The 57,671-nt window shown below is 42.0% G+C and carries 40 protein-coding genes and 5 tRNA genes (1 of these 45 running past the window's edge); 29 read left to right on the top strand and 16 right to left on the bottom strand.

Annotated elements, in window-relative coordinates:
* Nucleotides 1-64 precede the first annotated feature (64 nt).
* From H5125_RS05750 to malQ, 6 genes are all read right to left on the bottom strand, one after another.
* On the bottom strand, nucleotides 65-1,792 hold the full coding sequence (locus H5125_RS05750) for a glycogen synthase (protein ID WP_101087051.1): 1,728 nt from the start codon (nucleotides 1,790-1,792) through the stop codon (nucleotides 65-67).
* A gap of 9 nt (nucleotides 1,793-1,801) precedes the next feature.
* Entirely contained in the window at nucleotides 1,802-3,064 is a 1,263-nt protein-coding gene (gene glgC, locus H5125_RS05755; protein WP_101087050.1) for a glucose-1-phosphate adenylyltransferase, read from the bottom strand.
* A gap of 99 nt (nucleotides 3,065-3,163) precedes the next feature.
* Nucleotides 3,164-5,722, bottom strand: a complete 2,559-nt coding sequence (locus H5125_RS05760) for a glycogen/starch/alpha-glucan phosphorylase (protein ID WP_101087049.1) — start codon at nucleotides 5,720-5,722, stop codon at nucleotides 3,164-3,166.
* Nucleotides 5,722-7,821, bottom strand: a complete 2,100-nt coding sequence (gene glgX, locus H5125_RS05765; RefSeq protein ID WP_259395399.1) for a glycogen debranching protein GlgX — start codon at nucleotides 7,819-7,821, stop codon at nucleotides 5,722-5,724. Before glgX ends, H5125_RS05760 begins: the two co-directional genes overlap by 1 nt.
* Before the next feature lie 59 nt (nucleotides 7,822-7,880).
* Entirely contained in the window at nucleotides 7,881-10,118 is a 2,238-nt protein-coding gene (gene glgB / locus H5125_RS05770; RefSeq protein ID WP_182743749.1) for a 1,4-alpha-glucan branching protein GlgB, read from the bottom strand.
* 37 nt (nucleotides 10,119-10,155) lie between these two features.
* Nucleotides 10,156-12,378 (bottom strand): 4-alpha-glucanotransferase, encoded by a 2,223-nt coding sequence (gene malQ, locus H5125_RS05775; protein WP_182743750.1) that lies wholly within the window; start codon nucleotides 12,376-12,378, stop codon nucleotides 10,156-10,158.
* Between the two features lie 540 nt (nucleotides 12,379-12,918).
* Here malQ and H5125_RS05780 point away from each other — a divergent pair.
* Entirely contained in the window at nucleotides 12,919-13,494 is a 576-nt protein-coding gene (locus H5125_RS05780; protein ID WP_162023248.1) for a CoA pyrophosphatase, read from the top strand.
* Nucleotides 13,495-13,575: 81 nt separating this feature from the next.
* On the opposite strand, the gene H5125_RS05785 is transcribed toward H5125_RS05780, so the two are convergent.
* Nucleotides 13,576-13,911, bottom strand: coding sequence for a hypothetical protein (locus H5125_RS05785; RefSeq protein WP_011637624.1), 336 nt, complete (start codon nucleotides 13,909-13,911; stop codon nucleotides 13,576-13,578).
* A gap of 181 nt (nucleotides 13,912-14,092) precedes the next feature.
* Between H5125_RS05785 and asnS the strand changes: the two genes are divergently transcribed.
* A complete protein-coding gene (asnS, locus tag H5125_RS05790; RefSeq protein WP_101087044.1) occupies nucleotides 14,093-15,493 on the top strand; it encodes an asparagine--tRNA ligase in 1,401 nt (466 codons plus the stop codon).
* A gap of 390 nt (nucleotides 15,494-15,883) precedes the next feature.
* Here asnS and H5125_RS22450 read toward each other — a convergent pair whose 3' ends face one another.
* A complete protein-coding gene (locus tag H5125_RS22450; RefSeq protein ID WP_162024346.1) occupies nucleotides 15,884-16,090 on the bottom strand; it encodes an Hsp20/alpha crystallin family protein in 207 nt (68 codons plus the stop codon).
* Nucleotides 16,091-16,682: 592 nt separating this feature from the next.
* Nucleotides 16,683-18,377: a hypothetical protein gene (locus tag H5125_RS05800; RefSeq protein ID WP_162023249.1), complete on the bottom strand. Its 1,695-nt coding sequence runs from the start codon at nucleotides 18,375-18,377 to the stop codon at nucleotides 16,683-16,685.
* A 904-nt stretch (nucleotides 18,378-19,281) separates the two neighbouring features.
* Between H5125_RS05800 and H5125_RS05805 the strand changes: the two genes are divergently transcribed.
* Nucleotides 19,282-20,898, top strand: a complete 1,617-nt coding sequence (locus H5125_RS05805) for a methyl-accepting chemotaxis protein (RefSeq protein WP_101087041.1) — start codon at nucleotides 19,282-19,284, stop codon at nucleotides 20,896-20,898.
* Nucleotides 20,899-21,001: 103 nt separating this feature from the next.
* Here the strand turns inward: H5125_RS05805 and uvrB are convergent, their stop codons facing one another.
* Nucleotides 21,002-23,023 (bottom strand): excinuclease ABC subunit UvrB, encoded by a 2,022-nt coding sequence (gene uvrB / locus H5125_RS05810; RefSeq protein WP_101087040.1) that lies wholly within the window; start codon nucleotides 23,021-23,023, stop codon nucleotides 21,002-21,004.
* 1,589 nt (nucleotides 23,024-24,612) lie between these two features.
* Between uvrB and H5125_RS05815 the strand changes: the two genes are divergently transcribed.
* From H5125_RS05815 to gloA, 19 genes are all read left to right on the top strand, one after another.
* Nucleotides 24,613-24,688: transfer RNA gene (locus H5125_RS05815), tRNA-Asn, on the top strand.
* 33 nt (nucleotides 24,689-24,721) lie between these two features.
* Nucleotides 24,722-24,797: transfer RNA gene (locus tag H5125_RS05820), tRNA-Asn, on the top strand.
* Nucleotides 24,798-24,820: 23 nt separating this feature from the next.
* Nucleotides 24,821-24,896: transfer RNA gene (locus H5125_RS05825), tRNA-Asn, on the top strand.
* A 29-nt stretch (nucleotides 24,897-24,925) separates the two neighbouring features.
* Nucleotides 24,926-25,001, top strand: a tRNA-Asn gene (locus tag H5125_RS05830).
* Nucleotides 25,002-25,033: 32 nt separating this feature from the next.
* A tRNA-Asn gene (locus H5125_RS05835) sits at nucleotides 25,034-25,109 on the top strand.
* A gap of 390 nt (nucleotides 25,110-25,499) precedes the next feature.
* Nucleotides 25,500-27,398 (top strand): EAL domain-containing protein, encoded by a 1,899-nt coding sequence (locus tag H5125_RS05840; protein WP_162023251.1) that lies wholly within the window; start codon nucleotides 25,500-25,502, stop codon nucleotides 27,396-27,398.
* A gap of 139 nt (nucleotides 27,399-27,537) precedes the next feature.
* Nucleotides 27,538-28,116, top strand: a complete 579-nt coding sequence (gene rsxA / locus H5125_RS05845) for an electron transport complex subunit RsxA (RefSeq protein ID WP_101087227.1) — start codon at nucleotides 27,538-27,540, stop codon at nucleotides 28,114-28,116.
* Nucleotides 28,116-28,697, top strand: coding sequence for an electron transport complex subunit RsxB (gene rsxB, locus H5125_RS05850; protein ID WP_101087038.1), 582 nt, complete (start codon nucleotides 28,116-28,118; stop codon nucleotides 28,695-28,697). The genes rsxA and rsxB overlap by 1 nt, the downstream gene beginning before the upstream one ends.
* Nucleotides 28,691-31,045 (top strand): electron transport complex subunit RsxC, encoded by a 2,355-nt coding sequence (gene rsxC / locus H5125_RS05855; protein WP_182743751.1) that lies wholly within the window; start codon nucleotides 28,691-28,693, stop codon nucleotides 31,043-31,045. Before rsxB ends, rsxC begins: the two co-directional genes overlap by 7 nt.
* A gap of 2 nt (nucleotides 31,046-31,047) precedes the next feature.
* Nucleotides 31,048-32,100 carry an electron transport complex subunit RsxD gene (gene rsxD, locus H5125_RS05860; RefSeq protein WP_101087036.1) on the top strand — a complete coding sequence of 351 codons (1,053 nt, stop codon included), beginning with the start codon at nucleotides 31,048-31,050 and terminating at the stop codon, nucleotides 32,098-32,100.
* 2 nt (nucleotides 32,101-32,102) lie between these two features.
* A complete protein-coding gene (gene rsxG / locus H5125_RS05865) occupies nucleotides 32,103-32,750 on the top strand; it encodes an electron transport complex subunit RsxG (RefSeq protein WP_243756173.1) in 648 nt (215 codons plus the stop codon).
* Complete coding sequence (locus H5125_RS05870) at nucleotides 32,743-33,438, top strand: electron transport complex subunit E (RefSeq protein WP_101087034.1); 696 nt, start codon at nucleotides 32,743-32,745, stop codon at nucleotides 33,436-33,438. Before rsxG ends, H5125_RS05870 begins: the two co-directional genes overlap by 8 nt.
* A 59-nt stretch (nucleotides 33,439-33,497) precedes the next feature.
* On the top strand, nucleotides 33,498-34,130 hold the full coding sequence (gene nth, locus H5125_RS05875) for an endonuclease III (protein ID WP_101087033.1): 633 nt from the start codon (nucleotides 33,498-33,500) through the stop codon (nucleotides 34,128-34,130).
* Between the two features lie 934 nt (nucleotides 34,131-35,064).
* Nucleotides 35,065-36,027: a mechanosensitive ion channel family protein gene (locus H5125_RS05880; RefSeq protein ID WP_101087032.1), complete on the top strand. Its 963-nt coding sequence runs from the start codon at nucleotides 35,065-35,067 to the stop codon at nucleotides 36,025-36,027.
* A gap of 971 nt (nucleotides 36,028-36,998) precedes the next feature.
* Entirely contained in the window at nucleotides 36,999-38,375 is a 1,377-nt protein-coding gene (locus H5125_RS05885) for an NAD-dependent succinate-semialdehyde dehydrogenase (RefSeq protein WP_182743752.1), read from the top strand.
* 54 nt (nucleotides 38,376-38,429) lie between these two features.
* Nucleotides 38,430-39,032: an SDR family oxidoreductase gene (locus H5125_RS05890; protein ID WP_208062799.1), complete on the top strand. Its 603-nt coding sequence runs from the start codon at nucleotides 38,430-38,432 to the stop codon at nucleotides 39,030-39,032.
* Between the two features lie 80 nt (nucleotides 39,033-39,112).
* On the top strand, nucleotides 39,113-39,850 hold the full coding sequence (locus H5125_RS05895) for an SDR family oxidoreductase (protein WP_101087030.1): 738 nt from the start codon (nucleotides 39,113-39,115) through the stop codon (nucleotides 39,848-39,850).
* Nucleotides 39,851-40,231: 381 nt separating this feature from the next.
* Nucleotides 40,232-41,008 (top strand): hypothetical protein, encoded by a 777-nt coding sequence (locus H5125_RS05900; protein WP_101087029.1) that lies wholly within the window; start codon nucleotides 40,232-40,234, stop codon nucleotides 41,006-41,008.
* A gap of 584 nt (nucleotides 41,009-41,592) precedes the next feature.
* Nucleotides 41,593-42,003: a lactoylglutathione lyase gene (gloA, locus tag H5125_RS05905; RefSeq protein WP_162023257.1), complete on the top strand. Its 411-nt coding sequence runs from the start codon at nucleotides 41,593-41,595 to the stop codon at nucleotides 42,001-42,003.
* Nucleotides 42,004-42,183: 180 nt separating this feature from the next.
* Here gloA and ruvB read toward each other — a convergent pair whose 3' ends face one another.
* From ruvB to H5125_RS05935, 6 genes are all read right to left on the bottom strand, one after another.
* The gene (gene ruvB, locus H5125_RS05910) at nucleotides 42,184-43,194 is read right to left on the bottom strand and encodes a Holliday junction branch migration DNA helicase RuvB (protein ID WP_182743753.1); all 1,011 of its coding nucleotides are present in this window, start codon (nucleotides 43,192-43,194) and stop codon (nucleotides 42,184-42,186) included.
* 30 nt (nucleotides 43,195-43,224) lie between these two features.
* Complete coding sequence (ruvA, locus tag H5125_RS05915) at nucleotides 43,225-43,842, bottom strand: Holliday junction branch migration protein RuvA (protein ID WP_101087027.1); 618 nt, start codon at nucleotides 43,840-43,842, stop codon at nucleotides 43,225-43,227.
* A complete protein-coding gene (gene ruvC, locus H5125_RS05920; RefSeq protein WP_101087026.1) occupies nucleotides 43,839-44,360 on the bottom strand; it encodes a crossover junction endodeoxyribonuclease RuvC in 522 nt (173 codons plus the stop codon). Before ruvC ends, ruvA begins: the two co-directional genes overlap by 4 nt.
* 7 nt (nucleotides 44,361-44,367) lie before the next feature.
* Complete coding sequence (locus H5125_RS05925) at nucleotides 44,368-45,120, bottom strand: YebC/PmpR family DNA-binding transcriptional regulator (protein WP_101087025.1); 753 nt, start codon at nucleotides 45,118-45,120, stop codon at nucleotides 44,368-44,370.
* Nucleotides 45,121-45,243: 123 nt separating this feature from the next.
* Nucleotides 45,244-47,019, bottom strand: coding sequence for an aspartate--tRNA ligase (gene aspS, locus H5125_RS05930; RefSeq protein ID WP_182743754.1), 1,776 nt, complete (start codon nucleotides 47,017-47,019; stop codon nucleotides 45,244-45,246).
* Between the two features lie 172 nt (nucleotides 47,020-47,191).
* Nucleotides 47,192-50,017: a diguanylate cyclase domain-containing protein gene (locus tag H5125_RS05935; protein ID WP_182743755.1), complete on the bottom strand. Its 2,826-nt coding sequence runs from the start codon at nucleotides 50,015-50,017 to the stop codon at nucleotides 47,192-47,194.
* A 395-nt stretch (nucleotides 50,018-50,412) separates the two neighbouring features.
* Here H5125_RS05935 and cmoA point away from each other — a divergent pair, with 395 nt between their 5' ends.
* The 7 genes in view from cmoA to H5125_RS05970 are tightly spaced (at most 25 nt apart) and all read left to right on the top strand, a layout consistent with a single transcriptional unit that may run on beyond the window.
* Nucleotides 50,413-51,144: a carboxy-S-adenosyl-L-methionine synthase CmoA gene (gene cmoA, locus H5125_RS05940; protein ID WP_101087022.1), complete on the top strand. Its 732-nt coding sequence runs from the start codon at nucleotides 50,413-50,415 to the stop codon at nucleotides 51,142-51,144.
* The gene (cmoB, locus tag H5125_RS05945; protein WP_162023259.1) at nucleotides 51,141-52,133 is read left to right on the top strand and encodes a tRNA 5-methoxyuridine(34)/uridine 5-oxyacetic acid(34) synthase CmoB; all 993 of its coding nucleotides are present in this window, start codon (nucleotides 51,141-51,143) and stop codon (nucleotides 52,131-52,133) included. Before cmoA ends, cmoB begins: the two co-directional genes overlap by 4 nt.
* Before the next feature lie 25 nt (nucleotides 52,134-52,158).
* On the top strand, nucleotides 52,159-52,929 hold the full coding sequence (locus H5125_RS05950) for an ATP-dependent zinc protease (RefSeq protein WP_101087020.1): 771 nt from the start codon (nucleotides 52,159-52,161) through the stop codon (nucleotides 52,927-52,929).
* 8 nt (nucleotides 52,930-52,937) lie between these two features.
* Complete coding sequence (locus tag H5125_RS05955; RefSeq protein ID WP_101087019.1) at nucleotides 52,938-54,446, top strand: inactive transglutaminase family protein; 1,509 nt, start codon at nucleotides 52,938-52,940, stop codon at nucleotides 54,444-54,446.
* Nucleotides 54,446-55,402, top strand: a complete 957-nt coding sequence (locus tag H5125_RS05960) for an alpha-L-glutamate ligase-like protein (RefSeq protein ID WP_101087018.1) — start codon at nucleotides 54,446-54,448, stop codon at nucleotides 55,400-55,402. The genes H5125_RS05955 and H5125_RS05960 overlap by 1 nt, the downstream gene beginning before the upstream one ends.
* Nucleotides 55,365-57,167 carry a hypothetical protein gene (locus tag H5125_RS05965; RefSeq protein WP_182743756.1) on the top strand — a complete coding sequence of 601 codons (1,803 nt, stop codon included), beginning with the start codon at nucleotides 55,365-55,367 and terminating at the stop codon, nucleotides 57,165-57,167. The genes H5125_RS05960 and H5125_RS05965 overlap by 38 nt, the downstream gene beginning before the upstream one ends.
* Nucleotides 57,145-57,671, top strand: partial view of a DUF3541 domain-containing protein gene (locus H5125_RS05970; protein WP_101087016.1) — the 5' portion only. Its footprint extends 604 nt past the window's final position; the window shows 527 of its 1,131 coding nt (coding positions 1-527); it begins with the start codon at nucleotides 57,145-57,147; its stop codon lies beyond the right edge, outside the window. The genes H5125_RS05965 and H5125_RS05970 overlap by 23 nt, the downstream gene beginning before the upstream one ends.

Raw genomic sequence — 57,671 nt, forward strand, 5'->3', positions numbered from 1 at the left:
TACTGACTGTATTTACTGACTGTATTTACTGACGTTGTTTACTGACGTTGTTTACTGACGTTGTTTACTGATCATTATCATTCGCTACATAGAGCTTTGCTAGATATTGCTTCGCGACATCGTCCCAGCTAAATCGCTGTTTGGCGGCATTATGCTTCACCTGTTGCCAAGTATCGCTGCCATATAACGCAAGAACTTGATTAACACGTTCAACCAGGGCTTGTCCTTGTGCAGCTAGCGTTTCACCATTAAACACCCAGCCGCTGACATTATCTGTAATCGTGTCGTTCAGTCCACCCACGCCATGAACCAAACAAGGTTGCCCTGCCCGCATTGCCAGCATTTGACTTATTCCACATGGCTCAAATGAGCTTGGCATTAAAAATAAACTGCCCGATTGATAAAGTTGCTCAGACAATGCTTCATCATAACCGTGTAAAAATAAAAAGTTATCATAACGCGCAGCTGTAGCTTGCAGAACCTTAGCAATATGCAGATCACCACTACCAAGCAACATAAACACCCCGTTGGGTTGTTGTCGCTTTAATGATTCAAGTACCGCTTCTAGTACTGTTTTTGCTGAGGAAAGGCTTTTATCTATTTGCGTTGCACTATACGGTTGCAACAAAATCAACACTTTTTGCTCAGTTAACCGACCTACTGATGTCAGTAAAAACCGTTGTTTGTCATCATCAAACGTTTGGCTATTTACCTCTAACGATCGCAGATGCTCCGCCAATACAGCATGCTTATACTGACTCATTCGCGTGAGCGCAATGGTGTCTAATACACTGACATTATTGGCCTTTGCTTGCCATTTGATAATCGCGTTTTCCGCTTGGTGCAATAACCCTGCATATCCTGTTTGATGATCAACATCATTTAGGGGCTTATCATCATAAACACAACCATTAATGATCCCAACGACATTACCTTGCAGCGCTTTAGTGGCTAAATCTAGCTCTAATCCTTCACCGCCAAAAAAGCCTTTATGATAATCCGACGGCATTAACACTTCACGGGCATAACTGGGCGACACCAAGTGCACTTTATCACTCAGTACTATGCCCATTCGCATTGGATTAATGCAATTGTTGTAACGTGGATCAAATAAGCTTACATCTGCAACTGCATTCAATTTTTCCATGTACTGTGGAAACCAATGGGCAAACGATGAATCATCACCGCTGAAGGGGCGGATCCCCTGCAAAGCCAAATTATGGATAGTGAACACACAAGGCATCGCCTGCAATGCCGAGAACTCCGCCACGCAGCCGCGAAGCATCGCCACCATTGCGGTGTGCCAGTCATGCAGATGCAACACATCGAAACAAGGTAATAGCCTTTTGACAAGGCATGTGGCAACACTCAATGAAAACAAAGCAAACTTGGTCGCATCTTCGGCAAACGGTCTGTCGGCTGAACCATTACAGTAAACCTGACCTTGATGGTTAAACAGCGGATGATCGAATAGATAAATTTGGGCGCCAGTATTATCTTGCTCACCGATATCGACCATTTCGTCTTTGTTTTGCGGCCTAGGCATCCGATACACAGATACCACATGACGCTCACCCGCAAAATCAACTTCAATATCTGCCATATGTACGGCACAATATTGTTGAGCTAAAAAACCATAATTAGGCATAGCGACATCGGCTATCACGCTGCATTGGCCTAATGCGGGTGGCAAGTCGCGGATAACATCCGCCATGCCACCTACTTTAGCGCCGTGCAGTGCATCGTTTTCTGCTGCCACCAGCAGTACTCGCTTTACACTCACAAGAGTCATTTACGGTCCTTATTCGTAACCAACAGGTAAACCCAACATTTTACGAGTTACTAAGGTAATACCTTTTTCGGATACCCTAAAACCTCTTGCCCTGTCGTGATCTTGATTATAACCAATCACCATGCCTTCTGGGATGATACAACCCCGATCTAAAATGGCATTTTGGATTTTACAGTTCTTTAATACCACCACATCGGGTAATAATACCGAGTCTTTTACCGACGAATAAGAACATACCCGCACTTCATCAAACAACACGCTACGTTTAACTTTTGCGCCGGAGATAATACAACCACCGGACACAATAGAATCAACCGCCATACCGCGTCTATCTTCATCATCGAACACAAATTTAGCCGGAGGTAATTGTTCTTGATAGGTCCAAATAGGCCATTTGGCATCATACAAATTCAATGCCGGCGTAGGTGATAATAGCTCCATATTGGCTTGGAAAAATGAATCTAAGGTACCCACATCGCGCCAATAAGCAGGTTCGTCTGGAACAGCACTAGTAAAAGGAAACGCGAACACATTATGCTTTTCTATGATTGCCGGAATGATGTCTTTACCAAAGTCACGGTCTGAGTTTTCGTTGTTCGAATCCTTTTTCAATTGATCGAACAAAAACTTGGTATTAAACACATAATTGCCCATCGAGGCTAAACACATTTCCGGATCGTTTGGTGTCGGTTTAGGCTCAGCCGGTTTTTCTTCAAAGCCAATCACCCGATTAGTGCTATCGACTTCCATTACCCCAAATGCCCCCGCAGCTTCGGCTATCGGCGTTTCTAAACAGCACACGGTCATGTCGGCACCTGATTCTGCATGGGCGGCTAACAAGCCGGCATAATCCATGCGGTACACATGATCGCCAGATAGAATCATCACGTATTTAGGTATTTCATGGCGAATAATATCGATATTTTGAAACACAGCGTCTGCGGTACCTTGATACCAATTACCTGATGTTTGTTGCGACGCCGGTAATATCTCAACCGATTCACCCAATTCCTTCTTAAAGTGGCCCCAACCACGAGTAACATGCCGAATAAGTGAGTGTGATTTATATTGTGTCACCACTCCCACGCGACGAATTCCAGAGTTAATACAATTCGATAATGGGAAATCAATAATCCTGAATTTACCACCAAAATATAACGCCGGTTTAGCGCGCCAGTCGGTTAATTCGTACAACCGAGAACCACGACCACCCGCCAAAATAAGCGCATAGGTATCACGAGTTAAATTACTAATATAACGAACATTACTCATAAGCAGACTCCATTTGACTATCAAAGATAGCCATCAATAAATAAGCATTGATCTACGACTTACTTGTTAACTAAGCGGCATAACACCGCCATCCCTGTATTACTTTTTCATCCAGATTTCGTCGCGGTAACCCGCTATAGTGTTGTCGCTTGAAAAACGCCCGCTTGCGGCGGTGTTTCTAATACTCATTTTTTGCCAACTATCTTGATCAAGATAGGTTTTTGCCACCTGTTCTTGTGCCAAGCAATAACTGTCAAAATCGGCAGCGGTCATCCATTGGTCGTTAGGGTCGACAATCGAGGCAATAATGTTGTCGAAAATACCCGGTTCGACCAAATTGAAATGAGCGCTTTTGAGCATGTCCATCACCCCATGAAGGGCTTTAGAATGTTCAACGATGTGCTGAGGTTGATAATTCATTCGGGCTTGGCTTACTTGATTAGCATCTAAGCCAAATAAGAAAAAGTTCTCATCACCCACTTCTTCAAGCATTTCAATATTGGCACCATCTAATGTGCCGATAGTCAAAGCGCCATTCATCATGAATTTCATGTTGCCTGTGCCTGAAGCTTCTTTACCTGCTGTTGATATTTGCTCAGATAAGTCGGTACCCGGACAGATTTTTTCCATCGCACTAACGTTATAGTTAGGCAGGAAAGCCATACGTAAATACGGCGTCACCAGTGGATCAGAATTGACCATATGGGCGACATTGCTTGCTAACTTAATGATTTGTTTTGCCATGGCATACCCTGGCGCAGCTTTGCCACCAATTAATACGCAACGGGGAACCATATCTTGAGTATCGCCATTTAAAATTCGACGATATAAATGAATAACGTGCAGAATATTCAATAATTGGCGCTTGTATTCATGGATACGTTTTACTTGCACATCGAACATCATCAGAGGGTCAAATTCAATCCCACATTGCTGATGCACAAAAGTGGTTAACACTTGTTTATTCTCGAGTTTTATTTGCGCCCATTCCTTAACAAATGCTTTGTCACTGGTGAAAGCATTTAACGCGGTAAGACGTGATAAATCGTTAATCCACTCATCGCCTAAGCGACGACAAATCAACTCAGATAATTTAGGATTACAATACGCGAGCCAACGCCTAGGGGTGACACCGTTGGTTTTGTTATTAAATTTGTGGGGCCACAGTTGATAGAAGTCATTGAATAACCCTTCTTTAAGTAACTGAGTATGTAACCCCGCCACACCATTAACCGAAAAACTGGCAACAATCGCTAAATATGCCATCCGTATTTGCTGCTCTGGGCCTTCTTCAATAATCGACATGTTGGCCAACTTTTGAATATCTGCGGGCCAATGATGAGCCACTTGTTCAAGATAACGTGCATTGATTTCGAAAATAATTTCGACAATTCGCGGCAACATATTTTTCATCATCGGCACAGACCAACGCTCTAGTGCTTCTGGCAATAAAGTATGATTGGTATACGCCATAGATTCACTGGTGATCGCCCAAGCGGTATCCCAACTCAAGCCATATTGATCAAGTAACAACCGCATTAACTCAGGTACTGCAATGCTCGGGTGAGTATCATTAAGTTGCAACACGTTATGAGTACTAAACTGGCTAAAGTCTTCACCAAATTGACCGACGTAACGGGCCAGCAAGTCTTGTAAGCTGGCAGACGACAAAAAGTACTGTTGTCTTAACCGCAATTCTTTGCCGTTAACACTCGAATCATTGGGGTACAACACCATGGTGATTTGTTCGGCTAGGTTTTTCGTCGCGACGGCTTCAGCATAATCACCTTCGTTAAACTCTGCTAAATCAAACTCGTCATTGGCTTCTGCCTTCCACAAGCGCAGCGTATTAATTCGGCCATTTTTAAATCCTGGGATCGGCACGTCATAAGGCACGGCCAGTACATTTTGAGTTTCCGCCCACACATGGTGTCGATGCCCTTGTTTATCGACATAGGTTTCGGTATGGCCAAAAAAGGGAACGGTCACAATACGATTGGCAATACGGACTTCCCATGGATTACCGTGTCGTAACCAACGGTCCGGACGCTCAACTTGGTAACCATCGACAATTTTTTGCACAAACATGCCATATTGATAACGAATACCGTAACCAGTAACCGACAAATCTAAACTGGCACAACTGTCGAGGAAGCACGCCGCAAGTCGTCCAAGCCCGCCATTGCCTAAGCCCGCATCTTGCTCAACTTGCTCAAGCTCTTCTAAACTAGTCGCGTATTCAGTCATGACTTGTTGCGCATCGGCGGTAATGTCTAAACTCAATAATGCATTACCTAATGCTCGGCCCATCAAAAACTCTAACGACAAGTAAGCCACTTGTTTTTGTTGGTATTGATTATCTTTTATCCGTGTTTGACGCCAGTTATCCAGCATTTGCTCTTTAACACTTTGCGCCACGGCATTAAACAATTCATGTTGCTCATGTTCATCGCGACATAAACCATAACGAATATGTCTGGCTAACGAGGCTGCTAAACTGTCGCAAGGTTCACAAGGCTCTGCATGGGAACTGAGCTGATTATCTGCTGCGGTTTGTGTTGCGACTTTGGTTTTACTACTGGTCTTACTGTTAGTTTTAGCTCGACTGGCACGGGCAGTCGGTTTAGTCGCACTGGCGTTAGTTTTCGCTGTGGTCATCAATTGCTCCTTGTAAACTCGGTATGAAATAACATTAAACTACGGCTGATTAAATTGACTTGCTGACTGGCATCCACCACTGGCTCACTTTCTTGGGTATGCAATAAACAATGCCAATAACGAAAGTGAGGCAATTGCGGTAATGTAAAGGTATGTGGGGACTCATCGACATTGATCATCAACAATAAGGCTTCAGTACTTTCAGCAACGGCGCCAACATCGGCATCACCTAAATTACCGGTTAAAATAACGCTTAAGGTGCGGGTATGATGTTCACACCAATGTGATTTCGTCATCGCTTCACCTTGGCGGTTAAACCACGCTAAACCGTTATCGAATAATGCTTCTGGTTTATGAATAAATGCTTGATGACACAACATCGGAAAGCGTTTACGTAAGGTGATCAACTGAGCGGTAAAATTCACCAACGACCAATCTATTTGCTGCCAGTCGAACCAACCAATCGGATTGTCTTGGCAGTAGGCATTGTTATTACCTTGTTGAGTTTGGCTAGATTCATCGCCAGCCAATAGCATCGGCACCCCCTGAGATAGCAACAAGCACGTTAATAAATTGCGCTTTTGTCGGTTGCGAATGGCATTGATGGCGACATCGTCGCACTCGCCTTCTATGCCATAATTACTGCTACAGTTTTCTTGATGTCCATCGCGGTTGTCTTCACCGTTGGCCAAGTTATGACGATCGTCATAACTGACTACATCATGCAAACTGAAACCATCATGACTGGTGATAAAATTGATACTGGCTGCTGGCCCGCGACCGTTATGTTCAAAAAAGTCACTCGAACCATGAAATCGTTTAGCAAATTCAGGTAACAAACCACTGTCACCGCGCCAGAATTTGCGCATAGCATCACGGTAACGGTCATTCCATTCACTGAATGCCACAGGGTAATTGCCTAACTGATAACCACCAGGTCCAATGTCCCATGGCTCAGCAATCAATTTCACTTTACACAGCACAGGATCTTGAGTGATGGCGTCAAAAAATCCACTTCCTGGGTCAAAGCCATAGGCTTCTCGTCCAAGGCAACTGGCTAAATCAAATCTAAATCCATCCACGCCCATCACTTCAACCCAATAGCGCAGCGAATCCATTACCAGCATCAGTACTTGGGGATGATTAAGATTAAAGGTGTTACCACAACCGGTATCGTTAATGTTAAAACGCTTATCATTGGGTAATAAACGGTAGTAACTGGCATTGTCGATCCCGCGGAAACCATACGTTGGCCCTAAATGGTTACCTTCTGCAGTATGGTTAAATACCACATCCAAAATGACTTCAATGCCGGCTCGATGAAGTGTAGAAACCATCAGCCTAAATTCAGCAATGTCATCCGATGCAGACAAATAAGCGCTGTGCGGCGCCATAAAAGCAATACTGTTATATCCCCAATAGTTATTGAGGCCCTTTTCAATTAAAAATGGCTCATCAAAAAAACCATGCACGGGTAATAGCTCTATACAGGTTATGCCTAAGTTTTGTAAATAATCGATGATAGGTTGGCTCGCTAAACCTGCAAAGGTGCCTTGTTGCTCGCTGCTGACCTTGGGATGCTGTTGGGTAAACCCTTTTATATGGGTTTCAAATATAATGCTGCGCGCAAGGCTAATATTGAGCGGCTCAATTGGAATATCATTGACAAAGCCGCAATCAATAACCTGTGCTTTAGGCACATATGGCGCACTATCTTGGGTATCAAATGACAAATCTTCGTCCCTGGCTTCAATGTCATAACCATAAAGCGCAGGATGATATATCACCTCGCCCACCAGCTTTTTTGCATAGGGATCGAGTAACAATTTATGATGATTAAAGCGATGACCTAATTGAGGTTGATATGGGCCAAAGACACGATAACCATACAATAGCCCTGCTTGTGCATCAGCAAGATGACAGTGCCAAATTTGTCGAGTTTGATCGCTCATGATGTATTGCGCGACCTCAACTTCTCCAGTGGCATCAAAGATACACAATACGACTTGAGTAGCATGCGCCGAAAACAACGAAAAATTCACCCCGTTATCATCGAGTGTCGCCCCTAGTGGATAAGGATAACCGCTGGTCATATCCATAACATGCCCCTGTAAAGTTGAAACCATAGTGTCTGTACCCACTTATTCCGTCGACTCATCTAGCTTTCTGGTTCGTCAGTTCGTTCGTCCAGTTCTGGAGCCCAAATGCTGCAACCTAACGGAGGGACAGTAATGACAATACTGTGTGACATGCCCTGCCATGGCGTCGCTTGAGCTTCACAGGGATTATCATTGACGACGTGACTGCCGCCATAGTGACGATGGTCGCTGTTGAGCATTTCGCTGTAGCATTGCTCCGCAGGTACACCCACTCTGAAATCGTGATAAACCTGTGGAGACATGTTGACCACAATCACGACATGTTGTTGCTTATCCATGCCAAAACGACAAAATACTAAAATGTTATTTTCAGCATTGTTGCAGTCGAGCCATTGGAAACCGTCGCTATGATGATCACGTTGATATAAGGCCGGATATTGTTGATAGCATTGATTGAGATCGCGCACCCAATCTTGCACACCTTGATGTGGTGCATAGGTTAATAAATGCCAGTCGAGGCTCTGGTTATGGTTCCATTCGTTGCGCTGGGCAAACTCGTTACCCATAAACAACAGTTTTTTGCCCGGATGGGTCCACATAAAGCCATAATAAGCGCGTAATGTGGCGAACTTCTGCCAGTCATCACCAGGAATTTTATGCAGTAACGAGCCCTTACCGTGAACCACTTCATCATGACTGAGTGACAAAATAAATTGTTCGGTAAAGGCATAAACTAAGCTAAAAGTGAGCTCTCCATGGTGATAACGCCTAAAAAGGGGATCGCAACTGATATAACGAAGTGTGTCGTTCATCCAGCCCATATTCCACTTAAAGCCGAATCCTAAGCCATTATTACTGGTGGCTTGTGTCACCCCAGGCCATGCGGTGGACTCTTCAGCAATCATGTTAATACCAGGAAAACACTGATACATACGTGCGTTTAATTCTTGCAGAAAGCTGATTGCCTCAAGATTTTCACGGCCGCCAAACTCATTGGGGATCCATTGATCAGCTGTACGGCTATAATCGAGATAGAGCATTGACGACACAGCATCAAGGCGTAAGCCATCAAAATGAAATTCATCTAGCCAGTAATGCGCATTACTGTATAAAAAACTGCGCACTTCCGCGCGGCCATAGTTATAAATTAAGGTATCCCAATCCGGATGTTCGCCTTTACGGGGATCGTCATGTTCATATAAGCAACTGCCGTCAAACCGTACCAAACCGTGAGGATCGCGAGGAAAATGAGCTGGCACCCAATCGAGTAACACCGCAATGCCTTGCTGGTGGCATGCATCGATAAAAGCTTTAAGGCCATTGGCATCACCAAAGCGATACGTCGGCGCAAATAACCCCACGGGTTGATAACCCCAAGAGCCATCGAACGGATATTCACTGATTGGCATTAGCTGTAAATGGGTAAAGCCCATTTCTTTGATATAAGGCACCAACTCGGCTATTAGCTGCGAGTAATCGGTATAATCTTGGCCGTCATCCCCGTTGCGGCGCCATGAGGCTAATTGCACCTCATAAATAGACATAGGTTGTACATGTGGTTGATGACTTGCCCGTTCTGTTAACCATTGACTATCTTGCCAGTCATAGCCTTCTACTCGAGGTATTTTCGACGCATTATGAGGTGACGGTTGCATGGCGACCGCATAAGGATCGGACTTAATAACTTGATTGCCATGCATATCGCTAATGGCATATTTATAGTGCTGATCGGGTTCAACCTCGGCAATGAAAATATCCCACAGCCCACTGGCTGGATGATGACGCAACACATGGCGCTTATTGTCCCATAAATTAAAATCACCAATCACCGCAACTTGCTTAGCATTTGGCGCCCAAACACAAAAATGAACCCCTTTTACATCGTGATGTTCACGCCAATTAGCGCCTTGAAAATGGTATGTTTGCAGCTGGCTTCCTTCGCCAAATAAATACACATCGTCAGGATTAAGTAGACTGTCAAATTGATATGGGTCGGTGATAAGCTGCTCACACAACGGATATTGCACCCGTAATAGATAAGCAAAATGGTTAACTCTGCGGCCCATTTTACCGGCAAATAAACCTTGTTCATTAACTTGCTCAAGCGTCGCCACTTTACGTCGATCTTTAGCATTCAACACATCAACACTGAGCGCACCAGGTATTAAGCAACGAACAACCAGCGCTTTATCATCATTAACACTGTGCATACCAAGCAGTGAAAACACATCGGTGTACTCACCATTTAATAAGGCCATTTCACTACCTTGTTGAAAATACGGGGTCGCTACTGTCATATTTAATGATCCATTAATGAGCAAGTTTATCGGATGACTATGTGTTTACTGCACTTGTGTTAACTGCACTGGCGTGAGTTCGGGACTTTCGCGCCGATGCTATCGCTTCAAGACGTTGCTGCACTTTAGGGCTTTGGGACATTTGTTTGATAGACAGGGGTAATCGGCGTTGCCAATTAGGGAACTCTTTCCAAGTACCGGGAATATTTACCCCGTGTTTATCAGCGACTAAATCACTTAATTGCACACTAAATAGTTGTGCATTGCCCTTAGCAGCAACGCGTATCCAAGCCAACAACACACTATCAAAATCTAATTGTTCGGCTGATGTCATGGGGGTTGGTAGCTCAAATGCTTGTTCGCGGATAAGCAAGTCAATCAATTGCTGTTTTTCTTGCTGACGCTGGTCCATGACCTGATGTAACTTGTCATCGGTTTCAATCAATTCAAGTTGACGTCGTAGGCGTAAATCCGCAGCAAACCACCACGCAGAAAGTGTCGGTACATCGTGATTAGCCAACATCATCAGGCTTTGACGTTTATAGTCTTGTGGTGGTTTGAACCCATTATGGTCTTTACAGAAATAAAATAATTCATTTGATAAAATGCCCGCTTGGTGTAAACACGACACAATCTCTGGTGGTACTATGCCTAAATCTTCGCCAATTACGATGCAACGAGCACGCTGGCTTTCTAAACAAACAATGGCGAGCAAGGTGTCCAGCGGATAATATACATAGCAACCTTTACCAAGTTCTTCATGCAGAGGCCACCACCACAAACGTAGTAATCCCATAACATGATCAATTCTCAGCGCGCCGCAGCTTTGCATATTACTGCGAACCAATTGGATAAAATGGCTAAAATTATGTTGCTTTAATTTCACCGGATCGAATGGGGTTAAGCCCCAATTTTGGCCTTGCTCAGCAAAAGGATCTGGTGGTGCGCCGATACTGGCGTTATCACAAAACAAATCTGCATTGGCACTAATTTCAGCGCCATGACTCACCGCACCTACGGCCAAATCACGAATAAGCCCAATACTCATACCGCATTGTTTTGCATTCAACTGACAAGCTTGTAATTGTTCATCGGCGACAAATTGCAGATACAAATAAAAGCCAACATCTTGAGTGAAATATTTAGATGCTAATTCCACTTCGACGGTAACAAACTGCATCAACGCAGCTTCATCTTGTACAAAAAACTCTTTATAGGCCTTGTATCTTGGGGTTTCTAGCTTGATGTGGTGAGAACAAAATATTTGATACATTTTCTCGAATGCTGCGTATTTAAGACTGTGCACTTCATCGTAATTAATAAGATGTGCTTGATTCAGTACTAACCTTTTTTGCTGCCATTTTTGTGATGATAACTGCCCATTAAGGGCTTTATATTCATGAACGGCTTCTATTTGTATGTACAAGGGGTTTAACCGACGGCGGTCTGTTGGACTGTATGGACTGGGGTTATCTGGCTGGCTTATGTCTACTGCATGTAATGGATTGAGAAGAATAAAATCAGCACCAGCATGGGCAGCGTACTCAATAAGCTCAGCTAAATTGCCAAAATCACCAATGCCCCATTGCGCATCATTACGCAATGCATACAGTTGCGCATTAAGCCCCCAAGATTGCTTACTGTTGTTAAGTGGTTGCACTAGGCGACCTTGATAAGCCGTAGACGGTGCAACCATCAACTGTCCATGTAAGGTATCTTTATGCTGAGGATCGTTAATAAACGCTAAATCGAGTTGGTGATAACCTAAATGTAATTTAGCTTTATCAAGTATTAAACGATATTGGCAATAACGTTGATCATTAATATGATATTCGCCAGCAATAACACAATCACTCACATCGGCATTCACCGAAATTGTGTCAATATTTTCACCGCTGATGGTCACCACAAACTCAAATGAATAATGCTCTGGCAGATAGATATCAACATGAGGCTTATCAATAGTACACCACTGAAAACCATGTAGCGGTACCAACCAAGGCTGTACATCGAGTTGCTCTATTCTGGCGTCTATCTTTGGTGGTGATAAATGCTGCTGAGTAAAAGCCTGTACATCGAATAGTTGCTGGTCAGGCTTATTCATACCATGAAGGTGCTCATGTTGATCAAACGACGATTGCAACAACATTGTGGTTAAAATGCCCTGCCTGTCCTTAGCAGGTATGTGAACAAGATTACCGAAACAATCGATAAACTCTGCCCCAACGCCTTGCAAATATAGCAACTTCTCTAGTCCCATATTTGTCTTCCTCGCGATAATTAACTGCATTAATTCCAGCAGTTACCATGCCAGTTCATCATAACAAATTGACGACAGATTAATTGCAGTAAGATGACAATGGCTATTCATTAAAAATCATATAGTTACTAAAGAAAGGTTAAGATTGTATTGCTCGTTTAATACGCTTGTTTTAAGTTTGTTTTTTGCACAAAAATAGTGCACAACAATCAAATCAGTGCATATTATCTATGGATTTCAAGTGGAAGCGCCTTAAAAAGAGGCAGTTGATATCATTGCTATTATGATTTTGTATTGCCAATAGCTTAAGTCTTAAAACTGCTCTGGCTCAATTACCCTATGTAGATGTTTAAGCCTTATAACGCCACTGTTAACAGTGATGCTTGTTACTGAAATAGAATAGCCAATTAATACTTCTGTTATGCTAGCAGTATCGCTATTGTCAGCGGTGGGGTGATAATCTCTTCGTTCCAAAGTACCACGCAGGGTTGATTCCAGATCACAACATCCCTTGTCATTAACAGGATACACACGTAATAAATGAATAAACACGAATTCACTTTGCGCTACAACTTACATTGTTTGCGTTCGACAATTGCTTCTGCGCCCCCGTCGTACCTTGGCCGCGAAGCCGCGGTATTAATCCCTGTGATCGAAATAGAGCAACAATTACATATTATTTTAACCCGACGTCCGATGCATTTACGTCACCATCCTGGGCAAATTAGCTTTCCTGGCGGCAAAGTTGAGCCAAATGATATTAATGCCATCCACACCGCGCTGCGCGAAGCTCACGAAGAAATTGGCTTATTGGCAGATAATGTGGATATTTTAGGTGTGTTTCCAGCTCATAAAACCTTTACTGGTTTCGAGATCACCCCTGTCGTGGCAATGATAAAGCAGCCATTTGAACTGGTTCTCGATCCCGGTGAAGTGGATGATTGTTTCTCAGTACCATTGAATTTTTTTATTGAGCGCAGTAACCGTCATAAAATGTTTCATTATCGCCACGGCGCACATTATCAAGTGCACTTTATGCCATTTGAAGACAAATTTATTTGGGGGGTAACGGCAGCCATCATAGATTTACTGTGCCACCATATAGCAGATAACTAATCACTGTAGGCGCATGACGTAAACAGCCAATTGATGGTTGATTAGCTTAGAACTATTATTCCAAGCATCATCAGCGTTATTTTACACCACGTAACGAATATACAAACCGGCTGCGAGTGATACCAAAAACAACAATGGAATATTGACCCAAAAACCAATTCGAGTGGTGGCTTTTGCATAAAAGTTTACCAGCAAATTCAAAAAGCTGACCCCAGCACACCACCATATTAAGTATTCTAATTTAATGGTTAACTCAGGGTCCCAGTTTAATCGTACCGATGCGCCTTTACTCAAAAAATAACCTACCGCACGATCAGGTCTGGCTTCGCCAAAAATAATCAATGCATAAATGGCTAAGCTCCAGCCTAATAACGACAAAACGGTCAATACAACCTGTATAATTCCTAAACGAGACATGGCCTTTCCTTGGTTTACGAGAGAATATAAAGGCTAATTAGCCATATATTTAACCGACATACTCAAAAGTATCACATTAATCACCCTAGAATAGCGTTTTCAGCTTGAGAAAAGCCACCAGCAAGGTAAGATAAACCCCAATTTTATATTTATATTCTATACGTTGGAGAATAAAGCAACAATGAGCATTGCATCTGTCGCTTCTGTATTTAAAGGTGAACACGCCGTTGGTTCGCAAGTCACTGTCCGTGGCTGGGTAAGAACTCGTCGTGATTCAAAAGCGGGTATCTCTTTCTTGGCCGTGTATGACGGTTCATGTTTCGACCCTATTCAAGGTGTCTTGCCTAATAGCCTAGCCAATTACAATGACGATGTATTGAAATTGACTGCTGGCTGCTCTGTCGTAATGACGGGTGAAGTAGTTGCCTCTCCTGGCGCTGGTCAAGCATTTGAATTACAAGTCACTGAAATAGTGGTTACGGGTTTTGTAGACGATCCAGATACTTACCCAATGTCGGCCAAACGCCACTCTATTGAGCATTTACGTGAACTTGCCCATCTACGCCCACGTACTAACATTATTGGTGCCGTAGCTCGTGTACGTAACTGTTTATCGCAAGCGATTCACCGCTTCTATCACCAAGAAGGATTTATCTGGGTATCTACCCCGTTAATTACCGCTTCTGACTGTGAAGGTGCGGGCGAAATGTTCCGTGTGTCAACACTAGACATGGAAAATCTACCTCGCACTGCTGATGGTAAAGTCGATTACGATAAAGATTTTTTCGGTAAAGAATCATTTTTAACCGTGTCGGGTCAGTTAAACGCTGAAACTTATGCTTGTGCGTTATCGAAAGTATATACTTTTGGCCCAACGTTCCGTGCTGAAAACTCAAACACCACTCGCCACCTTGCAGAATTCTGGATGGTTGAGCCTGAAGTGGCATTCGCAACGTTAGATGATGCGGCTGAGTTAGCGGAAAGAATGCTTAAATTCGCGTTTAGCGCAGTGCTTGAAGAACGCATGGATGATTTAAACTTCTTTAACGAACGTGTTGATAAAACCGTTATCGAACGTTTACAAGCATTCGTTAGCAGTGACTTTGCTCAAGTGGATTACACTGATGCGGTTGAAATCCTTAAAAACTGTGGTAAGAAGTTTGAATTCGCAGTTGAATGGGGTATTGATTTACAATCTGAGCACGAACGCTACTTAGCTGAAGAGCATTTTAAAGCGCCTGTTGTCGTTAAGAACTACCCGAAAGACATTAAAGCTTTCTATATGCGCTTAAACGATGATGGCAAGACTGTTGCAGCAATGGACGTATTGGCACCAGGTATTGGTGAGATTATCGGTGGTGCACAGCGTGAAGAGCGTTTAGACGTGCTTGATATGCGTTTAGCTGAAATGGATTTAAGCCAAGAAGATTACTGGTGGTATCGTGACCTACGTCGTTATGGCACCGTACCTCATTCAGGTTTTGGTTTAGGTTTCGAGCGTTTAGTGTCGTATGTTACTGGCGTTAACAACATTCGTGATGTTATCCCATTCCCACGCGCCCCACGTTCAGCCAGTTTCTAATTATCTCGATAATATGAAATGACATAAACGCGCCATTTGGCGCGTTTTTTATTAGCTTTAATTTTTATGTGAAATAGAAATCGTCAATATTTATCCACCAAGAAGCACAATCGGCATTTAGAAGACATCTCCTTCCAAAGTTGTGGTTTAGCTTAGCAATAAAAGAAGCCCGTTAAATGACTAGGCTCCTTATTAGACATTATCTATCGATTATCTTAACATTAAGATTAAGGTGCAGTTAATACATACATTTTTATGTTGCAGCTAACAATCGCTTAAGCTTATCTTTCACATATTTCTAATTATAAGATCGGTATTTTTTGCTTTCCGCTGCTTTGCCATTCACTTTTGGTACTTGAAGATGAAGCACTCCATTTTTAAGTTAGGCTTTTATATTAGCTTCATTTGGTCTGCTCTCAAGGGTAAACTGCGCACATACTTACCAGAGCGACGTTCTTTTCTGATCACACGCTCATTTTCTTCGGCTGTAGTTGCCTCGATTGTGAGCAAATCTCCATCAACCGTAACGTGAATATCTTTTTTATCTACGCCAGGTAAATCTGCACTAATTTCATAGTGCTCAGCCTTATCATTAATATCTACTCTGGACTAAAAAATCCAACCCCCCTTATGCCTTCGATGCTAGGAGAATAGAAACTCCAGAAAATATTAACCATATCAGATAGTTAATTTACAGAAGTTAAGTTTATAATAAAATTTCCTTTCAGAGGTGATCAGTTCATTAAGATGATTTCGTCTCGTAATCTACATGGCGAAATCTGGTGTTTCACCTGTCAAGTTTAGCGGTCAAATAACGGACTCACCATAATGTAGATCAGCTCTCGACTATTAATGTGACATAAACACACATCATTATTTATGTTGATTATTTCTTCCTCCATCACATTTAAACCTTATAGATTAATCGCTTCTTCAGTCAATAAATCTGGTTAAATATGATGCTGTGTTAGGCGTACACTTCATAAAGGAATACAGGATTTAAATGAAAGTAAGACTCTGACCCATAATTAGTTTTTACTGGATTAGTGTATAGCTTAAGGACCAAAGGGAAAAGATATGCTGATTTTTAAGATCAGAAAAATGAGGGAACAATTTGAAAATAAAAAAATGCCGCTCACCTTAAGTGAACGGCATTAAACAAATTGTTAGCATTTAGACTCATTAAAAATTAATTTTGAGTAATAGCCGCTGTATTACCTGCACCACCACTTTGTGTAATTGACGCAATGTCACCCATACCATTCTGGGTGATAGAGGCTACGTTATGAGCAAGAGCTGCACCGAAACCTGATTGCGTAATAATGCCATAGTTATCAGAGCCATTTTGCGCAATAACTGCATCATTGTACTCGCCACTAGACTGGTTGACCCAACCTTCATTGTTTGCACCGGTTTGATCAATATCCGCAGTTCCAAAATCACCAAACTGGCTTACATCAGCAATGTTTTCAGATGCTGTTTGATAAACATTGGCCATGTTACCTTCACCGCCTTGATCGACTGTAGTACTTTGAGTCATACCATCTTGTAATATTGTCGCACTTCCACCAATTGAGCCAGTCTGTGTGACATTAGCCATCAACATAGAACCAGGACCTTGGTCAATATCAACCATTGAACCAGAAACAGCAGATTGCGCGACTATTGCGCTAGAATCTGCAGCTTGATTTTGAGCTACATTAACATCGCCTGATTGGCTGGCATCAAGTTGAGTAATTGTTACAACTGAGTTATCCGATTCATTTAATTGAGTCACTACAACTACGTTACTGTCACCATTTTGAGTTACGCTTGCTGCAGCCATATAAGAAGTATCTTGGTTAATGTTTACATTGTTCAAGTTACCATCAGTAATAATAGTTGCTGAAGCAGGCTCATGAAAACCGAACCCGTACTGGCGTATGGTTGATGTATTGTTGTCACCTGTAACATTCACAGAAGCGGTACTGTCGTTAACATGCTCCTGGTTTACTGTTGCGTTGTTAGTGTTACCATCTTGTGAAACCGTTAAACTAGTATCAAATACGTGCTCTTGGTAAGTAGTCACATCATTATTGCTACCATTTTGAGTAACAGTTGCTGAAGCATTACTACTAAAATCTGTTTGCGTAACCAAAGCAGTATTAAAACTACCGTTAGTTTGAGTTACCGAAGCAGTACCAACACTGAAACTGTTTTGATTAATAGTTGCGTTTGAGTCGGCTGAATTATTCTGTTTAGCTGTAGCATCAGAGCCATCAGTAGTTTGTGTAATCCACACTTCTGAACGTTCAGAGCCGTTCATTTGTTCAGCATCTGCCGTGTTGTTATTACCCGTTTGGACAATCGTGGAAAGCGCATCGGTAGAAGTATCTTGATCTGAACTCGCAACGTTACCATTCCCGGTTTGGGTAATACTTGAACCGGCAGGATTATGAATACCAAAACCATACTGTCTGATGTCGGCATCATTACTATTGCCGTCTTGCTGTACAGTGGCAGAAGTATCATTTACGTGTTGCTGATCAACGTTTGCAGTATTAGTTAAACCATTTTGGTTAACTTCAGCCGTTGTGTTAGTCATGTGTACTTGATTAATAGTCGCAGTATTTGCTTGTACTGTTTGATTGATAATCGCACTTGAGCTATCGACGCCACCTGTTTGTGTGATATTCGCAGTTTGTGCATCGCCTACTTGGTCAATAGATGCATTACTATTAGTCCCAGTATTGGTGGTAATATTTGCAGTGTGATTAGTGCCAGCTTGCACAGTTGTAGCTGTGTTACCAGAACCGCTCTGAATAGTCGTTGCTGAGCTGCCTGCTGCGTGAGCTGTACCGAATACCATTGCAATCGCAGCGGCTAGTGGAAGTAGTTTTGTCATCAGTAATATCCTTAAAAATAATTTAGAGATTTACGAGTCATAAATTGACCTGTTAAATCATCCCAATGTAATGATGTTGTCCTGAGCAACATTCTTATTCCAGGAAGAATAATGAATGCGCGATTACTAAATACTGGAGCTCTTTATCTTCACCTCTACCATAAAGATTGAACGCTCCAAACAACTTTCACCATGCAACTTACGCAAGCTATTTTTGCACAGTGAACGGTTTCTTAATCCTGCTTAACAATAAATGGGTTAACTTGCGTTAACGTGAATGATTATGGGTTGATAACATCATTTCAACATCCAGCTAAGGTATTAAAGCTCACCCTCAACAGGCTAGTTTTCGAAACAAGCCCCCCCTCATAAGTATTAGTCCTCATAGAGTCAGCTACAAGCCAATGACACCTTAAGGTATTAATAAATATGATCTTTAATTGCATTAACACTATTATAATGATGCGTTAAAAACTCAAACCATTTTGTTTTACTAATTGTTTAAATAACTTTTATCCTGTAGTCGGTATTTAAATGAATAATTTAAGATAACTAGAGAACTCCTTACATCACACTCTCAATGGACATTAATCGTAATGGCTCGCAATTAAATATAGAAACCAAGCATTGTTATTTTAATTACTTTTCCAACTCGATTTAACACCCCAAGCATCTGATTATAAAAAGGAATGCATTAAAAGCTGTTATAAAATTAACCTATGCTTTTTCTGTCTGAAATAAATAGCTGAAAATAATAAGTGTGACCATAACCAAAAGATGACTATTAAATACTTTATATATCTGACATTGGTCCAAATAACAGCTACCAGTTAATGACATAAATTATCCCAATCGTTATTCTTATAACGTCGCTAGCCGTAATGCTTACATCAAGGATATTTCTATGAATATAAAGTTCTCAATTAAGAGAATGCTCCAAATTACCATTATGCTAACGTTAACTGCGTTGACACTATTAGCTTGGGTTATGAGTGTTCAGCAATCACGTATACATGTAAATGTTAAACATGAAGAACAACAAGTTAATGCCATATTTGCCTTAAAAGATACTCGTTATTTTGTCGTGCAAATACAGCAATTTCTAACAGATGTCGGTGCAACAAAAAGTGATGAAGCAAAGTCAGAAGCACTCGAAAGTAAGCAAAGCGCCCTAGAACATATTGAAAAATTGATTCAATATGCTCCTGAATTTACCGTTCAGGCACAAAACATTAAACGCCAAGTTAATTCATTACATGATTCAGGCATAAAAATGGCTGATGCTTATTTGACTCAAGGAACTGATGCCGGCAATTTATTAATGAAAAGCGCTGGTGGTTTTGATGATGCGGCTGGCGATTTAGCTGATAACTTGGATCTATTGGCTCAAAAACTCGATCAGCAATTTATACTCACCGTTAATGAAACTCTCAGGGCAACCACTACCGCTGCTAGAGTGCAATTATGGGGAAGCATTGGCATAGGATTGTTTATAGTGATCATTATGATAGTGCTATACCAACGTATTTTAACACCACTTAAAAAACTTGATGATTCAATGCGCAATGTGGCCTCTGGCGCCAAAGATTTAACCGCAAGGTTAGATGATAGCAGTGATGATGAAATTGCCAAAGTTGCCGCCAGTTTTAATGCGTTTGTTGGTAATATTGGCGAATTAATTACTGACTTTAATCATAATACCCAACAATTAGGTACAGCAAGCGACCAATTAACTTCGGCTAGTAACGAAACGTTGAGTGGGATGCAACGACTACAAAGTGAAACTGAACAAGTCGCTACCGCTATGAATCAAATGCAAGCCACCGTCATTGAAGTTGCCAATAATGCAGAGTTAGCCGCTCAAGCAGCTCAAGAATCTGATGCACAAGCACTGCATGGTGACAACATTGTCAAGAAAACGATTACTTCGATTGATCATCTTGCTAAAGGGGTTGAACAAGCCGCTAATGCACTCTATCAATTGCAAAAAGATGCCGATAATATTGGCACTATCTTAGAAGTCATTCGAGGCATTGCAGATCAAACCAACTTACTGGCTCTGAATGCTGCGATTGAGGCTGCGCGTGCAGGAGAGCAAGGACGAGGTTTTGCTGTTGTCGCTGATGAAGTGCGCACCCTAGCAAAACGAACTCAAGATTCGACTAACCAAATTCAGCAAATGATTGGCCAATTACAATCAGGCGTAAAAGGAGCCGTGACAGTAATGGCATCGAGTCGAGAGCAAGCCATTAACAGTACGGAGCAAGCGGCGCAAGCTGGTGATGCGCTAACCAAAATTACTCAGTCTGTGGCGACAATAGCCAATATGGCGACTCAAATAGCGACCGCAGCAGAAGAACAAACTGCAGTAAGCGATGAAATTAATCGTAATATTGTCAATATTAGCGATGAAGCTCGTTTGACAGTGACCAATGCCCAGCAATCAAATACTGCCAGTATCCAAGTTGGTCAGTTATCACAACAGTTAAGAGCTCAAATTGGTCAATTTAAAATCAATTAACTGACGCTACAATGTCATCTAGAGAACATTCTCAGCCAGTTTTTCATATTTTCATTGATAAACTGGCTATCTATTTTCACCTAAAATTATATTTTTCAGTAAATTAACTGTTTACAATGATCAGGTCACGTAAATGTTTGACGTCATCACGCACGGCAGCAGCTTGTTCAAACTCTAGGTTCTTAGCGTGTTCATGCATTTGTTTTTCCAATTTATCAATTTGATGACTCAAATCGGCAATACTGGTGTATTTCGCTCGCTCTTCTGCCACTTCAGCAAATTTAGAGTGATTTTTACGAGTACCTTTACTGAAGTTAGTGTCACCTACATCCATTACATCGGTAATACTCTTCACTACTCCACGAGGCACAATACCGAGTTTAAGGTTATGTAGGTGTTGCTTTTCACGGCGACGCTCTGTTTCCCCCATGGCTTTAGCCATTGAGTTTGTTATTCGGTCCGCATATAGAATAACTTTACCGTTAACGTTACGAGCAGCACGGCCGATGGTCTGAATAAGTGATCTCTCTGAACGTAAAAAGCCTTCTTTGTCTGCATCTAAAATGCACACTAATGACACTTCAGGTAGATCTAGCCCTTCACGTAATAAGTTAATGCCAATCAGTACGTCAAAACGTCCCAAGCGTAAATCACGAATAATTTCAACTCGTTCAACGGTATCAATGTCCGAATGTAAATAACGAACTTTAACCCCATGCTCGTCAAGGTATTCACTCAGATCTTCAGACATCCGTTTAGTTAATGTGGTCACCAGCACACGCTCATTAACCGCCACGCGTTTGTGGATCTCAGACAAAAGATCGTCAACTTGAATGCCCACAGGCCGAACTTCCAATACAGGATCGAGTAATCCGGTTGGCCTTACAACCTGCTCAGCAATCTCGCCGGTACTTTTTTCAAGCTCGTATAAACTAGGTGTAGCTGAAACAAAAATGGTTTGCGGCATTAATCGTTCAAACTCTTCAAACATTAACGGCCGATTATCTAGTGCTGATGGTAATCGAAACCCATACTCTACTAAGTTCATTTTCCTGCTTCTATCACCTTTGTACATAGCGCCAATTTGCGGTACCGTCACATGTGACTCATCAATAATCAGTAGACCATCTGCAGGTAAATAATCTAATAATGTTGGTGGACCTTCTCCAGGCGATCTGCCTGATAAATATCGAGAGTAGTTTTCAATCCCGGAGCAATATCCTAGCTCGACCATCATTTCTATGTCGTATTGAACTCGCTCAGTGATCCGCTGAGCTTCAATCAATTTATTGTTATCGAGTAGATATTGACGACGTTCTCTGAGTTCTTCTTTAATATCTTCAGTTGCCGCTAAAATTTTCTCTCTTGGTGTCACATAATGCGTTTTGGGATAAATGGTGGCACGCGCTATTCGTTTGTTAATCTGTCCGGTCAAGGGATCAAACTCACTTAAGCGTTCTATTTCGTCGTCAAATAATTCTATTCGAATGGCTTCGCGTTCAGATTCTGCTGGAAAAATATCTATCACTTCACCGCGAACTCGATATGTCCCGCGTTGTAACTCAATGTCATTGCGTTTGTATTGTAATTCACTGAGCCGAATGAGGATGTCACGTTGGCCCATAAAATCGCCTTGACGCAAATGCAATAACATCTTCATATAAGAATCGGGATCGCCTAAACCATATATGGCTGACACAGAGGCAATAAGCACCACATCTTTACGCTCTAATAACGCTTTAGTGGCCGATAAACGCATTTGCTCGATGTGGGCATTCACCGATGCATCTTTTTCAATAAAGGTATTAGAAGCGGGTACATAAGCTTCTGGTTGATAGTAATCATAATAAGAAACAAAATATTCAACCGCATTATGTGGAAAAAACTCTTTCATTTCGCCATAGAGTTGCGCGGCAAGTGTTTTGTTAGGCGCCATAATAATGGTTGGCCTGCCCATTTGCTTAATCACATTCGCGATAGTATAGGTTTTACCTGACCCTGTTACGCCTAATAACGTTTGGCTAGCAACGCCAGACTCTAAGCCCTCTACTAATTTTTTTATTGCTGTAGGTTGATCGCCGGCGGGTTCGAATTTGGACTCTAGGGAAAATACTGACTCTGACACAACATGGTTTCCTATTCTATTGAACCAATTATCATATACCTAAACACAGGTTAATGGCGATACATAATAGTACTAAATCTCTGGTGTTTTTACTTGAGGCAGTAACTATATTGAAGGAAAAATTGCAGAATATTATTTAATATTGGTGTGTTTCATGCAGATCATTCTCTGTCACTTGGTTCTTCAATATGACAGCATAATGATCGTAATATGAAAGTTATAAACAAATCGATTCGATCAGTATTTTAGGCCACAAATGCGCTAAAAATCGAGCTTAAAGCACAATTTAATACACAATCTACTATTCAAAGAGATTACAATTTTGCAATTGACAGAACAGTGAAAAAATAAAGTTGTTGATTTTTGTATCTGTTTGATTAAAAACAACTTAACTTATCGCTAAATATTTGTACCAATTTAAGTCCGACTCAAGCGCAACAAGGGTTAGCCGCTTATTTACAGTAGAAGTCCACAAGTTTATCCACAGATTTAGTGGATAAGTCACAAAAGCCCAATACTACTGCGGGGTAGCGACCAAGTGAGTTTCATAAAAACGTAAGAAAATTGTGATGAAATTTAATTACATTTGCACATTAATACGAAAGATAGCGACAATAGTTCAGTTGCTGTTTTAAATTTGTAGTCGCCTCATATATTAGCAACGCCTTGAACACCGATCAACATTGCGATCAGTGAGCGCTGACGCTGGTACACATTCAACAAATATCACCTCCCTCGTATCGCTAAGCATGGTTGACTCAGCCGAAGCTATGGCTGGTGAATATCAACCATACTCAAATTGATTGCTTTTCAGGCAAGTCTTAGTATTTAGTGATAACTGCACTATAGGACTCATCAAGGTGTCAACAATATAGTTATAATGCCACTGGTGATAACTGGGTAATCTCAACGGCTAAAAACAACAATGTACAACAATGTATTACTCGGTTTAAAAGCTCGTTTGCGCTATGTATCGATGCTTTGCTGAGTTAAATATCATTAACATACTTTGACTCAAGAAGCTGTCGATAAAAACATAACTTAATCTCATAACTCAATCTCATAAGATCAACCTTAATTTAGGATAATAAAGAATTATCACATCACAAAGTTTGCACTATCAGTTTGCTTAAAGTGACATTGACTTGCAATAAGCACCCTTTTCACATGTAAAATCTGCTTAATGAGTGCAACAAATAGTAAGTTTGATATTGCTGACTTGCCAAAAATCCGTTTTTACCGATCTATACAATCTCTGTATCCCGAATTGAACTTATATCAACACGGTTTTCAGTTCCACCATAAAACCACACCGACGAGATAGCCGAAAAAACGCAACGATAGACATCAAAAACATGATGTATACAAAAATATTGTCTTTATAATCGAGGAAATGAATGTTGAGAGTAAGTGATTCATTTTGTTTTCATTGTTTAAAAATCGACACAAATGCCCAAAAGTCGTTCACGATGTGTGTTTGGTAACCAATTAGTCACATAAATGCGTTTTTTTTTATAACTCGAGTTGACTCAGTTACCAGAGCGTTTTACTATGCGCTCCGTTCTCAGCAATACATTGCTAAAAACGCTTCCCCAGTAGTTCAGTTGGTAGAACGGCGGACTGTTAATCCGTATGTCACTGGTTCGAGTCCAGTCTGGGGAGCCAATTTAGTATGCAGAGTTGAGATGTAAGCGTAATTCCCCAATAGTTCAGTTGGTAGAACGGCGGACTGTTAATCCGTATGTCACTGGTTCGAGTCCAGTTTGGGGAGCCATCGTTTACTGTTATCGAAATAATTCCCCAATAGTTCAGTTGGTAGAACGGCGGACTGTTAATCCGTATGTCACTGGTTCAAGTCCAGTTTGGGGAGCCATCGAGATAACACATTTGAAATAATACGCTTCCCCAATAGTTCAGTTGGTAGAACGGCGGACTGTTAATCCGTATGTCACTGGTTCGAGTCCAGTTTGGGGAGCCATTTCAAATTAAGTATTTATAGTAATAATTAATTCCCCAGTAGTTCAGTTGGTAGAACGGCGGACTGTTAATCCGTATGTCACTGGTTCGAGTCCAGTCTGGGGAGCCATTATTAAACGCAACATGAAACGCAACATGAAACGCAACAATAGCCACAGAAATCCCGCAACGTTATCATCTGCAAAACACACTCTTGCTTAATCTACCCTATAATTTCAATATTTTAATCAATAGTTTAATTTACCTTAGCTATAATCGCTTATTCATCGGTATTAATTAGTACTAAATCGCTAGTTTTTCTATTATAAATAATACCTTAGATTAGTAATCATTTAATCTCATTTCTGCTATGATGATATTGGTTATTATATAAACTATTTAAAGCATTATTATTTAAAGCATTATATTATTGATTAAATACCACGGTCGAACATCTACAGCACGACATTTGTGCAAGACCGAGCAAATTTAGCCATACACTCATGGGAATTGTTGTTTTATGGGCTTATCGAAATCCTTTCAGCTTGTCCTTTTTATCGTGTTCGGTTTATTAATTTTTCGAATTTACACGGTCGAAAACAACGAAGTACAAGAACAAGGTGAAATAGCACGAGCTAATTACCAGCAATACGTGCAAACCATTGATCAATGGCAGGGTAGCGGAGAAGCGCTATACCAACGTATGTCTACAGCGTTTTCTTTTCAATTTTTCCAATATATCCATAATACTGACAGCAATGAAAATTATACTCATGGCAGTTTACTTCGCCCTTCTGATGATTTTGCCAGCGAGATTTTTAATATTGAATTAGGCCATGTGCATGATTTTCCTGACGGGCGTTTACAAGTTAGATTAGACACCGCGAGTGTGTTGTCCCCTAGTTTTAATGACTTAGAGCAAACTGCGACGTTATTGATTACCGCTTATATTGCTTTGATGTTGTTATTTGCGGTGTTAATGCAATTACATCGTAAAAGAATTAACTATGCCGCCGAATACATTACTCATATTCCAGACTTATCGTTCCTAGCCATTGAGAAATCTCGCTTCCCAGGTGTGCTCCATCCCATCGGCAAAGCATTAGAAACATGTCGTAGCCAATTAAAACTCAGTTTAGATCGCGTACGCAAAGAAAATGAACAATTAACTAAAGCGGCATATCAAGATCCCGTGAGTGGTTTTTCTACTCGACAACGCTTTACACAACATATTGACACTATAAGCAAAACAGATAAACAACAGCATGGTGTCCTCGTTGTTATTAAGGCCGCAGAACTGGCAACGATTAACCAACTACATGGCCGTGCTGCTGGTGATGATTATTTAGCTAAACTGGCTACTTGTATTCGAAAGTCAGTTACAAACCTCGGATTGAGTGAGTGTTTTCGGGTATCTAGCGGTGATTTTGCTGTTTTCATTGAAAGTATTACTCTTAAAGAGGGTGAACGATTTTTAGAGCAACTTAAGCGTCATCTTGATGAATATGCCCAGAGTATCAAGAGTGACTCTATTGCTCATGCGGGTATGGTGCCTTATCAACAAGGAAATGAACCATTAGCATTGATGGCATTAGCCGATACCGCTGTCAGCGTGGCACAAACGCTCGGACCCAATCGCTACTATCAATTGGAAAAATTATCAGCGAATGAACAATTTGGTAATAACCATTGGAAAGTGACCATTGACGACTTAATTAACCGTCGAAGTATTAAATTTTATCAACAACCTATTCAGCCCTGTAATAATGACACCGAAGTTTACCGTGAACTTTTGGCTCGATTTTATAACTCCGAAGGTAAACCTTTACCCACAACCACTGTGATTGCGATGGCTGAGCGTTATGGTATGAGTGTAGAACTCGATAAAATGATAGTCACTCAAACCATTAAAGTGTTAAGTGAAAACCCCAGTATTTCAGGCCAAATGGGGGTAAATATTAGTGCTTCTTCTGCTCTGCAAGAGAGTTTTACCGTGTGGTTGAAGGATATATTATCTAAACACCGTGGTACTGCGGCTAGATTAGTGTTTGAACTCAATGAGTCTGGAATGCAGGCTAACTTAGAGTCTAGTCATAAATTTGTCACAGAGATCCATAAAGTTGGCGCAAAAGTCGCTGTCGAACGCTTTGGTTTAGGTTTTACCTCATTTAAATTTTTCCGAGAGGTCCGTCCTGACTTTATCAAATTGGACAGCAGTTATAGTGATAATATTGAACAGGATAACAACAATAAATTCTTTATCCGGATGATTGTTGATATCGCCAAACGCATTAGTATTCGAGTCATTGCCACGGGTGTTGAAAAACAAGATGAAAAACTCACCCTTGAAAAACTTTTAGTGGATGGACTACAAGGATATTATATTGCTAAACCTGAAGCGTTGTTAACTAAACAGTAAAAACAACGTTAACAAACGGTAAAAATAACGATTTTATGTCAAGGTTAAACATTTTATGTTTAACCTTATTTTTTATCCGTTGTTTATCGGCGCCAAACCTAAGATAATACTAGGATCTATTGGTCAAAAAATTGTAGCAATGACAGAGTATCTTCTCTTGTTGATCGGCACAGTGCTGGTGAATAACTTCGTTCTGGTAAAATTCTTAGGTCTATGCCCTTTTATGGGGGTGTCGAGCAAATTGGCGTCAGCAATTGGCATGTCGATGGCAACCACGTTTGTGTTGACCCTAGCCTCTATTCTGAGTTATCTCACCAATGAATTTTTACTGCAGCCATTTGACCTCAACTACTTACGTACGATGAGCTTTATTTTGGTTATTGCCGTCGTAGTGCAATTTACCGAGATGGTTGTGCAAAAAACCAGTGCATCTTTACATCGTGCTCTGGGCATTTACTTGCCACTTATCACGACTAACTGCGCTGTATTAGGCGTCGCTTTACTCAACGTCAATGAAGACCATAACTTTATTCAATCGGCTATTTATGGTTTTGGTGCTGCAGTTGGCTTCTCATTAGTGTTAATTTTGTTTTCGGCCATGCGCGAGCGATTAGCCGCTGCAGACGTGCCCTTGCCTTTTAAAGGTGGCGCAATTGCCATGATCACCGCCGGTTTAATGTCATTAGCCTTCATGGGGTTTGCGGGGCTAGTTAGCTAATGGTATCGAATATATTAATTGCTGTTGCTGTATTAAGCGTTTTAGCATTAGTGTTTGGCGTCATTTTAGGTTTTGCCTCAAAAAAATTCAAAGTTGAAGGTAATCCTATTATTGATCAAGTTGAAACCCTGCTTCCGCAAACTCAATGCGGTCAGTGTGGTTATCCTGGTTGTCGCCCCTATGCTGAGGCTATCGCTAACGGCGATAAAATCAATAAATGCCCTCCTGGTGGTACTGCTACCATGGAAAAGATTGCCGAGCTTATGGGGGTTGAACCTGAAGCATTAGGCGAAGAGGCACAAGCCAGTATTAAAAAAGTAGCTTATATCCGTGAAGATGAATGTATTGGGTGTACCAAATGTATTCAAGCCTGCCCAGTTGATGCCATTTTAGGTGCTGGTAAATTAATGCATACCGTTATTGCCAAAGATTGTACCGGCTGTGACTTATGTGTTGAGCCTTGCCCTGTCGATTGTATTGATATGATCCCAGTTGAAACCACAATACAAAATTGGGATTGGAAATTACGCGCGATCCCTATCAACGTGATCAATACAGAGCAAGAGGACAAACGGTGCTAACGTTATTAGAGCAATTAGATAAAGGTGCTTTGTGGCGCTCTCCTGGCGGGATTCATCCACCTGAACTTAAATCACTTTCCAACCAAAGCACCATATCACCTTTGCCACTGCAATCGCGATTTGTGATACCGGTTCCTCTTGTTGGTCAACAAGCGACCTTGAGTGTCAAGGTCGGCGACCAGGTATTAAAAGGACAACCACTCACTGAAGGTGCTGGTTTTATTTATTTACCCGTCCATGCCCCTACTTCCGGGACCGTTGTCGCGATAGAGCAACACGGTAGCAATCATCCCTCTTCATTGCCTGTGCTGAGTTGCATTATCGAAGCCGATGGACATGATACTTGGTGTGATCTTACCTCAAATCAGATTGAACAACTGTCCAAAGCCGATATTTTAGCCAAAATAAGGCAAGCAGGTATTGCAGGAATGGGCGGCGCAGCGTTTCCCAGTCATGTAAAACTCAACCCCGCGAGTGAAATCGATTTAATCATTATTAATGGGGTGGAGTGCGAACCTTACATTAGTGCTGATGATCGATTAATGCGTGAATACAGTGATGAAATATTAACTGGTATTAGTATCATTCAGCATTTGCTTAACGCACAACGTATTATTATCGCTATTGAAGATAATAAACCTGAAGCGGCTCAAGCAATGGAGTCTGCTATTCGTCGCAGCTCATTACCTAACGATATGATCCGTGTCACCGTTATTCCGACAAAGTACCCGTCAGGCGGCGAAAAACAACTTATTCAAATTATTACCGGCAAAGAAGTGCCCAGTGGAGCCATTCCTGCTCAACTTGGTATTGTTATGCATAACGTCGGTACCGCCTATGCCATTCAAGAAGCGGTATTACAGGGTAAACCACTCATTGAACGCGTAGTGACGTTAACCGGTGAATCCATCGGTAAACCTGGAAACTATTGGCTGAGAATTGGCACTACAGTAGCTGATGCCCTCAGCCAAGTCGGTTTTGAACCGCAGAGTTCACAAAAAGTCATTGTCGGCGGTCCGATGATGGGATACGCGTTGAGTGATCTTGATGTGCCAATATCAAAAGGAACCAACTGTTTATTAGCACCAAGCCAAGCAGAAATAGCTCCTGATCCAGATGAGAAAGCCTGTATTCGTTGTGGTGAGTGTGCAGTCGCCTGCCCCGCGTTATTGTTACCGCAACAGCTATTCTGGCACGCCAAAGCGGAGGAATACGACAAAGCGGCAAGTTTTAACTTAAAAGATTGTATTGAATGCGGTTGTTGCAGCTACGTATGCCCAAGTGACATTCCTTTAGTTGAATATTATCGGGTCGCGAAATCAGCGTTGAAGAATACCGCAGAAGAAAAACTACAAGCTGAAAAAGCAAAAATTCGTTTCGAAACACGCTTACAACGACTTGAAGATGAAAAAAATGCTCGAGAAGAAAAGTCAAAACAAGCAGCTGCCAAACGCCAAGCAAATATGAAGTCGGGTGATAAAGATGCGGTAGCCGCTGCTATGGCACGTATCGCCGCTAAAAAAGCCCAGGCTGCAGAAGGCATAACTGCTGATACTGCTGTAACAACATCTGATAATGATGCACCAAAAGCAGCAATAGACAGTACCAGCGCGAAGAAAACAGCAGTTAATGCCGCTATTGAACGTGCGAAAGCTAAAAAAGCCGCCTTTGCAGCTCAGTCTAAAGTAGATAATCAAAGTGATGTAGCTGCGGTCACAACGGATATAACTAACGAGAACATTGACCCCGTTAATGATAAAAAAGCACAAATTGCTGCTGCAGTTGCTAGAGCTAAAGCCAAGAAAGCAGCATTAGCCAATGTGTCTGCCGTGGCAGATGATGTGAGCGGCGATAAGGCTCGCGATACCGCAAACGAAGTTAATCCAGCAAGCCAAACAGATACAACCATTGCAACAAGCCCTGTCGATGACAAAAAAGCTAAAATTGCTGCGGCCGTAGCCAAAGCGAAAGCCAAGAAAGCAGCATTAACCAATGAATCTGCCGTGGCAGATGATGTGAGCGACGATAAGGCTAATAATTGGGCAAACGAAGTTAATCCAGATACAACCATTGCAGCAAGCCCTGTCGATGACAAAAAAGCTAAAATTGCTGCCGCGGTTGCCAAAGCGAAAGCCAAGAAAGCGGCATTAGCTGGTGATTCTAGCCCGACAAATGACGTAGACGGCGATCAGACTCGCGATACCGCAAACGAAGTGAACCCAGCAATCGAAATTGATACAACCATTGCAGCAATCCCAGTTGATGACAAAAAGGCTAGAATTGCTGCCGCGGTTGCCAAAGCGAAAGCCAAGAAACTCGCTAATAGTGCTAAGCAAGAGGAACTATAACTATGGCATTTAAAATTGCCTCATCTCCACATGTCAGCACAACATTGCACACCAATACGGTAATGAAGCGTGTGGCACTATGCCTTATTCCAGGTATTGCAGTACAAAGCTATTATTTTGGTTACGGCACGTTAGTTCAATTATTACTCGCAATTACGGTGGCTTATTTAGCAGAAGCTGCAGTAATGAAACTGCGCAATAAAAATATTGTCGCTACCTTAACTGATAATAGCGCATTGGTTACCGCAAGCTTACTTGCGGTCGCGATCCCGCCATTAGCACCTTGGTGGTTAATTGTCATCGGAACATTATTTGCTATCGTTATTGTTAAACAACTCTATGGTGGGTTAGGTAATAACGTCTTTAATCCTGCAATGGCCGCTTATGTACTGCTGCTGATTTCATTTCCGGTACAAATGACCTCATGGGTTGCCCCTCAAACCTTAACCGTCAATTACGCAGATATGTTGCATACCTTCAACAGTATCTTTGAATTAAACACGGGATATGCTGCAGATTTTTTCCATTTGGCGATTGATGGCACCACCATGGCAACGCCACTCGACACATTAAAAACAGACCTTTCTATGGGGCTTACCACAACAGAAAGTATGACTAAAACCATCTTCTCTGGCAGTGTCGGCGAAGGTTGGTTTTGGGTCAATATGGCCTATTTTGTTGGTGGCCTAGTGATGCTAAAGCTTAAGGTGATACGCTGGCATATTAGCGGCGCTATTGTGCTGACTTTGTTTGTCTGTGCCAGTATTGGTTTTTTGATCAGCCCAGATACCTTCGTTAGCCCTGCGATGCATTTATTTTCAGGAGGAACCATGCTGGCGGCATTTTTCATTGCCACAGATCCCGTTACCGCAGCAGCAAGTCCTAGAGGTCGACTTATTTTTGGCGCCATGATCGGCTTACTCATATACTTAATACGAACATTTGGTGGTTATCCTGACGCCGTCGCTTTCGCCGTTTTATTAGCCAATATGTGCGCGCCATTTATCGATTATTATGTTCGTCCACGCAGTTATGGTCATCGAGTAGGAAATTAATAATGTCTATTTTAACAACTAACCCGATGATTAAAAATGGCCTATTACTTGGCCTATTTGCCTTATGTTGCACTGGCCTAGTTGCGTTAGTTAACGCGTTAACCAGTGACACCATATTATTGCAACAACAAAAACAATTAACCTTAACGCTTAACCAAATTGTGCCGACTGAGTTATACGATAATGTACTCAGTGAACAATGCATTTTGGTTAACTCCCCGGAACTGTTAGGCACTAAAGCTGACTTACCAGCATACCTTGCTTATAAAAATGAACTCCCTGTAGCCATCGCGATTGAAGCTATTGCACCAGATGGTTATAACGGAGAAATAAAACTCATTATTGGTGTAGATAACCAAGGTAAAATATTAGGTGTTCGTACCCTTTCCCATCAAGAAACCCCGGGGCTTGGTGATAAAATTGAACTGCGAAAATCGGATTGGGTCACTCATTTCAGTGGTAAGTTATTTAAAGACAACAGCAATATGTGGAAAGTAAAGAAAGATGGTGGTCAATTTGACCAATTTACGGGTGCCACTATTACTCCACGCGCTTACGTTAAAGCGATTGCCAATGCACTGACATTTGTTGAACAACATCGCCAAGCACTTTATCAAAGTCATTATGTCTGTGAGGCCAACCATGAGTAAATATAGTGAAATTGCAGCTCAAGGACTATGGAAAAATAACCCGGGATTAGTACAATTATTAGGGTTATGTCCGCTACTAGCCGTTACCGCAACAATCACCAATGCATTGGGTTTGGGCGTCGCGACGTTGTTGGTATTAGTTGGATCCAATATTTTAGTCTCCTTGGTACGTGATTTTGTGCCTAAAGAAATTCGTATCCCCGTGTTTGTCATGATCATTGCCGCGCTTGTTACTTGCGTGCAATTACTGATCAATGCTTATGCCTATAATTTATATTTGTCATTGGGTATTTTCTTACCGCTGATTGTAACCAACTGCGTCATTATCGGCCGCGCAGAAGCATTTGCCTCGCGTAACTCATTAGCGCATTCGGCATTCGATGGATTAATGATGGGCTTAGGCTTTACCGCTGTACTGGTTGTTTTAGGTGCTAGCCGCGAATTGCTCGGCCAAGGAACGTTATTTGGCGGTGCAGATTTACTATTAGGTGATTGGGCAAGTGTGTTAACCATTCATGTATGGCATGTGGACACGCCATTTTTATTGGCTATGTTGCCGCCGGGTGCTTTTATTGGCATGGGATTATTAATAGCCCTTAAAAATGTCATCGATAGCCGAGTTAACGCCCTGCAACCTAAGGTAGAAAGTGTTAGCGTAACGCGTGCGCGGATCACTAAAGTCAACTAACAAGACTTTGCAGTTAAACTACTGAGACCGTTAACTTAACGATAAAATGACCGATTATTATGAATAAAGATAAGCGACAACAAATACTCAACAGATTAAGAGACAATAATCCTAAGCCTGAAACTGAACTGAACTTTTCTAGTCCATTTGAGCTATTAGTTGCTGTCACGCTATCAGCACAAGCAACCGATGTCAGTGTCAACAAGGCAACTGATAAGTTGTTTCCTGTTGCCAATACGCCTCAAGCAATCTATGACTTAGGCGTTGATGGGCTTAAGCAATACATCAAAACAATTGGCTTATACAATAACAAAGCCGTTAATGTGATTAACGCCTGTAAAATGCTGGTTGATTTACATGGTGGCGAAGTACCCGAGAATCGAGAAGCATTAGAAGCTTTACCTGGAGTGGGACGAAAAACGGCCAATGTAGTACTCAATACCGCCTTTGGCTGGCCCACTATTGCCGTTGATACGCATATTTTTCGGCTAGCAAATCGAACGAAGTTTGCTCCTGGCAAAAATGTCGACCAAGTTGAACTGAATATGCTTAAAGTGGTGCCGAGCGAGTTTAAAGTGGATGTACATCATTGGTTTATTCTACACGGACGTTATACTTGTTTAGCACGAAAACCACGATGCGGCAGCTGTATAATTGAAGATTTATGCGAATTTAAAGATAAAACTGAATAGTCTATCACCTTGTTGACGTCGATATGTGTCATGTCTGTTCTCTCTTTTGTCCTGTTGCGGGATAAAGAGGGAAAAGTTCCAAACCTATTGGTATGGTGTATTGTTCACCATTTCACTGACAATTCGCCGCCCTGAGCGTAAGAGTCCAACACCAAATCGGCATGTATCTATACTTATCTTACAGTCATTTTCGTTCAGTGACGCCTCTGCAATTTCGAAAATTTTACGTTTGAACGAAGCTCGTCGTTTAATGTTAACCGACAACTTAGATGTGACAACGACATTCAAAGTTGGCTACGAGAGCCCCTCTCAATTCAGTTGGGAATACCGCCGTTTTTTGGTGCATATCCATTAAAAGATACAAAAGCATTGCGCGAAACTGGACTGCCTCAAGAAGCAAAGGCATAAAGAAAAAGAACCAAAAATGCTAGGTTTAACTTAACTTAACTATTTGTGCTTATGGCACTCACCGACTCTTTCGCAATGATAGAATTGGTTTTATCAACAGCGATACTCCGATATTTGGCTAGCCCACTATTGCCATTGATACACATATTTTTAGCTAAAAAATCGTCCCAAATTATCCCGAGGCAATAGAGGAAGATCAACGCTCCCACCGTTACCCCAGTCACCGCGTAAAGTCAACTTGTGACATCTTTAACGTTGAGCGAATAACATCGGGTGATGACGGTGTAGAAAGCTCTGTTGTCCGCAGCATGTGCTGAGCTTTTTTAAGTAGTAGACAACAGTGCGCTGACTTTCACTCCCTCAAGGATAGTAAAGAGATGTTAGTATGGAGAATATGAGGCTACATGGATTTTCATTTTATGAAAAATGACGTTTTATTTTACCTATCCTCGACACTAGAGAAGCTCAATACACGGGCTGAATCTGCATTGAAGAACGATGATAAATAATAGTGGGAATAATATTAATGGACCTCTCTGTATTAGACAAATTCTGGCAGCTAATTGACGAAAAATTACAAGGCTGGCTAGAAGCTGGCATTAAACACTTGCCGAATTTTATAGTCGCCTTTCTATTAGCCATGTTTTTTGGCTTACTGGCTAAATATGTTGGTAGAGTCGTTCGAAAAGTGCTTCATAAAACCTTAGAGTCTGAACAAATTGCCGATCTACTTTCATCAATTATCAAGATGCTGGTGCTGTTGACAGGGCTATTTATCGCCCTAGAGTTTTTAGGATTAACCGGTACTGTAACGTCACTCTTAGCTGGCGCAGGTATTATTGGCCTAGCACTTGGTTTTGCTTTTCAAGACATGGCAGAGAATCTTATTGCTGGTATTGCGATGGGTATTCGTAAGCCATTTCAAATTGGCGATGTGGTTGAGGCAGGAGATGTGTTTGGCACCGTAAAAACCATTAATTTGCGTAACACATTAGTCGAAACGTTTTTTGGCCAAATAGAAGTTATTCCAAATAAAATCTTGTTTCGAAACGTACTCACAAATTATACGGTTACAGGGGTCAGGCGCATCGTAGTACCCGTTGGTATTTCTTACGCAGACGACCCAGAGAAGGCAGCTGGAGTTATTGAAGAAGCGATAAACGCTTGTGATTTTGTTATCAAAAAAGAACAAACTGCCGTGTTTGCTGAGGGATTTGCAGACAGCTGTATAAACTTAGTAGTCTGGTTCTGGATCGATTACCCAGGTGACACTGGCTTTATGAAAGCTCGACATACGGCGGTTGTAGAAATTAAAAAAGCGCTAGAAAAAGCGGATATCTTAATTCCATTTCCTATCAGAACATTGGATTTTGGCGCCAAAGGCGGTGAGAAGCTCAATACCATGTTGCCGGAAAAAAAGTCAGAAGAAAAGTCAGAAGAAGAATCAGCAGACTCACAGAAGCCATCATCGTCTGAAAATGAAAAGTAACCTCTGGGATCAGAGAAACTTTCATGAACTAAACGTCAGCTTTGTCGCATTGGTCTAACTTAATTAGACTATCAAAACATTTTTGAAGGTTGGCTGATCGGACATGGAATTCTGGAAAAAAGAGCCAACCATCGGCATTCTGCTACTAGTACGCGTATTGTTCCAGGCAGCTTGTAGGTCGGTAACACTTAGCTAGCCGACGTTCAAATTTTCTCTGATATATATAAGCGCATAACCACCGCTTGAATACGCTTATTCTGACTCATCGAATGCGCACAGATGGCATCACTGATCTCACATACAGCATCACTGATCTGACATGTAGCATTACTGATCCGACATATAGCATTACTGATCCGACATATAGCATAATAATTGACTAAATACTTTCGTGAGTCCAGTGGTTCACTTAATCATGTCCTGCCATACAGGAATAACATATCAAGCGTTCAAAGATAAACTATTTTGCTGCCATTACAGCAAGTGGGTCAATACCACCGCCCATTTCAGCGCCAGACAATTTACTGTCGTCAATCCGAGCCCCCTAACAACAAGATATCGCCTAGGGGATTAGCACCATCAAATTTGTTCACTGGTCCCGTATTCTTACAAGCATTCTTACAAAAAGGGGGGGAAGTCGACATGCCTACCTAGCACTTTTTTGTCGATTTATCGAATAAAATTGATACCTAGCACTAACAATCCCTAACTTCCTCATCCATTGAATTGTTCCAACAGTGGGTTCAATGACCCTCAACCCAACAACATCAGACCATGATGAATAGATCAAGCATGTGGTTTATTCTTTTTATACTTTTTCTTTGGGCCATTTATCCACTTCCAGCAGGAGCTCGGCGATGTTTGCAACGTGGTAGTGTTGGCAAGCGAACAGACAGATCCCGCCAATTGACTGATAATCCACCTTAGCTAGCGTCAACGGCGTTAGCCTATCAGACTAGGAAGGAGCAACCATGTCGACAATCACCACCATTAATCCCGCGACCGAAAAAGAAATCCATACCTACGACATCATGACCGAAAAGCAGGCGACGGATCGGCTTGAGTCCTGCCATGGGGCATTTCTGCAATGGCGCGAACTGACCCATCAGGAACGGGCCCCCTACCTCAAGATGATCGCTCAAAAGTTGCTCGACAATGCCGATGAATTGGCCGCTTTGATGACCAACGAAACCGGCAAACTCCTTAAGGATGGACACGTTGAGGTCGAACTCTGTGCAGCTATCTTTAATTACACCGCTGAAAATGGACCCGACGTGCTGGCCGATGAAGATCGTGAGCAAGCACTCAACGGTAAACGCGGCGTCATCAGTTATCAGCCCATCGGCGTTATCTATTCAATTCAGCCTTGGAACTTTCCCCTTTACCAGCCGGTTCGTGTACTGGCATCCAATCTGATGGCTGGTAATGGCTGTATTCTGAAGCACGCTAGCATCTGCACCGGATCCGGTCTACGTTTGCGTGAATTGTGCATTGAGGCCGGCTTGCCCGAGGACCTGTTCCAGGTTTTGGTGATTGACCACGACACCAGCGACAAGCTGATAGCCCACCCTAAGGTCCGTGGTGTCACAATGACCGGCAGCGATGGCGCTGGGCGACACATCGGTGCTGTGGCCGCCAAAGAATTAAAGAAGACGGTACTCGAACTTGGCTCGAATGACGCTTACCTGGTGCTTGAGGATGCCGATATCGAAACCGCCGTAAAATTTTCGGTAATGGGTCGACTTTACAACAACGGAGAGACCTGCGTTTCTGCCAAGCGGTTCATCGTGACCGATAAGGTCTATGACGACTTTGTCGAGGCTTTCGTCGCCCAAATGCAAAAGATCAACATGGGTGACCCCACCGATAAGAATACCCAGCTTGGCCCGCTTTCCAGCCAGGAGCAGTTTGACACCGTCAAGGAGCAGGTGGATGCCAGCGTCGCCAAGGGTGCAAAAATCCTCTGCGGTGGTGAAGTACCAAACCGCACGGGTGCCTATTATCCAGCCACTGTGCTAGCAGACCTCACGCCAGGAATGCCGGCCTACGACGATGAAATCTTCGGACCTGTCGCGTCGATTATCCGCACCAGTGATGATGAGGACGCCATGCGGCTGGCTAATGACAGCCGCTATGGACTCGGCGGTGGGATCTTTTCAAAGGACGAGGAGCGTGCCCTCAAACTGGCGCGCGATGACTTCGACACAGGCATGATCCGTATTAATTCGTTTGGGGCTGCTGATCCGAATATGCCATTTGGCGGGGTCAAGAATTCTGGGTACGGACGTGAACACGGTGGCTTTGGTATGAAGGAATTCGTCAACGTAAAGTCGATTTTTCTACCCTGACCTCGCTTTACACCCACAATTTCGCCCATTTCATCCAACATTAAGGATTTCTCTATGAGCATGAACATTCTTGTCGCCGGTGCCACCGGCAAAACGGGCCAGCTTCTGGCCCAGTACCTGATAGAACAGGGCCATAAGCCGATAGCGCTGGTTCGCGAAAGTTCGGATACCAGTTCACTGCCCCAAGGCGTAGACCTGCGCCATGGTGACCTGACCGACCTGGAAACCGGCCTGTGCGACTGCATGGACGCGGTGATCTTTGCCGCTGGCTCGGGAGGAAGCACGGGCCCTGAAATGACCAAAAAAGTGGATCGGGACGGCGCTAAGCGACTGATTGATCTGGCGAAGGAATCTGGCGTGAAGCGTTTCGTGATGCTCAGCTCGATCGGCGCAGATCAATCCAATCCCACCGGCGACATGGCCCCTTACCTGAATGCCAAACACGAAGCAGACGAATACCTCAAGGCTTCCGGAGTAACCTACTCGATCCTGCGCCCTGTGGCATTGACCAACAAGAGCCGCGGCACGGATGTGATCCTAGGTGAGGACGTCGACAAATCGGCCAAAGCATCTCGAGCGGATGTGGCCCATGTACTGGTGGAGGCCGCTACTACAGGCCGTTACGACGGTATGGTGCTGAATATGCAATCAGCCTGACCGTCGCGTCACTGGCGTAACACCAGGCTTGGACCGTTAACTTGTAAAATTCAATCATTCATTTCAACAGGAGAAAATCCATGTCAGAGATCAATAGCAAAGTCGTTATCATTACCGGTGCCAGCAGTGGTCTGGGTAGAGCCACAGCACTACGCTTGGCAAAGGGTGGCGCCAAACTGGTGCTTGCTGCCCGCCGCGAGGAACGCCTTGTGGAGCTGCGTGACACGATTAAGGATCAGGGTGGTGAAGCTATTTATCAGGTTACCGACGTCACTGACCGCGCTCAGGTCGAGTCGCTGGCCAAGGCCGCGAAGGAAGCTTACGGCCGCATCGACGTGCTGGTCAACAACGCTGGTCTGATGCCGCTATCGCCCCTCGATGAACTCAAGGTCGACGAGTGGGAGAAGATGATTGACGTCAATATCAAAGGCGTGCTCTACGGCATTGCCGCGGTGCTGCCGACCATGCGCGAGCAGCATGTCGGCCACATTATTAATCTCTCGTCGATAGCCGGACATAAGGTCTTTCCCGCGTCCGCCGTTTATTCCGCTACCAAGTTTGCCGTGAAGGCGATATCAGAAGGCATGCGTCAGGAAGGCAATGGGGAAATCCGCTCCACCAATATTTCGCCTGGGGCCGTGGCGACCGAGCTGACCAGTAAAATCAGCGACCCCGATACTGCCAAGGGTGTTGATGAAATGTACGAGATGGCCATTGACCCTGATGCGATTGCGCGAGCAATTGCTTATGCCATTGAGCAGCCGACAGATGTTGATGTCAACGAGATTATCATCCGCCCCACTAGGCAGCCGCTCTAACCAGACAGCCGCTCTATTGACAGGAGCAATAAGCAAACTGGCATGGTAAACGTTCAGCATAACAGCAACTTAGGGTCTACTGTTTAACCACTTAAATTGTAAGCCAACACTGGAGAGCCATTTTTAGAATGCGGGCTCGAACGGATTGTCGGACCAGAGAACAAATGGTACAGCGGAAGGATCCGTTGCCTAAGTGCTTATGTTGTCATTTCTCAGTAAATCCATTTGCTCTACGGTCTCTGTGTCGGAATTTTAGATACGAGATAAGAGCCTAGCATCTAGGGCATAAGCCGTCAGAGTGAAGTAAATAAAAATTTACTTCACTCTCTTTATCATACTTGGCGAATTATCTTGAGGTGAAACAAACGATGAGTATCAACTATGACTGACAAAATATTAAAAATTTCAGATAAGTTTTGGAATATTCGTGGTGAGTTTAACGTTTTCGGTTTATTAAATATTGGCACACATGCTTCTTTAGTAAAGCGCGGTAATGGCAAGTTTGTATTGCTTGACGCTTATGAGATGCAAGACGACGTTAAACAGCAAATCGATTCGCTGACCAACAATGGAGTCAACATTGAAGCGATTATTAATTTGCATCCATTCCACACCGTGCATATTGAAAAAATACATGGGGATTATCCAAACGCAAAACTCTATGGCACACAGCGCCATATCGATAAATTGCCCAACCTAACATGGCAAACAGAGTTAACTAATTCAAACGAGTTTGCCGCTTTGTTTTCAAACGATTTTGAATTTTCAGTGCCCCGCGGGGTCGATTTTATTTCCAAAAACGAGCGCCTACATTTTTCATCGGTGCTTGCTTACCACAAAGAATCAAAAACCATTCACGTTGACGACACATTAATGTACCTTCAATTACCCGGTCTACTTCGTTTTTTAAAAAGTCCAGAATTGTCTTTTCATATGACACTGTCGAAAACATTGGAACGACGCAAAGGAGCTGCTGATGATTTTCGGCTTTGGGCCACGGATATAGCGAAGCAATGGAGCGGTGCTGAAGTGTTGTGTGCGGCTCATTCGTCAACATTATTTATTAAAAACCAATCTCCATCAATTGCGGCGATGATCATGACAGCATTGGAACGGGTAGAATTAACCTTAAAACATCATGAAAACAAGTTTGGTTAACACCATTCTCTTCGTTATATTCCAGTTCAAACTGAATTAGGCATACAGAAATTGGCGAGATCACAACCGATGAAATGTCACTTTTGGATCTGAAACAGTCGAATACGCCAAGACCAGCGAACGGTGCTTATCGAGAAAACCACGATGCGACTGCTGTATAATTGAAGACTTGTGATTTTAAAGACAAGATATACCCAGAAAATTAACCCCCAAAGCACCGAAGGCACTTTAGGGGTTTTATATTAATGTATTGTATATTAACTCATCAATTAATATGCAATACATCTTTAGTGATGGCTCAAATGGGACTATCTATTTTTTGCTGACGCTTAAAACAACGACACAAAAAATGCACTAAAACAAATCGCAATAATAACTGTAGTGCCTAATGCCATTTTCAATTCTGTATTCATTGTCTTGCCTCCAAATGTGTATATGGCAACAATAACGCTTTTTAGCGTTTAACCCAAAAAATATCCTCACAAATGTGAGCTAAAGCAAAATTTTGTTGGTATCAACCGCTAATATTTTCATTGTCATCTGAACTTGTTAAACTTAGATAAATTTTTATAAGAGAGCATATCATGTCGCAATTACTTCATACGATGATCCGTGTAGGCAACCTAGATCGCAGCATTCAATTTTATACCCAAGTGATGGGAATGAAACTACTGCGTCAATCTGAAAACTCAGAATATAAATACACCCTAGCCTTTGTTGGTTTTGGTGAAGAAACCACAGGCCAAGCCGTTATCGAATTAACCTATAACTGGGGTACCGATACATACGATTTAGGCAATGGTTTTGGACATTTGGCCATAGGCGAAGACGATATTTATGCGCGCTGCGAAGCAATTGCTGCTGCTGGCGGTAAAATCACTCGAGCACCTGGCCCTGTTGCTGGCGGCAAAACTGAAATTGCGTTTGTCGAAGATCCAGACGGATACAAAATCGAATTAATTCAAAAAAAATCAGCAACTGAAGCACTTGGTTAATATTGCCTAAGTAGCAAAAATAGGTGCGCTTGAAAGTACACTTTAGATTCGTTAGATATGATAAAACCAGCGAAAGCTGGTTTTATCATTTTGATGACAGAGATTTCGTACAAAATTTTACTGCGCTAGGCTATATATCTACAAGTCATTAGTGTGGGACTAAAATAGCTAATAAACAGATTACGCTTTTTCAGGTCTAACCAAACTAAAATGATCGTAGGCTCTTTGAGAAGCGATACGTCCTCTAGGTGTGCGCTGAATAAAGCCTTGTTGAATTAAAAAAGGCTCCAATACATCTTCAATCGTTTCTCTATCTTCACCTATCGCGGCGGCAAGGTTATCTAATCCTACTGGACCACCCATAAATTTATCAATAATTGCCAGCAGGAGTTTACGGTCTAAATAATCGAAACCTTGCTCATCAACATCAAGTAAATCAAGCGCATATTCGGCAACTTTTTGGGTGACTTTACCATCATGTTTGACTTCCGCATAGTCGCGAACGCGGCGTAATAAACGATTAGCAATTCGCGGGGTGCCTCGTGAACGTTTGGCTATTTCAATCGCACCTTGCTGATCAATCTCAAGCTCCATCACATTCGCTGAGCGTGTTACGATAGTGGTAAGATCTTTGACATTGTAAAACTCTAAACGCAGTGGAATACCAAAACGCGCCCGCAGTGGTGATGTTAGTGCTCCAGCACGAGTGGTCGCCCCTATAAGCGTGAATGGCGGTAAATCTAACTTAATTGAACGTGCTGCAGGGCCGTCACCAATCATAATATCCAGTTGGTAATCTTCCATCGCCGGATAAAGGATCTCTTCCACTACAGGGCTTAAACGATGAATTTCATCGATAAACAGCACATCACCTTCTTCAAGATTGGTTAACAATGCCGCTAAATCACCGGCTTTTTCAAGCACAGGGCCAGAAGTGGATTTGATGTTCACGCCCATTTCATTAGCCACAATCATCGCTAACGTTGTTTTACCTAATCCTGGAGGACCGAAAATCAGCATGTGATCGAGGGCTTCCTGGCGATTTATCGCTGCTTGAATAAAAACCTTAAGCTGCGCTCGAGTATCATCTTGACCGGTATACTCATCCAACATTTTAGGGCGCATAGCACGATCAATCAGTTCATCTTGACCTTGTACCTGCGGTTGGATTAGGCGATCAGCTTCAATCATTTTTACGTACCCTGTTTATGCATATCATATTTATAGCATTGATTTTAATGCAGCTTTAATTAGCGTTTCTGAGCTCATGCCTTCTTTAAAAGCCGCAGAAACCGACTTACTGGCCTGAGCAGGCTTATAACCTAACGACAATAAAGCTGAAATGGCATCTTCTTCTGCACTATCAACTGGGGCAGCTGGAGTATAATTACTTTGCAGCATAAACTCGCGCTCCGAGCCTGCAGAAGCTTCAAGTAAACTTTTAAGCTTGTCACGCATTTCAATCACTAAACGCTCTGCGGTTTTCTTACCGACACCTGGCAGTTTAACTAAGGTGGCAATGTCATCTCGTTCAACACATGACACGAACTCAGATGCAGTCATACCCGACAAAATCGTTAATGCCAGTTTAGGGCCAACGCCATTGGTTTTAATCAATAATCGGAATAATGCACGCTCTTGTTTTGTGATAAAACCATAAAGTAACTGCGCATCTTCACGCACCACAAAATGAGTAAATAACATCGCAGCTTGATTTAACCCTGGTAATTCATAAAAGCTGGTCATCGGCACTTGTAATTCGTAACCAACGCCATTGACATCAAGCACCACTTCAGGCGCTTGTTTTTCAACTAAAATACCGCTTAAACGACCTATCATTTGTATCTTCCATATGTTCTGCTGCTAGCTTTACCACCCATAGCGATAAGGCTTTGATAAGTATGAAAATGGCATATTGCTACTCCTAATGCATCAGCCGCGTCAGCTTGTGGTGAAGCAGGTAGTTTGAGTAGTTGCTTAATCATATGTTGAACTTGCGTTTTTTGAGCTCGGCCAGTCCCCACTACAGCACTTTTTATTTGGGTTGCGCTATATTCCGCCACGGGCAGTCCAGCACACGTAGCAGCAACAATTGCCGCGCCTCTGGCTTGGCCAAGCTTTAGGGCTGAATCAGCATTTTTGGCCATAAATACCCGTTCAATAGCAAATTCATCCGGCTGATATTGAGTAATTATTTCGCATAAGCCTGCGTAAATTTGTTGTAATCGTTGTGGTAATTCATCGGCAGAGGTTCGAATACAGCCGCTACCAAGGTAAATCTGTTGACGGCCTTGGCATTGGATCACACCGTAGCCTGTAATGCGGGAGCCGGGATCGACTCCTAAAATAATGGCCATTGATGCCTCATGCGTTGTCTAACGCTTGCATAACGTCATCTGATATCTCAGCATTATGATATACCTCTTGTACATCATCATGGTCTTCTAAGGTATCGATTAAACGTAAAAATTTTTCGGCGGTATCTGCATCAAGTTCAGCTTTTAAGGATGCAACCATAGTCACTTCAGCATGAACAGAACCAAAACTAGCACTATCAAGTGCATCTTTGACTTTGCCAAAGGTCTCTGGAGTGGTGAATACATCGATTGAACCATCATCATGAGTGATAACATCTTCGGCGCCTGCGTCTAATGCACTGTCGATTAGGCTATCTTCATCAATATCGGTGTCGTAGGAAATAATGCCAGATTTAGTAAATAAATAGGCCACTGAACCATCGGTACCCAAGTTACCACCCGACTTATTAAACGCATTACGCACCCCAGAAACGGTGCGATTACGATTGTCTGTCATCGTTTCAACCATGACCGCAGTACCACCTGGACCATAGCCTTCATAAATAATGGTTTCTAGTTGCTGACCATCTATCTCACCGGCACCGCGTTTTATGGCGCGTTCAACGGTATCACGGGTCATATTATTGGATAAGGCTTTATCAACTGCAGCGCGTAATCTGGGGTTAGCATCAACATCTGAACCGCCTTCGCGAGCTGCTACAGTAAGCTCTCGAATAAATTTGGTAAATAACTTACCGCGTTTAGCATCTTGTGCGGCTTTACGATGTTTTATATTGGCCCATTTACTGTGTCCTGCCATCTTAAGCTCCTTTATCCAATTGGATAATTCAAGTAAAAAACCATACTTGTCAAAAACATACCGAGGCAGCAGCCTCGGTATGTGGTGCCCTATTTAAGAGCGTATTACGCTGAACAATAATGTTTACTCTTCAGTTTTAACCTTTTCAATCACCGCAATACCCAATTCCGTTAACTGCACTGGGTTAGCAAAACCAGGAGCGTTAGTTAATGGACATGCCGCGGTAGTCGTTTTAGGGAATGCCATTACGTCACGAATCGAGCTTGCGCCGGTCATCAACATGACAATACGATCCAAACCAAACGCTAAACCCGCGTGTGGAGGTGTACCGTAACGTAACGCCTCAAGTAAGAAGCCAAACTTTTCTTGTGCTTCTTCAGCTTCAATACCTAAAATACTGAATACTGTACTTTGCATTTCGGCGTTATGAATACGCACTGAGCCGCCACCTAATTCACAACCATTCAATACCATATCGTAGGCATCTGAAATAGCTGCTGCTGGATCTGCTGCTAATTCTGCAGGGCTAATACCGCGAGGCGCAGTAAATGGATGATGAACCGCGTGGAATCCACCGTTAATTTTCTCAAACATTGGGAAGTCGACAACCCACATTGGGCGCCACTGTCCTTCAAGTAACTTGAAATCTTCGCCAGCTTTTAAGCGCAAGGCGCCCAATGCTTCAGCAACCACATTGGCTTTGTCTGCACCAAATAGGATGATATCGCCGGTTTGTGCACCTGTACGGCTGATGATGTCGTTAACAATAGATTCAGTTAAAAACTTAAGTACAGGCGACTGAATACCATCCATGCCTGCAGCTAAGTCATTTATTTTCATCCACGCTAAACCTTTAGCACCATAAATGCCGGCAAATTTAGTGTAATCGTCAATTTGTTTACGAGATAATGACGCACCTGTTGGAATACGTAGTGCCGCAACGCGACCTTCGACATCATTTGCAGGGCTATTAAATACCGCAAACTCAACATCTTTAACCAAATCAGCAATATCAACTAATTCAAGTGGATTACGTAAATCAGGCTTATCAGAACCATAACGCTTCATTGCTTCGGCGTAGGTCATGCGAGGAAAATCACCTAAATCAACATTCAATAAATCTTGAAACAAACCGCGCATCATTTGCTCAGTTTTTTCCATGACTTGTTCGGCAGACATGAATGAGGTTTCAATATCGATTTGAGTAAATTCAGGTTGGCGATCTGCACGTAAATCTTCATCGCGAAAACACTTAACAATTTGATAGTAGCGGTCAAAACCAGACATCATTAGCAACTGTTTGAACAGCTGTGGTGATTGAGGCAAAGCAAAAAATTGACCTTTATAAGTTCGACTTGGGACTAAATAGTCTCGCGCACCTTCTGGAGTGGCTTTGGTCAAAATAGGCGTTTCGATATCTAAAAAGCCATTGGTGTCTAAGAAGCGACGAACAGAACTGGTGACCTTAGCGCGGAAGATAAGACGCTCGGCCATTTCTGGGCGACGTAAATCTAAATAACGGTATTTTAAGCGTTGTTCTTCACTGTTATTTTGATAATTATCCATGCTTAAAGGTAAAGGCGCTGAAGCATTAATCACTGTCAGTTGCGTACCTAAAATTTCAATCGCACCGGTTTTCATTTGTGAATTGACTTGGCTATCAGGACGAGCGCGCACAACACCTTTAATTTGAACACAAAACTCACTGCGCAATGTGCTGGCTATATCAAAAACGTCTTTTAGATCTGGGTCAAAAACAACTTGAACTAGCCCTTCTCTATCGCGTAAGTCTAAAAACACAACTCCGCCTAAATCGCGACTACGGTTAACCCAACCAACTAAAGTAACTTCTTGACCTAGATGAGACGTATTAATGTCTCCACAATAATGACTGCGCATTGAACTCTATCCTTTATCCACAAAGCGGTATTTTGGAAATCGAAAACGATAAAAACGGCATTATATACCGTGACTCAAACTTATGCATTGAAGTATCAATCAGATTGCAGCAATTAACCAGACCTACAGCGAATAAACTCAATCGACTGACGGAAAAACCATCAACCAAAAACTAGCTCATTTTATGTTGATGGCCACCGACTTTTTTAGCTTGATACATTAACTGATCTGATTTTTTCAATAATGAAGCAGCGGTATCGGCATCATCAGGAAAAATAGCGATACCAATGCTGGCCGAAATAGTGACATTGATATCATCGATTAATAACGGTTTCTTTAATCCCAATAAAATATTTTCAGCCACTTGACGAGCATTTTCTTTGGCTTCGATATGATTTAATAACACCACAAACTCATCACCACCAAAACGGGCAACCGTGTCAGAATCTCGCACATGTTGGCTTAATAATAAGGCGATACGTTGTAGCAACTTATCCCCCACATGATGACCATGCCGATCGTTTATTGCTTTAAAACCATCTAAATCAATAAATAACAGTGCAAACTTCGATTTATCCCGATGATGAGTCAAAGTGGCTTGCGCTAATCTATCGTCAAGTAAACTGCGATTTGGCAATGCCGTAACATTGTCATGATTAGCCATAAATCGAAGGTTCTCTTCAGCTTTAAGACGTTTTTGAATTTCGACATTTAAACGTCGATTCGACATCAAAACCACGATGGCAATTAAGGTGATAATTAGCAAACCAATCACTAATATTTTCAACCAACGTTGGTAACGTAATGTGTCACTATTAAGATCTAGCGAAACCCATTTTTGATACATGTTCTGTTGTTCGGTTTCATCAATGGTCGCAATGACTCTATCAATCAAAGGCACTAAACCTTTGACGCCCGGAAATAAGCCTATATGGCTATGCTGCTCAGTTAACTCAGCTAATAAAGACATTTTTAAACTCGGATATTGGCCACCTTTTAACGTAGTCGCCAATGTTGCTACTTGTTCAACAAACATATCCGCACGACCCGTGATAACCGCTGCCATACCTTGCTTAGTGTCTGCAACAGGCACTAATTTTATACCTGGGTATTGTTGGCGAAGCTGATCGACAATGTGATAGCCATCAACAACAGCCAATCGTTTACCGGTAACTTGGGAGATATTAAAAATGGGAGGCTGAGTTAACGACGTGACTATCGCCCAAGGTGACGGCCAATATGCTAATGAGAATGCCAGTGTATTTTCGCGCTCAATCGTTTTAGCCATACTGGCTACTAAATGAATTTCACCTTTAACCAGGTCGCTCATCATGTTGCCAAAATCATCGTAAGCCACCGGGATAATGGTTAAATTGAGTTGGGTAACCAATAAATTTTTGATGTCTGCATTCACCCCTAAAAACTCACCGTTTTTACCCTGAAACTCCATAGGAGCCCAATTTTTCAGGTAACCCATTTTTATGGCCCCTAGACTACTAACGTATTGCTTTTGTTGAGTTGTTAGTTTGATTTTATTGGCAGAATTAGCAAAAAAACGATCGTCTGGGTTAATTAACCATTTACGCTCAACTTGAATTTGTTCTTCAACAGAAATCAAATTAAATCCAGCTTGAATCCGATCCGCTAAGCCACTGTCATCAATGCGCGTTAAAACATACATATCTGTTGAAAATTCGATATCGGTATATTGACGAAACTCTGCCCACAACTTATTGGCTAATAAGTAATGAGACGTCATTGCTGCAGATGAAACAAAACCGCTAATTTCATTTTTACGTGCCGCTTTAACCATGCCGTCTAATGAATCATAAAAACGTAACTGCGCTTTGGGAAATGCTTTTTTAATATCACTAATATAAGGCGCGGTAGGGAAAACCCCAATCCGCATAGCAGTATTTTCAATGCTACTTAACGCTAAGTTCGAACTAAAAAAGCGACTTTTAACCGAAATAATATGCCACGCTTGCTTTAAGCCAGTGCGCATATCTTGGCTTTCAGGATAACCAATATGAACATCTGCAACACCACGTTTAACATCATCAATGGAACTGCTCATGTCACCCGCCACAAAATCAATATTGATACCGGTTTTTTCAGACCATAAAGTCCACAAATCAACTAACATTCCATGTGGCAAGCCATCAGCGCCGATATCGGCATAAGGCTCGACACCATTTTGCATGGCAATAATGACTCCCGCAGTTTGTCGATGATAGCCTAACCACCGCCGCTCTATTTGCTGAATAACCTTCGCCGGCATTAATTCAAAACCATGGTTAATTTTGTTGAGAAGCTCTAAATCCCCTTTAACCACCGCAGGGGCTAAGTTGATTTTTTTGATGAGTATGCGCGATGAGCTGTAAAAATTGGCGGCAATGTCTTGTTCAAGTGCTAAATTGCGTTGATATCCTTCAATACCGGCAAAAACAAATAACTCACCTTTAACGGCTGCTTGTAATAATTGTTCACGATTTTGATAACGCTTAAAACTAAGCTTAGGTTCTAGCGCTGATAATGTTGCTTCATGGGATGAGCCACTCACGATACCAATTTGATAGGGCACTAAATCACTAATTTGTTTTTTACTACTGAGCGACTTATGAATATATAAATAGGTATTGAGTGAAGTAAAGGGTTTGGCAAAATCAAACTTTTTTAACCTAGCTTGGTTTTGAGACATGCCAATGTGGACATCTGCTTTTTTCTGTTCAAGCTGATCGAGTGACTGTTGCCAATGCCGAGACACAAATTGCACTTTGGTATCAGTAATAATGGACCATTCGCGCCACAAATCGACCAAAATACCTGCAGGAGTTCCCGTTTCATCCAAATATTCAAATGGATAAGTATCTTCTCCCATCACGATAACTAAGGGAAGTTGGCGTACTGACGTATTGGCTTTATCTGAATGTATTGCCTGCGCAGGTAATGATATCCACGCAAATAATATTGCTAATATCCAAGGTATAAATTTCAAGTTTTTTCCCTAATACTTTCACTTTTTATACTTATTTATTAAATAAGCTTGTTCATTGCCATTTTGGGCTAAATTAACTACCGTTTTCCAAGCCATAAATATTTTAGCTGTTAGAAAAAAATGATTGTAATGGCTTAAAAAACAGCTTTGTTGCTACTTTGTTACAAGAATAAATAATATCATTATTCAGTCTTGAGTCATGCTAATTTTATGAATAGAAATTAATATTCTGAAGCTTATGCACATAATACCAGCATTCATAAGCATTCAAAACCTGTCCCATTAACAACATTGTCAACTATTTGAAAAAAAACTCACAAATTATTAGCTAGATACTTGCTGCAGTTCACCATCATTAGCTAAAATACATTTCTAACTTTTCCACATTACAGCTGATGAACTCTCAACAAGATAAGATATACGCTCATGTGACCGACCAAATTACTGATTTTCAATTTGATCAACGTGTTGCTGGTGTATTTAATGACATGATCCGCCGCTCTGTTCCTGGGTACGCACAAATTATCAATACCATTGGTGATTTTGCTAATCGCTTTGTCACGCCCCAAAGCAATATATACGATCTCGGTAGTTCGTTAGGCTCAGCGACATTAAGTATTCGTCGTCAAATTGAAGGGCGCGGATGTCAAATTTATGCGGTAGACAATAGCCAGTCTATGATTGAGCGTTGTACTGAAAATCTTGCTGCGTATGTCAGCGACATTCAAGTCAATTTATTGTGTGCTGATATCAGAGATATCGACATCCAGAATGCGTCGATGGTGGTGCTCAACTTTACCCTACAATTTCTACCGACCCATGATCGCGACGCCCTAATAAAACGTATTTACGATGGTATGTTACCCGGTGGAATTTTAGTCATTTCAGAAAAATTATTCTTTGAAGATAATCAAATTCAACAGTTATTAGATGAACAGCATTTAGATTTTAAGCGTGCAAATGGGTATAGTGAGCTCGAAATAAGTCAAAAACGCAGTGCATTAGAAAACGTTATGCGTCCAGACAGCTTAAATGTCCACCAAAAACGCTTAACTGAAAACGGCTTTAGTCACTTCTCAGTCTGGTTTCAATGTTTTAACTTTGCATCTATGGTAGCCATTAAATGATCAATTTTAGCTCTTTTTATAAAGACATTGCTGATTCAAACCTACAACACTGGTTGGAAACATTACCGGCAATTTTAGGTAAATGGCAACGAGATCATAAACACGGCAATTTACCTAAATGGGAAAAAGTGCTCAATAAATTACATTATCCTCAACCGGATAAAATAGATTTTAGCAGCAGTGTAACAATTGGAACCGGGGAACAACTCAGCCTAGGACAAGTCGAAAAACTGACTAATTTACTGGCGGTGTTTCAACCGTGGCGTAAAGGTCCATTTTCCGTTCATGGTATTCAAATTGATACAGAATGGCGCAGTGATTGGAAATGGGACCGAGTTAAAAATTTTATTTCACCATTAAAAAATCGCACAGTGTTAGATGTTGGTTGCGGTAGTGGCTATCATATGTGGCGGATGTTAGGTGATGGCGCAACTCGTGTTGTAGGAATTGACCCTTCGCCATTATTTTTATGTCAATTTGAAGCTATCAAGCGAGTGGCAGGTAATCAGCACCCGGTATATTTGCTGCCATTAGGGATAGAGGAATTACCCGCATTAGATGCTTTTGATACCGTATTCTCGATGGGCGTACTCTATCATCGTCGCTCTCCGATAGATCATTTACTACAATTACGTGACCAATTAAGAGTGGGTGGTGAATTGGTACTTGAAACACTGGTGATTGATGGCGATGAAAATGCGGTACTTGTTCCACAAGATAGATATGGCAAAATGAACAACGTTTGGTTTATACCATCAGTTGCAGCCTTAATGTTATGGTTAAAGAAATGTGAGTTTATTGATATTCGTTGTGTTGATATCGATATCACCTCACTAGCAGAACAACGCAGCACCCAGTGGATGAAAAATGAATCTCTAGTCGATTATCTCGATCCAAATGATGTGAGTTTAACCGTAGAAGGTTATCCCGCGCCTAAGAGGGCTATCATCATTGCAACAAAGAACCAACCGAATCACGATTTAGTATAAATATTACTATTCAACAGGAATTGACATGTTAAAGCAGGTAATTGCTCTATCCGTTGCAGCGGCACTATTATCGGGTTGTACAGCCACCCAAAAAACAATAACACCACCGCTGACCAATGCTGATTTGAATAGCAGTTTGCAAGTTTCGCAAACCGTCATTATTGATGCCATCAATGTACAAAATAGTCAGCAGACAAATGACATTAGTGCGCTTTCTGACGAAATTAGAAAGTTGAAGACTCAGGTAAGCACCGCAATGAGTCAAAAACCAAAAACAATTATTGTTCAACCACCTACACCAAAGCCTGTGGCGGTCCCACAGCAATGTCCTGAAGCCATTATTGGTGAGAAGTTTCTACTTGGTGAAGTCGAAAGTGTCTACATAGATGAAGTAAAATTAAAGTTTGCCACACGCATTGATACTGGTGCAGAGTCATCATCTCTAGACGCACGCAATATCGTATTATTTGAACGAGAAGGCGTACAGTGGGTTCGCTATGATGTGATAACTAATAACACTGAACAACCTGCAAACACCTTTGAATCTAAAGTTGAACGCTTTGTTCGTATTAAACAAGATGCAGATACGGCTGATGATCGTCGTCCAGTAATCCATGCCCATTTAAAAATAGGTAAATATGCCGCCGAAACAGATTTAAACCTAACGGATCGAAGCCACCTAGATTATCCTTTATTACTAGGTCGCAAGTTTATGAAAGATATTGCCATTGTTGATGTAGGCCAAATCTACATTCATGGTAAAGCCAAAAACCAAATTACCACGTTAATTAAGTAGGATCCGTAATGCATTCTCGTAAACCGTTTTACATATTCGTTGCGTTGCTATTTATCATCGGGATCAGCACCAGCATATATCGTGGTATCGAACACAATGTGCCTTTTTTACCTGGGGACCAGGTACAAAGTTGGGCCGTTGATGCCAAAATCAGTTTTAATGGAAAGAATCAACCTGCTGAGGTCAATTTCTCATTACCTAACGATCCTGCATTTGACATCTTAGTTGAAAATGCATCATCACCAGGATATGGCTTAAATATTTCAGAAGATACTAATAACCGTCGCGCCGTGTGGTCTATTCGTGAGGCTTCTGGCTCACAAGCATTGTATTACCGAGTCACTTTGGTACCCACAGGCAAGCTTAATATTGAAGCCGTCGAAGAACCTGCCACGCCAGAATTATATTCATGGCCTGCAACAGAGAAATCAGCAGCAGAGCAAGTCATTGAAGAAGTCTGGGCTCGCAGTGCTACTAACCTGTCGTTTGCTCAGCAGTTAATGAATTTGATTAACGATAACGATCAGAGCCAAAATATGGCGTTGTTATTATCGGCTAACACCTCAACCAATTTGTTTGTGCACATGTTGCACTCAAAAGGGGTACCTGCACGTATTGTTAACGGTTTGCAACTTGAAGATCAACGACGTCGTCAGCAGCTCACATCATACGTTCAAGTTTACAATAACGGTCAATGGGAACTTTTTGACGTTCCAAACAACAAAAAAGGCCGTGACAATACTTTAGTATTATGGGAATACACTGGCCACTCAGTACTTGATGTTATGGGAGGGACTAGCTCATTAGTTAACTTCTCAATGCTGCAAGATACTCGTTCAGCATTAGCCACCTCTATCGACATGATGATGAATGACGATGCAATGGATTTCTCTTTGTATCAGTTACCGCTTGAAGAACAAAGCACATTTAAGGGCATTCTGTTAATCCCAATTGGGGTATTAGTCGTGGTGTTCTTACGCGTCATTGTCGGCATCAAAACATCTGGTACTTTTATGCCGGTATTGATCGCTCTGGCGTTTATTCAAACGACCCTACTAACCGGCTTAATTGGCTTTTTGCTTATTGTTGCCTTTGGTTTAATGATCCGTTCCTATCTGTCGACGCTTAACTTACTGCTCATATCCCGAATATCGGCGGTAATTATTGTGGTTATTTTTATTATCGGCTTATTTACCTTAATTTCATTCAAATTAGGCTTAAGTGAAGGCTTAACGATTACCTTCTTCCCGATGATCATTCTTGCGTGGACCATTGAGCGCATGTCTATTCTGTGGGAAGAAGAAGGCCCTAAGAAAGTCTTTGTATCAGGTGGCGGTAGCTTATTTGTGGCCACATTGGCGTACTTAGCCATGGACAACCAATTAGTTCAGCATTGGGTATTCAACTTCTTAGGCATTCACTTAGTGATTTTAGCGTTGGTATTAGTGATGGGACAGTACACAGGTTACCGTTTAACTGAATTGAAACGCTTTAAACCATTAGTTGGAGAGCAATAATGAAGTACGCCTGGCCCTGGGAATTGAGCCGTAGCGGTGTACTCAACATGAACAGGCGCAATATTAGCTATATTGGTCGTTATAATCAGCGTAAGTTTTATAAACGCGTTGATGACAAACTAATTACTAAGCAACTTGCGCTTGCTAATGGCATAGCCGTTCCCGATTTAATTGGGGTTGTTCATGAACAACATAAAATCCAAGAAATTCCAGCTATGGTCCTCGACCGTAGCGGTTTTGTGATAAAGCCAGCAAAAGGTTCTGGCGGTAAAGGCATTATGGTGATCACCAGAGTGAGTAATGGCTGTTATTACAAGCCCAATGGCCACGAAGTGACTCATAGCGAAATTTATCGCCATGTATCTAACATTTTAAGTGGTTTATTCTCTCTCGGCGGTAAGCCTGATGTCGCAATTGTTGAAGGGTTAATTGAATTTGACCCAGTCTTTGAAGGCTTAAGTTATGAGGGTGTCCCAGACATCCGCTTAATTGTGTTTAAAGGCTTTCCTGTCATGGGAATGTTACGTTTATCAACTGCTGCATCAGATGGTAAAGCTAACTTACACCAAGGCGCTGTAGGTGTTGGCTTAGATATCGCTACCGGACACAGTTTGCATGCTGTGCAATTTGACTTACCCGTTGATAAGCATCCTGATACTCACTTTCCACTGTCGAACATCAAAGTTCCTCATTGGGAAACCTTACTCCACACAGCATCAAGTGCCTATGAAATGTGTGAGCTCGGGTATTTAGGGACTGACATGGTGTTAGATAAAAACAAAGGCCCACTGTTACTTGAATTGAATGCCCGTCCTGGTCTAACCATTCAAATTGCCAATGGTAGAGGGATTTTACCTCGACTTAAGCATGTAGAAGCGATGAAAAGCTCAACAATGTCAGTTGAGGAACGCGTGGCTTATGCTAAAAAGCATTTTTGTAGCAACCCTATTTTTTAATCTTTTAGCCACAGCAAGCGCTGTGGCTAATCCCTTAGCACTGTTCGTCGAACAGTGCTTACAATATCAACCTGATTTAGGACAAGACAAGCTTGTTTCTTTTCAGTCTGTTGAACAACAAGCTGTTGAATTTGAAAAGCGCACAATTGCGTTAAATAATATCAACGACAGAATTCAATATTACCGCCCTTTCGCCAACGACAGCCTAAATAGGCAAGGCTTATTATGGTGCCAATTACACCTTGCCGATGAACTTTATGCGTTAGCTACAGCAGCCAATACCCAACGCTTAATTGATCAGTTGTTACAGCTTCGACCGCCTTATGATCAATTAGGACAACGCTTAGTCGCCATAAGACAATCACAGTGGGAGCTAATCGAAAAGTCAAAACTGCACAGCGCCCAGGCAAGCAATAATCAAGCATTGTCTCAACGACTCTTTAGCATGCAATTTAATCAGCAAGACTGTGTAATATCCAATGAACTTAGTTCAGAGAGCAGCAATACTAATATTGATATTCGTATTGCTAAATATTTAATTACACAACCCAATGAACACTGTAGAAAACAGGTTTGGCTTGCCTATCAAATTCGCGCAAAAGACAAACAAGCTCCAGCGCTTGCATTGATCCATCAATTACAACAGCAGCACGCAATTCTTCAAGACTATGATAATACCGCACAGGCACAACTCTCATCTCATGGGCTAACCCCGCCGTTGTTAGAGCAATTCTTAGCCAGCCAAACAAGTAATCTTGGTATCGCGCCATGGAATATTGCCCATGCCCTTAGTCGGGTAAGTAATTCATCGGCTATAAAATCGATTACTACGGATGCATTTTTACAGCAAATATTCGAAAGCCTTAAAGCTTTAGATCTCAAGTTTGAACTGATCACAATAGACGATGATAAAATAGACGATCCTAAAATAAATAAAACGACATCGCTTACTGACAGTCAACATAGCAGCTTAAGTGAGCCACACCTCATCCGCGTTTGGCACCAACAGCGATTACTGGGTGAAATTTTCACCTACCCACAAGATAAGCAGCACAAACCATTAAATATAGATGGTCAATTGATAAAACAAACTGTTGTCGGTCATCAATTTGGCCAATATTCACTAAGTTTTCCATCGCAATTAATCCATGTGAAACAACAACAAAAATTAATTAACAGATTAAGCCAAGCAATAGTATCCTTGGCGCAAGGTGGGCAGTTTTATTTTATTACCAATAGAGCACAAAACACTGATGCCCATGCGATTGCAACACAGTGGTTAGCACACTACATTACACAACAGCTGAACTTATCCCAATTGCCTAAAAGACACCAATTAGCAGCACAATATCAACAGCAATTATGGGTATTTAGGACAAAGGTTTCACTGGCTTTTTATCAATATAAAGGTAATTTCAAAGGTACACAGCAGGATATTTGGTTAAGTCATAATCAACCACTATCAGTGGCTTTTGAGCAAAGCTTTGGCCTACCATGGCCAAATGCAACGGACGCAATATATAGTTATCAAGCTATTGCTAATGAAGGAATTAATCATTATCTTCCTTTATGGCAAACCGCATTGACTCAATTAATCATTGCTGACACACCGACCAATATATCGACTCGCGCGATATTTAATTTATTGGTTGTAAACGAAACACATTTAACTTTAGACGATCAACTTGAGCAGCTTATTGGCCCACCAATAGACCCACATTCACTTATCAGGAGATTTAAACATGCTGGAACTACGCAAGAGTAAAACACTCTCGTACTTACTATTATCAGCTACGTTGTTTAGTAGTGTGGCGTTCGCAAAAGAGTCCGTTGAAAAAACACCACATAAGTTAACGGCTGACCAAGTTTATCAAGGCATTAAAACCAATTTAGAAACCAATCTTTATTCATTACCGCCTCGTGTACAAGGCCATTATGCTATACGTCAATTCCGTATGACTGGGGAAGCAAAATACGCTAACGGTTCATTAATCGATTTGCTCACCATTGCAGAGCGCCAAGCATACTATTCTTGTAATCTGGATAAACCCGGTTTTATTAAAAGTGAATCAAAAATTGAAGCGGATAAATTAGGCTCTGGCCCACGGGCTACCGCCCGTAAGGAAGCCATCGCTCCCTACCCTAACTTTATGTTATATACCGATGTGCTATTGCGCTATGCCAGTCGAGTCGATGAGTTTGGCTTTACCGGACCTTGTCATGATTTAATGATAAAAACCCTAAAAAGTGCTAATTTAGAACCCGCTTT

It is taken from the genome of Shewanella sp. SR44-4 (assembly GCF_014163715.1).
Lineage (GTDB): Bacteria > Pseudomonadota > Gammaproteobacteria > Enterobacterales > Shewanellaceae > Shewanella.

Bases quoted from the DNA above. Each gene is read 5' to 3' on its own strand.
- H5125_RS05750 (WP_101087051.1), bottom strand. From the start codon at position 1,792: ATGACTCTTGTGAGTGTAAAGCGAGTACTGCTGGTGGCAGCAGAAAAC.
- glgC (WP_101087050.1), bottom strand. From the start codon at position 3,064: ATGAGTAATGTTCGTTATATTAGTAATTTAACTCGTGATACCTATGCG.
- H5125_RS05760 (WP_101087049.1), bottom strand. From the start codon at position 5,722: ATGACCACAGCGAAAACTAACGCCAGTGCGACTAAACCGACTGCCCGT.
- glgX (WP_259395399.1), bottom strand. From the start codon at position 7,821: ATGGATATGACCAGCGGTTATCCTTATCCACTAGGGGCGACACTCGAT.
- glgB (WP_182743749.1), bottom strand. From the start codon at position 10,118: ATGACAGTAGCGACCCCGTATTTTCAACAAGGTAGTGAAATGGCCTTA.
- malQ (WP_182743750.1), bottom strand. From the start codon at position 12,378: ATGGGACTAGAGAAGTTGCTATATTTGCAAGGCGTTGGGGCAGAGTTT.
- H5125_RS05780 (WP_162023248.1), top strand. From the start codon at position 12,919: ATGAATAAACACGAATTCACTTTGCGCTACAACTTACATTGTTTGCGT.
- H5125_RS05785 (WP_011637624.1), bottom strand. From the start codon at position 13,911: ATGTCTCGTTTAGGAATTATACAGGTTGTATTGACCGTTTTGTCGTTA.
- asnS (WP_101087044.1), top strand. From the start codon at position 14,093: ATGAGCATTGCATCTGTCGCTTCTGTATTTAAAGGTGAACACGCCGTT.
- H5125_RS05800 (WP_162023249.1), bottom strand. From the start codon at position 18,377: ATGACAAAACTACTTCCACTAGCCGCTGCGATTGCAATGGTATTCGGT.
- H5125_RS05805 (WP_101087041.1), top strand. From the start codon at position 19,282: ATGAATATAAAGTTCTCAATTAAGAGAATGCTCCAAATTACCATTATG.
- H5125_RS05840 (WP_162023251.1), top strand. From the start codon at position 25,500: ATGGGCTTATCGAAATCCTTTCAGCTTGTCCTTTTTATCGTGTTCGGT.
- rsxA (WP_101087227.1), top strand. From the start codon at position 27,538: ATGACAGAGTATCTTCTCTTGTTGATCGGCACAGTGCTGGTGAATAAC.
- rsxB (WP_101087038.1), top strand. From the start codon at position 28,116: ATGGTATCGAATATATTAATTGCTGTTGCTGTATTAAGCGTTTTAGCA.
- rsxD (WP_101087036.1), top strand. From the start codon at position 31,048: ATGGCATTTAAAATTGCCTCATCTCCACATGTCAGCACAACATTGCAC.
- rsxG (WP_243756173.1), top strand. From the start codon at position 32,103: ATGTCTATTTTAACAACTAACCCGATGATTAAAAATGGCCTATTACTT.
- H5125_RS05870 (WP_101087034.1), top strand. From the start codon at position 32,743: ATGAGTAAATATAGTGAAATTGCAGCTCAAGGACTATGGAAAAATAAC.
- nth (WP_101087033.1), top strand. From the start codon at position 33,498: ATGAATAAAGATAAGCGACAACAAATACTCAACAGATTAAGAGACAAT.
- H5125_RS05880 (WP_101087032.1), top strand. From the start codon at position 35,065: ATGGACCTCTCTGTATTAGACAAATTCTGGCAGCTAATTGACGAAAAA.
- H5125_RS05885 (WP_182743752.1), top strand. From the start codon at position 36,999: ATGTCGACAATCACCACCATTAATCCCGCGACCGAAAAAGAAATCCAT.
- H5125_RS05890 (WP_208062799.1), top strand. From the start codon at position 38,430: ATGAGCATGAACATTCTTGTCGCCGGTGCCACCGGCAAAACGGGCCAG.
- H5125_RS05895 (WP_101087030.1), top strand. From the start codon at position 39,113: ATGTCAGAGATCAATAGCAAAGTCGTTATCATTACCGGTGCCAGCAGT.
- H5125_RS05900 (WP_101087029.1), top strand. From the start codon at position 40,232: ATGACTGACAAAATATTAAAAATTTCAGATAAGTTTTGGAATATTCGT.
- gloA (WP_162023257.1), top strand. From the start codon at position 41,593: ATGTCGCAATTACTTCATACGATGATCCGTGTAGGCAACCTAGATCGC.
- ruvB (WP_182743753.1), bottom strand. From the start codon at position 43,194: ATGATTGAAGCTGATCGCCTAATCCAACCGCAGGTACAAGGTCAAGAT.
- ruvA (WP_101087027.1), bottom strand. From the start codon at position 43,842: ATGATAGGTCGTTTAAGCGGTATTTTAGTTGAAAAACAAGCGCCTGAA.
- ruvC (WP_101087026.1), bottom strand. From the start codon at position 44,360: ATGGCCATTATTTTAGGAGTCGATCCCGGCTCCCGCATTACAGGCTAC.
- H5125_RS05925 (WP_101087025.1), bottom strand. From the start codon at position 45,120: ATGGCAGGACACAGTAAATGGGCCAATATAAAACATCGTAAAGCCGCA.
- aspS (WP_182743754.1), bottom strand. From the start codon at position 47,019: ATGCGCAGTCATTATTGTGGAGACATTAATACGTCTCATCTAGGTCAA.
- cmoA (WP_101087022.1), top strand. From the start codon at position 50,413: ATGAACTCTCAACAAGATAAGATATACGCTCATGTGACCGACCAAATT.
- cmoB (WP_162023259.1), top strand. From the start codon at position 51,141: ATGATCAATTTTAGCTCTTTTTATAAAGACATTGCTGATTCAAACCTA.
- H5125_RS05950 (WP_101087020.1), top strand. From the start codon at position 52,159: ATGTTAAAGCAGGTAATTGCTCTATCCGTTGCAGCGGCACTATTATCG.
- H5125_RS05955 (WP_101087019.1), top strand. From the start codon at position 52,938: ATGCATTCTCGTAAACCGTTTTACATATTCGTTGCGTTGCTATTTATC.
- H5125_RS05960 (WP_101087018.1), top strand. From the start codon at position 54,446: ATGAAGTACGCCTGGCCCTGGGAATTGAGCCGTAGCGGTGTACTCAAC.
- H5125_RS05965 (WP_182743756.1), top strand. From the start codon at position 55,365: ATGCTAAAAAGCATTTTTGTAGCAACCCTATTTTTTAATCTTTTAGCC.